At 31.0% G+C, this 57671-nt stretch carries 52 protein-coding genes and 2 riboswitches (2 of these 54 cut by a window edge); of the genes, 46 read left to right on the top strand and 6 right to left on the bottom strand.

Annotation, left to right across the window (positions count from 1 at the left end; genetic code table 11):
- From KPL44_RS09860 to gndA, 22 genes are all read left to right on the top strand, one after another.
- Positions 1-708 carry the 3' portion of a sugar kinase gene (locus tag KPL44_RS09860; RefSeq protein ID WP_216249256.1) on the top strand. It extends 315 nt beyond the left edge of the window, so the window shows 708 of its 1023 coding nt (coding positions 316-1023); its start codon lies off the left edge, out of view; it ends in the stop codon at positions 706-708.
- Between the two features lie 2 nt (positions 709-710).
- The gene (locus tag KPL44_RS09855) at positions 711-1658 is read left to right on the top strand and encodes a sugar kinase (RefSeq protein ID WP_216249252.1); all 948 of its coding nucleotides are present in this window, start codon (positions 711-713) and stop codon (positions 1656-1658) included.
- 12 nt (positions 1659-1670) lie between these two features.
- The gene (locus tag KPL44_RS09850) at positions 1671-3119 is read left to right on the top strand and encodes a tagaturonate reductase (RefSeq protein WP_216249249.1); all 1449 of its coding nucleotides are present in this window, start codon (positions 1671-1673) and stop codon (positions 3117-3119) included.
- A 118-nt stretch (positions 3120-3237) separates the two neighbouring features.
- Positions 3238-4725 carry a UxaA family hydrolase gene (locus KPL44_RS09845; RefSeq protein WP_216249248.1) on the top strand — a complete coding sequence of 496 codons (1488 nt, stop codon included), beginning with the start codon at positions 3238-3240 and terminating at the stop codon, positions 4723-4725.
- A 120-nt stretch (positions 4726-4845) separates the two neighbouring features.
- Positions 4846-5295, top strand: coding sequence for a YhcH/YjgK/YiaL family protein (locus tag KPL44_RS09840; protein ID WP_216249246.1), 450 nt, complete (start codon positions 4846-4848; stop codon positions 5293-5295).
- A gap of 462 nt (positions 5296-5757) precedes the next feature.
- The gene (locus tag KPL44_RS09835) at positions 5758-7098 is read left to right on the top strand and encodes a glycoside-pentoside-hexuronide (GPH):cation symporter (RefSeq protein WP_216171304.1); all 1341 of its coding nucleotides are present in this window, start codon (positions 5758-5760) and stop codon (positions 7096-7098) included.
- 83 nt (positions 7099-7181) lie between these two features.
- Entirely contained in the window at positions 7182-7607 is a 426-nt protein-coding gene (locus KPL44_RS09830) for an HIT family protein (RefSeq protein WP_216249244.1), read from the top strand.
- A gap of 191 nt (positions 7608-7798) precedes the next feature.
- Positions 7799-8785, top strand: a complete 987-nt coding sequence (locus KPL44_RS09825) for a LacI family DNA-binding transcriptional regulator (protein WP_216249242.1) — start codon at positions 7799-7801, stop codon at positions 8783-8785.
- A gap of 66 nt (positions 8786-8851) precedes the next feature.
- Positions 8852-9682 carry a 5-dehydro-4-deoxy-D-glucuronate isomerase gene (gene kduI, locus KPL44_RS09820; RefSeq protein WP_152751299.1) on the top strand — a complete coding sequence of 277 codons (831 nt, stop codon included), beginning with the start codon at positions 8852-8854 and terminating at the stop codon, positions 9680-9682.
- 171 nt (positions 9683-9853) lie between these two features.
- Positions 9854-11365 carry a sensor histidine kinase gene (locus tag KPL44_RS09815; RefSeq protein ID WP_216249241.1) on the top strand — a complete coding sequence of 504 codons (1512 nt, stop codon included), beginning with the start codon at positions 9854-9856 and terminating at the stop codon, positions 11363-11365.
- Positions 11343-12902 (top strand): response regulator, encoded by a 1560-nt coding sequence (locus KPL44_RS09810; RefSeq protein WP_216249239.1) that lies wholly within the window; start codon positions 11343-11345, stop codon positions 12900-12902. Before KPL44_RS09815 ends, KPL44_RS09810 begins: the two co-directional genes overlap by 23 nt.
- A 177-nt stretch (positions 12903-13079) precedes the next feature.
- On the top strand, positions 13080-13403 hold the full coding sequence (locus KPL44_RS09805; protein WP_216107884.1) for a cupin domain-containing protein: 324 nt from the start codon (positions 13080-13082) through the stop codon (positions 13401-13403).
- A 171-nt stretch (positions 13404-13574) separates the two neighbouring features.
- Positions 13575-14606, top strand: a complete 1032-nt coding sequence (locus tag KPL44_RS09800; protein WP_216249238.1) for a TRAP transporter substrate-binding protein — start codon at positions 13575-13577, stop codon at positions 14604-14606.
- A gap of 93 nt (positions 14607-14699) precedes the next feature.
- Entirely contained in the window at positions 14700-15179 is a 480-nt protein-coding gene (locus KPL44_RS09795) for a TRAP transporter small permease (protein ID WP_216249234.1), read from the top strand.
- Positions 15180-15194: 15 nt separating this feature from the next.
- Complete coding sequence (locus tag KPL44_RS09790) at positions 15195-16487, top strand: TRAP transporter large permease (RefSeq protein WP_216249231.1); 1293 nt, start codon at positions 15195-15197, stop codon at positions 16485-16487.
- Positions 16488-16738: 251 nt separating this feature from the next.
- A complete protein-coding gene (locus tag KPL44_RS09785) occupies positions 16739-17731 on the top strand; it encodes an NADH:flavin oxidoreductase (protein ID WP_216249226.1) in 993 nt (330 codons plus the stop codon).
- A gap of 165 nt (positions 17732-17896) precedes the next feature.
- On the top strand, positions 17897-18199 hold the full coding sequence (locus tag KPL44_RS09780; RefSeq protein WP_071612078.1) for a hypothetical protein: 303 nt from the start codon (positions 17897-17899) through the stop codon (positions 18197-18199).
- Positions 18200-18417: 218 nt separating this feature from the next.
- Complete coding sequence (gene clpB, locus KPL44_RS09775) at positions 18418-21030, top strand: ATP-dependent chaperone ClpB (protein WP_216249223.1); 2613 nt, start codon at positions 18418-18420, stop codon at positions 21028-21030.
- A gap of 315 nt (positions 21031-21345) precedes the next feature.
- Entirely contained in the window at positions 21346-22071 is a 726-nt protein-coding gene (gene bioD, locus KPL44_RS09770; protein WP_216249220.1) for a dethiobiotin synthase, read from the top strand.
- A gap of 21 nt (positions 22072-22092) precedes the next feature.
- Positions 22093-23448, top strand: coding sequence for an adenosylmethionine--8-amino-7-oxononanoate transaminase (gene bioA, locus KPL44_RS09765; protein WP_216249217.1), 1356 nt, complete (start codon positions 22093-22095; stop codon positions 23446-23448).
- Positions 23449-23598: 150 nt separating this feature from the next.
- Positions 23599-24426 (top strand): Cof-type HAD-IIB family hydrolase, encoded by an 828-nt coding sequence (locus tag KPL44_RS09760; RefSeq protein ID WP_216249214.1) that lies wholly within the window; start codon positions 23599-23601, stop codon positions 24424-24426.
- Between the two features lie 188 nt (positions 24427-24614).
- Positions 24615-26033: an NADP-dependent phosphogluconate dehydrogenase gene (gene gndA / locus KPL44_RS09755; protein WP_216249212.1), complete on the top strand. Its 1419-nt coding sequence runs from the start codon at positions 24615-24617 to the stop codon at positions 26031-26033.
- 138 nt (positions 26034-26171) lie between these two features.
- On the opposite strand, the gene KPL44_RS09750 is transcribed toward gndA, so the two are convergent.
- Positions 26172-26948, bottom strand: coding sequence for an ABC transporter permease (locus tag KPL44_RS09750; RefSeq protein ID WP_216249211.1), 777 nt, complete (start codon positions 26946-26948; stop codon positions 26172-26174).
- 2 nt (positions 26949-26950) lie between these two features.
- On the bottom strand, positions 26951-27580 hold the full coding sequence (locus tag KPL44_RS09745) for an ABC transporter ATP-binding protein (RefSeq protein ID WP_216249208.1): 630 nt from the start codon (positions 27578-27580) through the stop codon (positions 26951-26953).
- 250 nt (positions 27581-27830) lie between these two features.
- On the opposite strand from KPL44_RS09745, the gene KPL44_RS09740 reads away from it, so the two are divergent.
- The 9 genes from KPL44_RS09740 (at position 27831) to KPL44_RS09700 (ending at position 34951) form a co-directional block, all read left to right on the top strand.
- On the top strand, positions 27831-28937 hold the full coding sequence (locus KPL44_RS09740; RefSeq protein WP_216249206.1) for an alanine racemase: 1107 nt from the start codon (positions 27831-27833) through the stop codon (positions 28935-28937).
- 89 nt (positions 28938-29026) lie between these two features.
- Positions 29027-29119: riboswitch (NiCo riboswitch) on the top strand.
- A gap of 2 nt (positions 29120-29121) precedes the next feature.
- Positions 29122-29310, top strand: coding sequence for a hypothetical protein (locus KPL44_RS09735; protein WP_216249526.1), 189 nt, complete (start codon positions 29122-29124; stop codon positions 29308-29310).
- A 4-nt stretch (positions 29311-29314) separates the two neighbouring features.
- Positions 29315-29683, top strand: a complete 369-nt coding sequence (locus KPL44_RS09730; protein WP_216249204.1) for a zinc ribbon domain-containing protein — start codon at positions 29315-29317, stop codon at positions 29681-29683.
- Between the two features lie 4 nt (positions 29684-29687).
- Positions 29688-30407, top strand: coding sequence for a protein kinase family protein (locus KPL44_RS09725; RefSeq protein ID WP_216249203.1), 720 nt, complete (start codon positions 29688-29690; stop codon positions 30405-30407).
- A gap of 55 nt (positions 30408-30462) precedes the next feature.
- Positions 30463-30873 (top strand): hypothetical protein, encoded by a 411-nt coding sequence (locus KPL44_RS09720; RefSeq protein ID WP_253201706.1) that lies wholly within the window; start codon positions 30463-30465, stop codon positions 30871-30873.
- A 53-nt stretch (positions 30874-30926) separates the two neighbouring features.
- Positions 30927-32093 (top strand): AI-2E family transporter, encoded by a 1167-nt coding sequence (locus tag KPL44_RS09715; protein ID WP_216249201.1) that lies wholly within the window; start codon positions 30927-30929, stop codon positions 32091-32093.
- Between the two features lie 133 nt (positions 32094-32226).
- Complete coding sequence (locus KPL44_RS09710) at positions 32227-32979, top strand: NYN domain-containing protein (protein ID WP_216107903.1); 753 nt, start codon at positions 32227-32229, stop codon at positions 32977-32979.
- Between the two features lie 213 nt (positions 32980-33192).
- Entirely contained in the window at positions 33193-33969 is a 777-nt protein-coding gene (gene ygiD, locus KPL44_RS09705) for a 4,5-DOPA dioxygenase extradiol (protein ID WP_216249200.1), read from the top strand.
- Positions 33970-34057: 88 nt separating this feature from the next.
- A complete protein-coding gene (locus tag KPL44_RS09700) occupies positions 34058-34951 on the top strand; it encodes a cation diffusion facilitator family transporter (protein ID WP_216249198.1) in 894 nt (297 codons plus the stop codon).
- 33 nt (positions 34952-34984) lie between these two features.
- Here the strand turns inward: KPL44_RS09700 and KPL44_RS09695 are convergent, their stop codons facing one another.
- Positions 34985-35629, bottom strand: a complete 645-nt coding sequence (locus KPL44_RS09695) for a helix-turn-helix transcriptional regulator (RefSeq protein WP_216249197.1) — start codon at positions 35627-35629, stop codon at positions 34985-34987.
- Between the two features lie 162 nt (positions 35630-35791).
- Between KPL44_RS09695 and KPL44_RS09690 the strand changes: the two genes are divergently transcribed.
- From KPL44_RS09690 to KPL44_RS09635, 12 genes are all read left to right on the top strand, one after another.
- Positions 35792-36223 carry a flavodoxin gene (locus KPL44_RS09690; protein ID WP_216249195.1) on the top strand — a complete coding sequence of 144 codons (432 nt, stop codon included), beginning with the start codon at positions 35792-35794 and terminating at the stop codon, positions 36221-36223.
- Between the two features lie 33 nt (positions 36224-36256).
- The gene (locus KPL44_RS09685; protein ID WP_216249193.1) at positions 36257-36868 is read left to right on the top strand and encodes a DUF3793 family protein; all 612 of its coding nucleotides are present in this window, start codon (positions 36257-36259) and stop codon (positions 36866-36868) included.
- Between the two features lie 396 nt (positions 36869-37264).
- Entirely contained in the window at positions 37265-38578 is a 1314-nt protein-coding gene (locus tag KPL44_RS09680) for an aspartate kinase (RefSeq protein WP_253201705.1), read from the top strand.
- A gap of 40 nt (positions 38579-38618) precedes the next feature.
- The gene (locus KPL44_RS09675; protein WP_216249191.1) at positions 38619-39908 is read left to right on the top strand and encodes a homoserine dehydrogenase; all 1290 of its coding nucleotides are present in this window, start codon (positions 38619-38621) and stop codon (positions 39906-39908) included.
- Between the two features lie 70 nt (positions 39909-39978).
- Entirely contained in the window at positions 39979-41145 is a 1167-nt protein-coding gene (locus KPL44_RS09670; RefSeq protein ID WP_216249188.1) for a M20 family metallopeptidase, read from the top strand.
- A 180-nt stretch (positions 41146-41325) separates the two neighbouring features.
- On the top strand, positions 41326-44121 hold the full coding sequence (locus KPL44_RS09665; RefSeq protein WP_216249184.1) for a sigma 54-interacting transcriptional regulator: 2796 nt from the start codon (positions 41326-41328) through the stop codon (positions 44119-44121).
- A 245-nt stretch (positions 44122-44366) separates the two neighbouring features.
- Positions 44367-44840 carry a mannose/fructose/sorbose PTS transporter subunit IIB gene (locus tag KPL44_RS09660; protein WP_216249179.1) on the top strand — a complete coding sequence of 158 codons (474 nt, stop codon included), beginning with the start codon at positions 44367-44369 and terminating at the stop codon, positions 44838-44840.
- Between the two features lie 129 nt (positions 44841-44969).
- Complete coding sequence (locus KPL44_RS09655) at positions 44970-45947, top strand: mannose/fructose/sorbose PTS transporter subunit IIA (protein WP_216249175.1); 978 nt, start codon at positions 44970-44972, stop codon at positions 45945-45947.
- 36 nt (positions 45948-45983) lie between these two features.
- Entirely contained in the window at positions 45984-46790 is an 807-nt protein-coding gene (locus tag KPL44_RS09650; protein ID WP_216249172.1) for a PTS mannose/fructose/sorbose transporter subunit IIC, read from the top strand.
- Between the two features lie 20 nt (positions 46791-46810).
- Entirely contained in the window at positions 46811-47722 is a 912-nt protein-coding gene (locus KPL44_RS09645; protein WP_216249168.1) for a PTS system mannose/fructose/sorbose family transporter subunit IID, read from the top strand.
- A 198-nt stretch (positions 47723-47920) separates the two neighbouring features.
- Positions 47921-48295: a DUF956 family protein gene (locus tag KPL44_RS09640; RefSeq protein ID WP_216249505.1), complete on the top strand. Its 375-nt coding sequence runs from the start codon at positions 47921-47923 to the stop codon at positions 48293-48295.
- Positions 48296-48680: 385 nt separating this feature from the next.
- Positions 48681-49166 (top strand): hypothetical protein, encoded by a 486-nt coding sequence (locus tag KPL44_RS09635; protein ID WP_216249165.1) that lies wholly within the window; start codon positions 48681-48683, stop codon positions 49164-49166.
- A gap of 116 nt (positions 49167-49282) precedes the next feature.
- Here KPL44_RS09635 and KPL44_RS09630 read toward each other — a convergent pair whose 3' ends face one another.
- Entirely contained in the window at positions 49283-51664 is a 2382-nt protein-coding gene (locus KPL44_RS09630; RefSeq protein ID WP_216249503.1) for a homocysteine S-methyltransferase family protein, read from the bottom strand.
- A complete protein-coding gene (locus KPL44_RS09625) occupies positions 51645-52307 on the bottom strand; it encodes a vitamin B12 dependent-methionine synthase activation domain-containing protein (RefSeq protein WP_216249150.1) in 663 nt (220 codons plus the stop codon). The genes KPL44_RS09630 and KPL44_RS09625 overlap by 20 nt, the downstream gene beginning before the upstream one ends.
- A gap of 147 nt (positions 52308-52454) precedes the next feature.
- A riboswitch (SAM riboswitch) is annotated at positions 52455-52561 on the top strand.
- Positions 52562-52702: 141 nt separating this feature from the next.
- Between KPL44_RS09625 and KPL44_RS09620 the strand changes: the two genes are divergently transcribed.
- The 3 genes from KPL44_RS09620 (at position 52703) to KPL44_RS09610 (ending at position 56847) form a co-directional block, all read left to right on the top strand.
- The gene (locus KPL44_RS09620; protein ID WP_216249147.1) at positions 52703-53920 is read left to right on the top strand and encodes a cofactor-independent phosphoglycerate mutase; all 1218 of its coding nucleotides are present in this window, start codon (positions 52703-52705) and stop codon (positions 53918-53920) included.
- A 62-nt stretch (positions 53921-53982) separates the two neighbouring features.
- Positions 53983-55473, top strand: coding sequence for a threonine synthase (gene thrC / locus KPL44_RS09615; RefSeq protein WP_216249145.1), 1491 nt, complete (start codon positions 53983-53985; stop codon positions 55471-55473).
- 84 nt (positions 55474-55557) lie between these two features.
- On the top strand, positions 55558-56847 hold the full coding sequence (locus KPL44_RS09610) for a homoserine dehydrogenase (RefSeq protein ID WP_216249141.1): 1290 nt from the start codon (positions 55558-55560) through the stop codon (positions 56845-56847).
- A gap of 72 nt (positions 56848-56919) precedes the next feature.
- Here the strand turns inward: KPL44_RS09610 and KPL44_RS09605 are convergent, their stop codons facing one another.
- Positions 56920-57671, bottom strand: the 3' portion of a protein-coding gene (locus KPL44_RS09605) for a glycosyltransferase family 2 protein (protein WP_216249501.1). It continues 277 nt past the right edge of the window; 752 of the gene's 1029 nt are visible here — the last part of the coding sequence; its start codon lies off the right edge, out of view — the gene reads right to left on this strand; its stop codon occupies positions 56920-56922.

Raw genomic sequence — 57671 nt, 5'->3', positions numbered from 1 at the left:
AGAGCTTATTCAGCTATTGCAGAAGCAAAAAGAGAAGATTTTAATTGGAAAGAAATATTTAATGATGCGCAGTGGTTCCATTTTACAGGAATAACACCTGCTTTATCTGATGAATGTGCAGCTATAACACTAGATGCAGTAAAGGCAGCAAAAGAAGCTGGAGTTATGGTAAGTTGTGATTTGAATTTTAGAAAAAAACTTTGGAGCAGTGAAAAAGCTGGTAAAGTAATGGGAGAAATAGTTAAGTATTGTGATGTAGTTATAGCAAATGAAGAAGATGCAGAAAAAGTCTTTGGAATTAGTGCAGCAGGAACAGACATTACTGGTGGAACAATAAACGGTGAAGGTTATAAAGAAGTTGCAAGAAAACTTACAGATAGATTTAACTTAAAGTATGTTGCAATTACTCTTCGTGAAAGTTTTTCTGCTTCAGATAATGGTTGGTCTGCAATGTTATATAACGGAAAAGATTTTTATAGTTCAAAGAAATATAGAATGCATATAGTGGACAGAGTTGGCGGTGGAGATTCATTTGGTGCTGGTCTTATATATGGTTTAACATCAGGTTTAACAAATCAAGATGCTCTTGAATATGCAGTTGCGGCTTCTTGTCTTAAGCACACTGTAGAAGGAGATTTCAATCTTGTATCAAAAGATGAAGTAGAGACACTTATGAACGGTGATGCTTCTGGAAGGGTGCAAAGATAAATATGGATGTAGTTACTTTTGGAGAGTCTATGGTCTTATTTGGTCCAGATTCTTCGGGGCCATTAAGATATGTTCAGAATTTTAATAAATCTATAGCAGGTGCTGAGTCAAATGTTGCAATAGCACTTGCAAAACTTGGACATCAGGTTGGTTGGTTTTCAAAACTTGGAGACGACGAATTCGGAAGGTACATTCAAACTACAATAAGAGGAGAAGGCGTAGATGTATCCAGAGTAATTTTTGAGCCTGGTAAAAGCACAGGCATATTATTTAAGGAAAGATTTATGCATTCTAATCCTAATGTATATTATTATAGAAAAGGGTCGGCGGCAAGTACATTGAGGCCAGAGGAATTAGATGCAGCATATATTAAAAACACAAAAATACTTCACATTACGGGTATAACACCTGCACTTTCAGAGAGTTGCAAAAAAACTTTATTTAAGGCTATAGAAATTGCAAAAAGTAATAATGTTATGGTGTCTTTTGACCCTAATATTAGACTTAAATTATGGAACCAGGAAGAGGCAGTCCCAGTTTTACTTGAAATTGCAAAACAGTCAGATATAATCTTCCCTGGCATTGATGAAGGGGAAATGCTTCTTGGTCTTACAAAACCTGAAGATATTGCACAAGGTTTTATGAATATGGGATGTAATATTGTAGCTGTAAAACTTGGAAAAGAAGGCTGTTATGTAACCGATTCAGTAAATCAACTATATGTAAATTCATATATATGTGAAAATCCACAGGATACTGTTGGTGCTGGGGATGGGTTTGCAGCAGGTTTTCTTTCAGGGATGTTAAACAAATTAGATTTAAGAGGATGCGCAGAATATGCAAATGGAGTTGGAGCCATGGCGGTCCTCGTAAAGGGAGACATGGAAGGTTATCCAAATAATGAACAACTGATGGCATTTATTGGGAAGACTAAAACAATCGAAAGATAGGGAGGAATAAAAATGAATTTAAATAAAGAGTCATATAAGGAATATAAACAGTATCCTGAAAGAGTGCTTCAATTTGGAGAAGGAAATTTTTTAAGAGCTTTTGTTGATTGGCAAATTGATAAAATGAATAAAGAAGCAGGATTTAATGGTAGTGTAGTAGTAGTTCAACCTATTGAAAATGGTTTAGTAGATAAATTAAACGATCAAGATGGTCTATATACTTTATACTTACAAGGCATGAACGACGGTAAAGCGATTGCAGAGCATTCAGTAATTAATAGCATAAGCCGTGGTGTAAATCCTTATACACAGCATGCAGAATATATGAAGATTGCTGAAAACAAAGATTTAAGATTTGTATTCTCAAATACAACAGAAGCAGGAATTGCATATGATGAAAATGATAAGCTAGAAGACATTCCTCAAAAAAGTTTCCCAGGAAAATTAACAGCACTTTTATATAATAGATTTAAATTTTTTAATGGACAAAAGGATAAGGGATTAATAATGATTCCTTGTGAACTAATTGACAGAAATGGTGATAAACTTAAAGAAATAATTCTTAAGTATGCTAAACTTTGGAATTTAGAAGGAGAGTTTGCTCTTTGGATAAATGAAGCTAACACTTTTTGTTCAACACTTGTTGATAGAATAGTTCCAGGTTACCCAAGAGATACTATAAAAGAGATAACAGAGGAACTTGGATACGTGGATAATTTAGTTGTTGTTGGAGAGCATTTTCACCTTTTCATTATAGAAGGACCAAAATGGATTGAAAATGAATTTCCAGCAAGTAAAGCAGGCCTTAATGTTATGTTCGTTGAAGCAATGGCTCCATATAGAACAAGAAAAGTAAGAATACTCAATGGATCACATACATCACTTGTACCAGTATCATATCTTTACGGTTTAAATACTGTTGCAGAATCTGTTGACCATGAAGTAATTGGTAAATTTATTCGCGATACAATTTATGAAGAAATAATTCCAACATTAGATCTTCCTAAAGAAGAGTTATCATATTATGCAAAGGTTGTTCTTGAAAGATTTATGAACCCTTTTGTTAAACATTATTTAATGAGTATCTCTTTAAATTCAATGTCTAAATATGAAACAAGAGATTTACCTTCATTATTACAATTTGTAAAAGTAAAGAATGAATTACCAAAAAGATTAGTATTTTCTTTAGCTGCACTTATGGAATTTTATAAAGGCAAAAGAGGAGAAGAAATAATCAAATTATCTGATGATGTTGATGTTTTAGAACTTTATAAAACTCAGTGGGATAAATGTGATGGAAGTGAAGTAGCGTTAAGAAAGCTTGTAACTACAATACTTGCATACAAGAAAGTTTGGAAAATGGACTTAAATGAAGTTAAAGGCTTAACAGAAGCAGTAACACATAATTTATTAAACATTGAAAAAATTGGAATTAAAGAAGCTATTAAGGAAGTTCTTTAATAACATTTAGAAAATAAAGTCCCCTACTTTAATTAGTGGGGGATAAATACTATCTCCATCTAAAGTCGTTAATATTACAGCTACGAAGATGATATCTTATGAAAGTGAGGAAATGCTTATGAAAAATGTAATACAGATAAATGAAAATGATAATATAGTAGTTGTGCTAAAAGATTTATCAAAGGGTGAAGTTATATCCATAGGCAATAAAGAAGTAACGTTAAAAGAAGATGTTAAAAGAGGACATAAGATAGCTACCCAGGATATTAGTTTGGGTGGAAATATTATAAAATATGGATTTCCTATAGGGCATTCAATTGTTGATGTGTTTAAGGGAGAATGGGTTCATACTCATAATATAAAAACAAACCTAGATGGAATAAAGGAATATACCTTTAACCAAAAGCTTATAGAAAATAGTTATAAAAATAGAAATTTGACTTTTAATGGTTATAAAAGAGAAAATGGGAATGTAGGCATTAGAAATGAGCTTTGGATAGTTCCGACTGTTGGTTGTGTAAATGGTATAGCTGATAGAATTATCGATAGGTTTAAAGAAATGGTAGGTAATTTATCTATAGATAACGTTTTAGTATTAAAACATAATTATGGTTGCTCACAACTTGGTGAGGATCATATAAGTACAAGGACAATACTTGGTGATGCAGTTAAGCACCCCAATAATGGTGGAGTTTTAGTATTAGGACTTGGATGCGAAAATAATACTATGGTAGATTTTAAAAAATCTTTGGGTAAGTTTAATGAAAAAAGAGTAAAGTTTCTGATTTCTCAAGAAGTTTCTGATGAAATACAAGAAGGAGCTAATCTGCTTGTAGAACTTTATAAAAATATGATGACAGATAAGCGCGAAGTCTGTAGTTTATCTGAACTTAAAATAGGTTTGAAATGTGGAGGTTCTGATGGATTTTCAGGTATAACTGGTAACCCTCTTGTAGGAAGATTTTCGGATTTCCTTGTAGCTCAAGGTGGAACTACAGTTCTTACAGAAGTGCCTGAAATGTTTGGAGCAGAAACCCTTCTAATGGCTAGAGCGAAAAATGAAGAGGTATTTAATAAAACTGTTCATTTAATTAATGATTTTAAAGAATATTTTATGAAGTATGATCAACCGGTATATGAAAATCCTTCACCAGGAAATAAAGCGGGGGGAATAACTACCCTTGAAGATAAGTCTTTAGGTTGTACACAAAAAGCAGGTACTGCTACTGTGGTAGATGTGCTTAAATATGGAGAAACATTAAAAGAAAAAGGACTTAACTTATTAAGTGCTCCTGGTAATGATTTAGTGGCTGCTTCTGCACTAGCATCAGCTGGTTGTCAAATGGTTCTTTTCACAACAGGTAGAGGAACTCCCTTTGGAAGTTTTGTACCTACAATGAAGATTTCAACAAACACTCAAATATTTGAATTAAAACCTCACTGGATTGATTTTAATGCTGGAAGTCTAACTCAAGATAAGACTTTAGATGATTTGAATGAAGAATTTATAGTATATATAATTAAAGTAGCTAGTGGAGAACTTGTAAATAATGAAAAGAATAATTTTAGAGAACTTGCTATTTTTAAGAGTGGAGTTACATTATAAGTCTCCATAATTGCCGTTATTGTCGCCTGATATTATGACGATAATAACGGGATTAGTTTTTTGTTATTAATGTTAATGGATATAAGTAATTTTAAAAAAATAAATTTGGAGGAGTAATAAATGATAATTAATAAATTAAGTAATGCAGAGCAATATTATGGTATATCACAAAGAATTGAAAAGGGATTAAAATATCTTAAAGATACAGATTTAGCAAATCTTGAGATAGGTAAATATGAAATTGATGGAAAAAATATTATTGCAGTAGTTTCTGAATATGAAACAAAAGACATTGAGAAGGGCAAATGGGAAGCACACAAAAAACATATTGACATACAATTTGTAGTTTCAGGAAAAGAAAAAATAGGATATGCTTATATTAATGAAATGGAAGTAAGTAGCGAATATAATGAAGAAAAAGATGTTATTTTCCTTAAAGGTGAAGGAGATATGTTATTGGTGAATGAAGGTACATTTGCTATATTTGCACCAGAAGATGTCCATATGCCAACTATTAATGCTGGAAATAGAAATCATGTTAAAAAGGTAGTTGTAAAGATTTTAGTGTAGATTTTAGTTAAATATTGCAAATATCAATAGGAGGCACTATGATATTTGTAATATTTATTAAATGAAATCTAGAATATTAGGTTTGATTGTTAAAAAAACTACAATTTAAAAATAATTATGTTAACGATAACAATTTTTATTGATTTTTAAAAAAAATAAGGTTATAATTAAAAATAGGTAATTGTTAACGTTAACACAAAGTACATTTAATCTTGGGAATGGAGGTAAAATATAGAACTTATTGTAATTGATTAAGTCTATACATCACTGCTACTAATATTGTAATAAATATAAAAAAATGGTTTATGTATGGACTTATGTAAAAAGATGTTAACGTGTGCAAAAGTAATTTAAGAATAGCATTTATTGTTTTATTTTGTGAATATAAATCATAACTAAAGAAATAATAATTGAAATGAACTTTTCGAAGAATATAATTTTAATTAACAGAAGGAGCATAAAATGAAAAAATTAACTTTAAAAGAAAAAATTTCATATGGATTTGGTGATATGGGAAATGGATTTATGTTTGACATGGGTCAATTGTATCTACTTAAGTTTTTTACAGATATTGCAGGAATTCCAGCAGCTGTTGCAGGAGGCGTCTTTTTATTTACAAAATTATTTGATGCAATAGTTGATCCATTAGCTGGAACTTTTATTGATTCAAGAAAAGGAAAACCTGGTGCAGGAAAGTATAGACAGATCATGCTTTTAGCCAGTATAATCCTTGCAATTATATCCGTATTTGTGTTTTTAGCACCTAATTTTTCACTTGAAGGTAAAATAATATACGCATATGGATCATATATGGCTTGGGGTGTTGCATACTCATTTACAAATATTCCTTATGGAACACTTGCGGCTACTATGACCCAAGATCCTCAAGAAAGAACATCACTTGCATCTTTTAGGCAATTAGGTAGTACTATGGCTTTGTTAATATCAACGGTAGTCGTAGTACCTCTTGTTGCAAAATTTAATAATCCAAACTTAGGATGGCCAGTTGCCATTGGTATTATGGCACTGTTTGGTATAGGTGCATTTTATGTAACATTTAGAAACTGTAGAGAAAATATACCAGTAGCTAAAGTAGAAACTCAAAAAATAGATTTTAAAGATATAGTAAAAACAATATTTACAAACAGACCACTACTTGTACTAATTTTAATGACAATATTCTCAATTTCAGCCTTTAACCTTAGATCAGCAATGTTATTATATTTTTGCCAGTATAATCTTGGTAACAAGGGATTAATGGCTTATGTAGGATTTGTTGCTATAGGTTGTTCATTGCTAGGGGTTGTGGCTATGCCCATATTATCAAAGAGATTTGGCAAGAAAAATACAGTTATAATCGGGTTCGCAATAAGTATTATTGCTGATTTAATAAACTTTATGATTCCACTACATTTAGTTACATTTATAATACTTCAAAGTATTGCATATTTCGGACTAAGTATTCCTAATGGAATGACTTGGGCATTAGTTTCTGATGCTATTGATTATGGTGAATGGAAAACTGGAGAAAAAAGAGGAGCTATAACTTATTCCGTATTTAATTTTTCAAGAAAAATAGCTCAGTCAGTAGCTGGATTTGCCGCTGGAATTGGTTTATCATTAACAGGATATATACCAAAGGTAGCACAAACAGCAGGTGCATTATTTGGTATAAAGGGATTACTTCTATTGTATCCAGCTTTTGCTCTTGGAATTGCAATACTTGTAATCAGTACATTATATAATTTAACAGATAAAAAATATCTTGAAATAGCAAGTGACCTTAGGAAAAGAAACTCATAGAAATAAATGGATGAAAACTATTACAAAGTATGAATTTAATGTTACAATTATATTAAGATGTTAAAAAAAAGGGGAGATTTAATATGAACTTTGATAATGATTGTTTTTATTGTGTTAAGGATGCGAGACTTACAAATTTAATGATTGAGGTATGTAAGCTTGAGGCTTCAACATTATATTTATTTAAAGAACAGACTTATAAGGGGAGATGTGTTGTAGCATATAATGGTCATAAAAGTGAAATCTTCAATCTAACTGACGAGGAACGCTCAAAATTCATGGGTGATGTGTCAAGAGTGGCCGGAGCTTTAAACAAAGCATTTTCACCTGATAAAATTAACTATGGTGCTTATGCTGATACCATGACGCATCTTCATTTCCATATAGTTCCTAAATATAAAGGTGGACCTTCTTTTGGAGGAACATTTGAAATGTCACCGAGTGACAAAGTGCTTCTTAAAGATGAAGAATATAATTTATTAATAAACAAAATCAAAGAAAATTTATAGATTACAGTATATAAATAGAAAACTTTATTTAGAAAGGACAGGCCTATTGGGGTCTGTTTTTTTTGAGCTTAAATGTTGTAATACATATTAACTAATGGTATAGTGTTAATAAGCCGTTAACGTTAACGGTAAATGATAATTTAACGACATTTCAGCGACACAGGAGATGATTTAATGGTTAGGAGGAAAATATGGTAGGCATAAAGGATATAGCAATAGAATGTAATGTTTCTGCAACTACCGTATCCAGGGCATTAAATAATAGCAAAGAGATATCTAAAAAAACAAGGGAGCTTATACTAAAGACTTGTGAAGAAAAGGGATACATACCTAATTCAACGGCTAGAAGTCTTATTCTAAATAAGACTAATATGATTGGACTTTTAATACCAGATATAACTAATCAATATTATGCATATGTGAGTAAAGGGGTTAGTTCATATTTAGAAAAAATAGGTTATGGACTTGTGCTCTGCAATAGTGATAGGAATAAAGACAATGAAAATAGGTATATTGATTTTTTAGCACAGAAAAGAGTTGATGGGATAATACTTATTCCTGTAAAGCCCAAAGCAAGTGATTATAAAAAAATTATAGCAAATGTTCCTTTAGTAATGGCAGATAATTATGTAAGGGATTTAGAAGTAAGTTATGTGGGTAATGATAATTATGTTGGTGCTAGAAAAATAGTTTCTCATATGTTAAGTCAAGGGTATAGAAAGATTGGAGTAATACTTGGTGATGAATCATCTACTGCAAGTAACGAGAGATTAAAAGGCTATAAAGATATATTAACTGAGAATAATATAGAAGTTAATAATGATATTTTATTAAACAGTAGTGCAAATTTTGAAGATGGGTTTAGACTAGCGCAAATCCTTATAAATAAAAAGGTGGATGCTATTTTTACTATAAATGATTCTGTAGCAATGGGAGTTATGAAGTATGCTCACATGAATAATATTCTAATACCAAAAGATATTGGTATCGCAGGGTATGACGATATTGAACAAGCGTCAATGTTAACGGTTCCGCTAACAACAGTTCATCAAAAAAAGTTTGAACTTGGCCAAATCGCAGCAAAAATTTTAATCGAAGAAATTAATAATCATAAGACTCTAAAACAAACAATTATATTACAACCTGAGCTTGTTATAAGAAAATCGTGTAATGAATAAACTAGAAATAATTAAATTGGTAGTCTAAGTAATAAAAATATAAAATTAATATTAGGAGGAATTGTAATGGAAATTAGATATGCAAGTCATGATGAAGATGCAAAAAGTTATGATACTACACAATTAAGGAAACATTTTTTAATCGAGGATTTATTTGTGCCGGGTGAAATAAAGATGGTTTATAGCCATATAGATAGAATAATAGTAGCGGGTATAGTGCCAACAAATAAGGCTCTTGTTTTAGAAGGAAGTAAAGCTTTAGGTTGTGATTATTTTCTTCAAAGACGTGAACTTGGAGTAATTAATATCGGTGGAGCTGGAACAGTTACTTTAGATGGTGAAAAACATGAACTAGGAGCTAGAGACGGACTTTATGTTGGTCTAGGAATTAAAGAAATTAGTTTTACAAGTGTCGACGCTAAAAATCCAGCTAAATTTTATATGAATAGTGCCACAGCACATAAAAACTATCCTACAGTAGAAATTAGTTTAGAAAAGGCTAATAAGGTCCAAGCTGGCAGTGATGAAGAATGTAATAAAAGAGTAATAAATCAATATGTTCATCCAGCAGTTTGCAAAAGCTGTCAATTAGTTATGGGAATGACAATACTTAATCCAGGTAGTGTATGGAATACGATGCCTTGTCATACTCATGATAGACGTATGGAAGTATATTTATATTTCGATATGGATGCAGATAATGTTGTGTTCCATCTCATGGGAACTCCACAAGAGACTAGACATATTGTTATGAAAAATGAACAAGCCGTTATATCTCCAAGCTGGTCTATACACTCAGGTGTTGGAACAAAAAATTATACTTTCATTTGGGGTATGGTTGGAGAAAATCAGGAATTTACAGATATGGATGCAGTTTTAACTAAAGATATAAAATAATTTAACAATAAATATTAAAAGTGATACATTGAATTTAAATTCATATGTATCGCTTTTTTTATTATGAGAATTATTAGACTGTATAAGAATTAGATAGTATAATAAAGCATGATGATGTTACATTTTATACCTTATACATAAAAATTATTAGTTGTTTTAAAGGAGCTTAAAATGAAATTAAATAAGGTAACTAGTGAAAGGTCAATAGGAGGAAAAGTTTTTAATAATTTTATACTTATTATATTACTAATGAGTATTGGTTTTGTTTTTTCTTTGTATGAAAAAAAAATAACTTCTAAGAATTACGATGATTATACAAATATAAATATTAAATTAAGCACACTTTCACTAGAATTTAGTAATAGTTGGGGTTATTTTGATATGTTTATAAAAACAAAGGATGATAGCAATATTCGAAAATATACTGACTCGAATAATAAAATAAAGAATTTATTGATTGAAATTCAACCCTACATTGAAAAAGATGAAAACAGCAGCATTTATTTAAGAAATTTAAATAATATGTATGATATTTATAAGACTGAGTCTTATCATTTAATGAGTAAGGTTATAAATTTAGAAAGGTTGGATCCAAGAAGTTATGATAAATTAACTGAAATAAAGACTTTGTTTACTTATATAACTAAACATTCTGAGTCATTACTAGTGTCATATATGCATTATAGTAATAATGAGTATTCTACTTCCGTGCAAAAGTACAATAATACAGAGAGGGGAATTTATACTGCATTAATATTTATTATATTAGTTAGTTTTGCTTTCACTATGATGGTAAGCCGAGATTTGAACAATACGATAGGTAAACTTAGGTCCTATGCGGAACTTTTAACGGAGGCAAAATGGGGGATACCAGATCTTAAAGATCAAAAATATGAAGAGCTAAATAGTCTCGCTAGGGCTTTTGATAAGATGAAATACAGTATTCGCGAATTTATTAAGGAGTTAAATGAAAAAGCTGAAATTGAAAATAGTTACCATGCGGAGAAACTTAAAAATACGCAGAAGGACAAATTAATTAAAGAAACACAATTGTCAGCATTGCAATCACAGATGGATCCACATTTTTTATTCAACACTTTAAATACTATTGGTAGAGTAGCAATGTTTGAGGATGCAGATCAAACTGTTAAACTAATAGAAGCTACTTCAAAAATATTGAGATACAATTTGGATTGTAAGGATAAGATGGTAGAATTAAAGGAAGAAATTCGTATGGTTAAAGCCTATGTTATTATACAAGAAACTAGGTTTCAAGATCAAATGAGTTTTATATTTAATATCGATGAGACTTTGGATACTGTTAAAGTACCACCGATGCTTATACAACCTATTGTTGAAAATGCAATAATCCATGGATTAAGAGAAAAAGATAAGGGCGGAATAATATATATTACGGTAGTAAAAGATAAAAATAATTTTATTTCTATAAGTATTAAGGATAATGGTGTTGGGATGGATAATGAAAAAATTGATATAATACTAAGTGATATAAAAAATAAATCAACTGGACTCGGAGTTTTTAATGTAAAAAAAAGGTTAGAACTCTATTTTAATAGGAGTGATTTATTTAAGATAGAAAGTGAAAGAGGAGAAGGGACAAGGGTAATGATTTCTATTCCTATTGATGGGGGTGAAGATATTGATAAAACTTTTAATTGCTGAAGATGAGGCTTTAGAAAGAAAGGCTCTTCGATTTCTGCTAAAAAAATATTTTTCACAAAGTATTGAGGTTGTTGGTGAGGCAAATAATGGGAGAGATGCGGTGGATATTGCACTTTTACTAAAACCTCATATTATATTAATGGATATTCATATGCCAATAATGGAGGGGCTCGAAGCCTGTAGCATTATTAAAGAGAATTATTCGCAAACTGAATTTATAATACTTACCGCTTTTAATTATTTTGATTATGCGAAGAAGGCAATACATATTGGAGTAAGCGATTACTTATTAAAGCCTTTTTCTAATGATGAATTTGTAAACTCGCTAAACAAGGTAATTAGTAAAATTAACACTAAAAATTTAATGGAAAATAAAAACAATCAATTAAAGGAAACTTATGAGAAAATTTCTCCTTATGTTGAAAAGCAAATGATTGAAAATATAGCTTATGGGGTGACATTAACTGAGGATCAATTTAATGAATATAGGAATATTTTTGAAATTGATAGTGCAAGGTTTTGTTGTTTAATATTTAATTTAAATGAAAAAAAATTGTTTGATGAGAGTATCATTGTTGTAATAAAAAATAGATTAAACATATTATTTCCAAGTATTGTAGGGGGGTTATGTTTAAATGATATTATATTATTTGTTTTTGATGAATCTGTTGGGAGTAAAGTCCTAAGTAGAGAATTTAAAAATTTGTTAAATGATTTGCGTGTGGAGTTTAAATTAAACTATGATATAACGGTATCTATAGGTACTTCTGCTGTTAATGATGGCCTTAATCAATTATATCTCGCTTATAAAGAAGCTAAGAGATGTTCTGAAAATGTAGGGTTAGATACACGACTTGGTAGTGAATTGCAAACCAATATTAGCACAGTAGGCAATGTAAATGAAGTTAATAATATTCTAAGTGGAAAAGTAATAAAGGAAGATTTAAATGGAGTAATAACTGAATTGGACACCATTTTAAGCGATTTATTGAGCATAGATGGTAGCTCTAATCTTGTGGTTTTAAAAAAAATGCTTTTACATATTATAGATAGTGTTATTGAGGATATAAATAAATTCACGGGAAAAGACTTCAAAGATTTTAGTAAGGATAAAGTCCTTGAAGAACTTATTAACTTGAAAAAAATTTCAGAATTAAAGAATTGTGTAAGTCTAGTACTAAAGGATCTTATAACTTACATATCGAGCTACAAAAGAAGTAAAAATATTGACGTGGTTGAAAAAGTTAAAGAATATATAGAAAACAATTATATGAATGATGTTAGTTTAGATAATTTAGCTCACTATATATCTATGAGTAGCTTTTATTTAAGTAGAATCTTTTCTAAGGTGGAAGGCACAAATATTAAGGAATATATAATTAAAATTAGAATGGAAAAGGCAAAGAGTATGCTAATAGAAGGAAAAAAATCAGTAAAACAAATTTCATTTGAGGTTGGATATTTAGATCAAAATTATTTTAGTAAAGCGTTTAAGAAATATACTAATATATCGCCTAAGGAGTACTGCAATTTATAACATAGAAAATATAAAAGTATACATTTGTAAATTTAAAGTTAAAAATCTCAAATATTAAATTGCATAACTTAAATAAATAAGTTAAGATAATCACAAGTAAGTACAATAATTTAAATAGATAATGGTAACGATTAACAATCGTTATATTCCCAAAATAATAATAAGGAGGAATTGAATATGATAGTAAGAAATGATGATGTTAAACTTGAGGATTTAGGTAAGGGTGTATCTCGCAAGATACTAGCACAAGTAAGCAATATAATGATGGTTGAGGTGAATTTTACAAAAGGTTCAATTGGAGAAATTCATTCACACGTACATGAACAAATTAGTTATATTTTAAAAGGAAGCTTTGAGTTAAACATCGATGGTAAAAAGGAAATAGTAAAAACTGGTGATACTTATTATATTAAGCCAAATGCTTTACATGGTGTTTTAGCATTAGAGGATGCAACTATATTAGATGTTTTTACACCTCGTAGAGAAGATTTTCTAAAATAAGTAGAATATAATATATTCCCTCATCGTCATGTATTTTAACATGATGATGAGGGAATTTTTTTAATATGACAATCGATTACATACAATCGCAAGTTATTCTTCTAGTAAAGGTTTTCATTAAATAGTATTATAGAAATATAAACAAGAAAGATTCTTAGGGGGGCAAAAATAATGAATAAAAAGAAATTTATCGCAATATTTTCATGTCTTGTACTAACTGTAGGTGTACTAGCTGGTTGTGGAACTAAAACACCAACTGCTACAAAGGATGCTGGCAAAACAGCAACTAAATCAGTTACTTTAAGATTATCAGATAATCAACCTGCAGGATATCCAACAATAATAGGAGATCAAGCATTTGCTAAAGAAGTAGAAGCTAAAACAAATGGCAGAATAAAAATAAAAGTATTTTTAGGTTCACAACTTGGAGATGAAAAAAGTACTATAGAACAACTTCAATTCGGTGGTATTGATGCGATACGTATAGGAGCTGCACCACTAGCTGAGTTTAATAAACAAATAGGCGCTTTAATTCTTCCTTATCTTTATAAGGATAAAGATCAAATGTTTAGAGTTTTAGAAGGACCAGTAGGAGAGAAAATGTTTGCTAGTTTATCAGCAGATAGCAAAATTGTAGGACTTAGTTGGGTAGATTCTGGAGCAAGAAATTTTTATAACACAAAGAAAGATATAAAAACTCCAGCTGACTTAAAAGGTTTAAAGATTAGAGTACAAGAAAGTAAACCTATGATGGATATGGTTAAGGCATTAGGCGCATCTTCTACTCCAATGGCTTATGGTGATGTATATAGTGCATTACAAACTGGTGTAGTTGATGGAGCAGAAAACAATTGGCCAAGTTATTTATCATCTAATCATTATCAAGTAGCAAAACATATCACTATTGATGAACATACAAGAGTTCCAGAAATGATAGCATTTAGTAAAATATCATGGGACAAAATATCAGCAGATGATCAAAAAATAGTAAAAGCAGCAGCTATAGTTGGTGCAAATGTAGAACGAGTTGAATGGCTTAAACAGTCTGATGCAGCTCAAGCTACAATAGTTAAAAAGGGTGGAGTTACAATTACTAAACTAACTTCTGATGAACAGGTATTATTCCAAAAAGCAGTTAAACCTATGTATGCTGCACATCCAGAATGGAAAGAAACAATTGATGCAATACTTGCAACAAAATAATTAAGATTTAATAATAGGAATCTGCTTTATGAAATATTTTATATAGATAAAGCAGGTTCCTTCACTTTATAAAAATAAAGGAGTGAAATAGAATTGAGTATATTTAAAAAGATATTAAATAAAATAGACAAGGCTATAGAATATATATGTATGGCAACATTAGTAATTTTAGTTTGTATAGTTTTCTATCAAGTATTTACAAGATATATACTTGGATTTACCCCTCGTTGGTCCGAGGAAACGGCTGTAATATTAATGATATGGTTAGGATTTATTACGACTGCAATTGGAGTGAAGGAAGGCACACATTTGAGCATTAGTGCTTTAGTTAACTTATTTCCTAAAATAGCACAGAAGGTAATATTTTATTTTGATGAATTAGCAGTAATGATTTTTGGAATAATTCTATTTATTTATGGTAAGGACTTAACTATGAGTACGATGGGTTCTACACTTCCAGCAACACAACTTCCTTCAGGTGTTTTATATGCAGTGTTACCTGTTGCAGGAATTATGATAGTTTTTTATACAATAATAAGAATTTTAAATTTAATAACAGATAAACAAAATTAGATTTGGAGGTAGATTATGGATACTAATACAATAGCGATTATTATTTTACTTGGAGTATTCTTTGGATTACTTCTAGTAAAAGTACCAATCACTTTCTCATTAGGATTGTCAGCGGTTACAACGGCTATATTTTTGCAAATTCCATTAATGTCGATTGTGCAGCAAATAGCAAAAGGAATTAGCTCCTTCTCATTAATTACTATTCCTTTCTTTATACTTGCAGGAGAGATTATGGGGCAAGGAGGTATATCGACTCGGCTTGTTAATTTTTCAAGAGTAATAGTCGGAAGAATAAGAGGTGGACTAGCAATGGTAGATGTTCTTGCTTGTTTATTCTTTGGAGGGCTTTCTGGTTCATCAGTAGCAGATACAACATCGATTGGATCTATTATGATTCCTATGATGGAAAAAGAAGGTTATGATAAAGACTTTGCAGTTTGTGTAACAGTAGCATCAGCAACGCAAGGAGTACTTGTGCCTCCTAGTCATAATCTAATTCTTTTTTCACTAGCAGCTGGAGGAGTATCAATAAGCAGTCTATTCTTAGCTGGTATTGTGCCAGGGATTTTCCTTGGATTATCAGTAATGGTATTTAGTTATTTTATGGCTTTGAAAAGAAAATATCCAGTAAGTGAAAAAATACCTTTTAAGCAAAAACTTTATATGTTAAAGGATGGTATTCTTGGACTGTTCACAGCAGTAATTATTATGGGTGGTATTATGACGGGTATTTGTACTGCTACAGAATCAGCAGCTCTTGCAACAGTTTATGCCTTTATTATTACATTCTTTGTATATAAAGATGTCCCATTATCTAGAATGGGATCCATACTTAGAAAATCATTAAAAACTATATCAATGGTTATGGGACTTATAGCAGCATCAGCAGCTTTTGGTTGGATGATTGCAATGGTTCAATTACCAGAACTTGTAACAAATGCATTAATAGCAGTATCAGACAACAGGGTAGTAATATTTTTACTTATAAATCTCATATTACTTGGACTAGGTATGATAATGGATATGGCTCCATTAATTCTTATTGCTACACCAATATTATTACCAGTAGTAGTGAAGTTTGGTATGGATCCTATTCAGTTTGGAATTGTTTTAATGTTAAATCTTGGTATAGGGTTACTTACACCACCAGTTGGTTCAACATTATTCGTAGGTTGTTCTATAGGAAATATATCTATAGAAAAAGTTACAAAAGCATTATTTCCATTCTATGGTGTAATGATTGCTGTACTATTAGTATTAACTTTTGTTCCAGGATTGTCATTAATGCTTCCTCATATGTTTAGTTAAGTTTAATGGCTTTTATCAGAAGGAAAAAATGATAAATAAAATATAAATTAAAACTAAATCCCTATAGTTACTTAAGTTTAAGTAACTATAGGGATTATATGTTTTGGAGTATGACCATAATAATTTATAAATATGTGAATAAATTAGTAACTTTATAAAATCGCATAGAATTTAAGATTGATAAGGATTATAGTAAAATGATATAGATTAATAAAAAATACAAAAATAATAAACTATATGGAGGTTATTAAATGTCATATTTGCTTAAGTCTTTAGAAAATTGTAAGTTAACATTAAACAATAGATTGGTTATGCCACCAATGGCTACGTCGAAATCAGATCAGAATGGAAAGGTAAGTAAAGATATATTAGATTATTATGATGAAAAATCTAGAGGTGGATATATCTCTCTTATTATTATTGAACATAGTTTTATAACACTCGCAGGAAAGGCTAGCGAAAGACAACTTTCTATTGCAGAGGATAGTACAATTGAAAGTCTAAAGGAATTATCTAACATTATTCATAGAAATGGATCTAAAACAGTAATGCAAATTAATCATGCTGGAAGTTCAACAAATAAAGAAATTACAGGGCTTAATCCAGTAGGCCCATCAGCTATTATAAATCCGAATTCAAGTATTGTACCAGATGAGCTTTCAATAAAGGAAATTAAAAATATAATCTTAGAATTTAAAAATGCTGCAAGGCGTGTTAAGGAATCTGGATTTGATGGTGTAGAGATTCATTCTGCACATGGATATCTTCTAAACCAATTTTTCTCTCCTTTAACTAACAAGAGAAATGACGAATATGGTGGAGATTTACTAGGTAGAATTAAAATTCATTTAGATATTATTAAAGCAGTACGTGATGTTGTTGGGGATGATTTCCCAATTCTTCTAAGACTCGGTGCTAGTGATAATATGGAGGGCGGTATTACAATTGAAGATAGCAAAATCGCTGCGGTAGCTTTTGAAAAGGCAGGTGTAGATATTCTTGATATTTCTGGAGGCTTTTGTAGATTTATTATTCCAGGTAATACTAGTCAAGGGTATTTTTCACCGTTATCGCAATCTATAAAGGAAGTTGTAGCTATTCCAGTTCTACTTACTGGTGGAATTACAAAGGTAGAAGCTGCAGAAAGTCTTTTGTCTTCGAGGAAGGCTGATCTTATTGGTGTAGCTAGGGCTATATATAAAGATTCTAAGTGGGCCCAAAAGGCCATAGAAAGCTTTAAATAGAATTTTTAAAACAAACAAATTAGTCTCTCGTATATAAATAACGGTTATTTAAGCTAAATTATGGTATAATATAAGGTGAATAGAAATCGTGCATGTATGGATAAAATAAACGAGAAACTTTTATTTGTATGTTTCCTGGATGCTTAAGAAGGAAGGAAAATAAAGATGATAATGCTTCAGAAAATATATAAACTTTGTGAATGTTTTGAAAAACAAGATAGAAAAACAGGTATTATGAAATTAATAAATAAGGGCTATAGTGAGAGTACCTCAATTAAATATTATAATATATGGAGAAGACATTATATGGATTCGAATAGTAAAGATCTTATGGTTTCAGGTATTTACATAGAAACTCGCAGAGAAAGAAAACTTCTAGAAGAGTGCACATTTTTGGAACGTCAAAGATATCTTGAAGCACTAAGTAAAGAGCAACTTATTAAGATAACACAAGCAGTTCTTAAATAATATAAAAGAATATCTATGAAACATTAAAAATATAACAGATAATTCTTAAAATAGACTAAGATATGGTCACTATAGTAAATTGAAGCATCGACCCAGGAGATGATAACATCGACCAAGGAGATGATTAAGTTACTATGGTGATTAATTTATACCTTAAAATATAACAAAAAAATTCTATAATATGGTAATAGTTTAATGAAAAAGGGAGGATTATATACATGGATGTAGAAAAATTAACGGTAAAGGTTCAACAATCATTAAATGAGGCTCAATCATTGGCTGTAAAAAATAACCACCAACAGGTAGATACGATTCATTTATTTGCAGCACTCATAGCTCAAGAGGATGGACTCATTCCTAATATATTTAGTAAAATGGGAGTGGATATAACTAGTTTAAATAATGAGATTAAAAATGAACTTGGCATAATGCCCAAAGTTACAGGGAGTGGTGCTGATAGTGGCTCTGTGTACGCTACGCGAAGACTTGATGAGGTTTTTGTCCGCGCTGAAGACGAAGCTAAAAAATTTAAAGATTCATTTATAAGTGTTGAGCATGTGATGCTTGGACTTATGGATGTAAAAACTAAAGAGATAGTAGATATATTAAAAAAATTTAATATATCTAAAGATGCTTTTTTAAGTGTGCTCTCTAGCGTTCGTGGAAATCAAAGAGTAGATAATGTTGACCCAGAAGGTACTTATGAGGCATTAGTGAAATATGGATCAAATCTTGTAGAGCAAGCTAAAAAGCATAAATTGGATCCAGTAATCGGACGTGATGAGGAAATTAGGAGGGTTATAAGAATACTTTCTAGAAGAACTAAAAATAATCCAGTGCTTATAGGAGAACCCGGAGTTGGTAAAACTGCTATAGTTGAGGGACTTGCTCAAAGAATTGTAAAGGGAGATGTACCAGAAGGTCTTAAGAATAAGATAATATTTTCTTTAGACATGGGAGCTCTTATTGCTGGTGCTAAATTTAAAGGTGAATTTGAAGAAAGACTCAAAGCAGTTCTTAAAGAAGTAGAAACTAGTGAAGGGAAAATAATTTTATTTATAGATGAAATTCACAACATTGTTGGAGCAGGTAAATCAGAGGGCTCTATGGATGCTGGAAATATGATAAAACCATTACTTGCAAGAGGAAGTCTTCATTGTATTGGAGCTACTACTTTTGATGAATACAGAAAGTATCTAGAAAAAGATAAGGCTCTAGAGAGAAGATTTCAACCAGTAACAATAGAAGAGCCTACGGTTGAAGATTCTGTATCGATACTTAGAGGTCTTAAAGAGAAATTTGAAATATACCATGGCATAAGGATTCATGATTCTGCGATTGTTGCAGCAGCAAAATTATCAGATAGATATATAACAGCAAGATTTCTACCAGATAAGGCAATTGATCTTATAGATGAAGCTTGTGCAATGATAAGAACTGATATTGATAGCATGCCAACTGAAATGGATATGATTAAGCGTAAGGTATTTCAATTAGAAATTGAGAAAAAGGCATTATCTAAAGAAAAGGATGATGCATCAAAGAAAAGACTTATAACACTTGAGAAAGAGTTAAGCAATTTAAAAGATAAAGACAATGAAATGACAGCAAAATATGAAAAAGAAAAATCTAAAATAGTTGAAATTAGAAATTTAAAAGCAGAGTTAGATGTTTCTAGAGGCGATATAGAAAAATCCGAAAGAGAGTATGACCTAAATAAGGTAGCAGAACTTAAATATGGAGTAATTCCAAAGTTAGAAGCCCAGATAAAAGAGAAAGAAGCAGATATTCATCAAAATAATGAAACTGCTATGCTTAAAGAAGAGGTAACAGAAAAGGAAATAGCACAGATAGTATCAAAGTGGACGGGTATACCTGTAACAAATCTCGAGGAAGGGGAAAGAGAAAAACTCCTAAGACTTGAAGATGATTTAACAAAGAGAGTAATTGGTCAAAAGGAAGCTGTAACTGCTGTTTCAAATGCAGTAATAAGGGCAAGAGCTGGCATGAAAGATCCTAAAAGACCTATTGGTTCATTCATATTTCTTGGACCTACTGGTGTCGGAAAAACTCAGCTTGCTAAAACACTAGCCGAAATTCTATTTGAAAGTAGTGAGAATATAATAAGAATAGATATGTCAGAGTATATGGAGAAATATTCTGTGTCAAGACTTATAGGAGCTCCACCAGGTTATGTAGGTTACGAGGAGGGCGGTCAGCTTACTGAGGCTGTTAGGCGTAAACCTTATAGTGTAGTATTATTTGATGAAATAGAAAAAGCTCACGAAGATGTGTTTAATATATTTCTTCAGATATTAGACGATGGAAGATTAACCGATAATCAGGGAAAGATAGTTAATTTTAAAAACTGTATAATTATCATGACTTCAAATATTGGAAGCGACTATCTCTTAGAAAATAAAGAAAGTGGCGGAATTGAGAAAAGCATTCGTGATAGGGTTATGAGTGAGCTCAAGTCTAAATTTAAACCAGAATTTCTAAATAGGTTGGATGATATTATATTATTTAAACCTTTAGAAACAAAGGAAATAGAAGGAATAGTTGATATATTCCTTGCAGATATTCAAAATAGGCTCAAAGATAAAAATATAACTATGAAAGTAACTACGGCTGCTAAAAAGCTAATGGCAGATGAAGGGTATGATCCAGTCTATGGAGCACGACCACTAAAGAGATACATTGAAAATGTCTTGGAAACATCTATTTCCAAAAAGATTATTAAGGGAGACATAAATGATGGTTCTGTCATTGGTGTAGATGCCAAAGATGATCAAATTGTTATAGAAAAAATAAGTAACTCAATAAAATAATATCTTGATAACTATATAATTATAAATCAGATAGAAAGCCTCAATCTTTAGAAAACATTAAAAATGAAGATTGAGGAATTTTTTATACTTAAAACAGCTCTCAATTGTAAACTAAACTAATAAAATTAGTTTACAATTGAGAGCTATTGCTTTATTATATAGTATATACCAATTGTATTGATGAGGAATATATCTATACATTAGTTATAATTTATATCTCGGATAAAATAATTACAAGAGAGGGGTATTGTATGAGAGTATTTATTAAGAGTATGGAGAAAAAGGTAAACGAGTTAAATTTGGAGGTTAGAAAAAATGTCTAAGGGAGTATTTATAGTTGGAACAGATACTGATGTTGGAAAAACTATTGTAACTGCTGGAATTATGCATGTTCTGCGAAGTAATGGATATAATGCTACTTATTTTAAGGCAGCACTTAGTGGGGCTATTGAAGTAGGCAATGAATTTATTCCTGGTGATACTAAGCTTGCTTGTGATGTGAGTAATTTGGAAGAAGTTTATGAAAATATAACGCCTTATGTTTATAAGAATGCAGTATCCCCTCATCTTGCAGCTAAAATCGAGAATAAGCCTATTCAAATAGACTTAATAAGGCAAAAATACAATTATTTAAAGGGTAAATATGATTATGTTATTGCAGAAGGTAGTGGAGGAATAGTATGTCCATTAATAGATGATGAAAGAGGAATATATACTCTTGAAAATCTTATAAAGGATTTAAATATGAGTGTTGTTATTGTGGCAAGAGCTGGTGTGGGAACAATTAACCATACGGTAATTACAGTAGAATATATAAAATCATTAGGGATTAATATCAAAGGGATTATAATAAATAATTATATAGATAATCTTATCTGTAATGACAATATTCAAATGATAGAAAAGCTTACTAAAGTGCCTGTTATAGGCAAGCTTAAACATATTGTAAACCTAAATGAGAACATGATGCGAGCTATAAGAATTAATGCAGAAAAGGCTTTTAGTATTAAGACTTTAGAAGGATGTATGGATCAATTATAAAGTGAAGGGTGAGGTAAATAAATGAATAGTTATGTAGAAAAGGATTTGAAATATATATGGCATCCATGTTCACAAATGAAGGATTATGAGGAACTTAATCCAATAGTTATTGAAAAAGGCGAAGGGGTTTGGCTTTATGATATTGATGGAAAAAGATATTTAGATTGTATATCATCTTGGTGGACAAACACTCTAGGACATAGCAATAAGAGAATTAACGAGGCTATAAAAAAGCAGATAGATAACATTGAACATGTTATATTTGCAAATTTCTCAAACAAGCCGGCTATAGAACTTGCGGAAAAGCTTGTTGATATAACACCAGACAAACTTAAAAAAGTGTTCTTTTCTGATAATGGATCCTCAGCGGTAGAAATAGCTTTGAAGATGAGTTTTCACTATAACATGCAAAAGGGAAATGCTAAAAAGAAAAGGTTCGTAGCACTAAGCGATGCATATCATGGAGAGACATTAGGCGCGTTGTCTGTTTGTGATATTGATGAGTTTAATGAAGTATACAAGCCTCTACTTTTAGATACATTTAGAGTACAAGGACCAGATTGTTATAGGTGTAAATATGGTTTTAATAGGGAGAGTTGTAATGCAGAGTGTTTTGAGGATATGGAAAAGTGCTTAACTCAAAATCATATTGATATAAGTGCAGTAATAGTTGAACCTATGGTTCAAGGTGCTGCGGGTATGAAGATTTATTCACCAATTTATTTAAAGAAGCTCCGATACTTTTGTGATATATATGATATACACATTATTGCAGACGAAATTGCAATGGGCTTTGGTAGAACTGGAAAAATGTTTGCTTGTAACCATGCTGACATAAGTCCAGACTTTATGTGTCTCTCAAAAGGGATTTCGGCTGGATATATGCCTATGTCAGTAGTTATGACTACAGATGATATTTATGATTGTTTTTATGGAGATTATAAAGAGCGAAAAACATTTATACATAGTCATACTTATTCAGGAAATGCCATGGGGTGTGCAATAGCGCTCGAGAACTTAAAGATATTTGAGGAAGACAATATTATAAAAAATAACGTAAAAAAAGGTGAGCTTATAAAAAAACTTACGCTAGAAAAGGCAGAAAGTTTAAAGCATGTAGGTGAGGTAAGAAGTATAGGGATGATAACAGCTATTGAAATAGTAAAAAATAGGGAGACAAAAGAAAGTTATCCATTGGGAATGAGAGTAGGATATGAGATTTACAAGATCGCTCTTAAAAAGGGATTAGTACTAAGACCAATAGGAAATGTACTTTATTTTATTCCACCGTATATTATAAATAAAGAAGAGATAGAATTTATGGTGAACACTTGTTTTGAAAGTATAGCCAAATATTTTGATCTCAATAAAGAATGATAAGGAGGATTAAAATAAACTTAAAGGGTATGGAATTTATGAATATTAAAAAGTTAATGTTGAAATTAAACCTATAAAGGTAGATAATTAGATATAATATGATTTTTTATATCATTTAAATATTAGCAAGTACTAAAGGAGAAAGTATATATGATTAAATACAAATGGTGTGTATGCGATATGGATGGAACATTATTAAATTCAGATAATGTTATTTCAAAGGATAATGAAGTAGCACTAAAAAAACTCCAGAAGATGGGGGTAGAAGTAATTATTGCATCTGGAAGACTGGATCTTATGGTAAAGACTTATATAAAGCAGTTAAATTTAAAAGGACCTGTCATATCTTGTAATGGTGGACTAGTTAGGAATATTGAAACAGGTGAAGTTCTCTATTCCAAGGTAATGGATAAAATTGCTGTAAAAGAGGTTACAACTTACTGTAATAACAGTGAAATAGAGTTTATTATATACACTGCTGATTTGGTGTATTCTACTAAAAACAATCGGGTAGGCAAAAGATATGCGGACCGTAATAAAATTTTATTACAAGATGAACAGATACCTATAAAATATATAGATGATAAAGTGATGGCAAATATTAATGATATAGATGCTTTTAAAGTTTTGTTAGTTTGTGAAAAACATGAGGACATTATATTACTACAAAAGCACTTTTCAAAATATGATAATCTTACAGTAGTAAGTTCTGCAACAGGGCTTTTAGATATTATGGCATCAGATATCTCTAAGGGTAAAGCTTTAGAAATATTGTCGAAAAAATCAAATGTAAGCTTAGATGAAATTATGGTTTTTGGAGATAATTACAATGATATAGAAATGTTTAAATGTGCAGGAATGCCTATAGCTATGGAAAATGCAGTAGAGGATGTAAAACTTGCGGCAAAATACATAACTAAATCTAATAATGAGTCTGGAATAGCTTATGCCATAAACAATTACATATTAAAAGAATAAATTAAGATAATAATAGTAACTAAAATAAACGCATTGTACTTAAAAGGTATGATGTGTTTTTGTTTATAGTTTATTATATAGTATATTATATTATAATAGAAGATGAATGACATATGGCATATGGCATATCATAGTATAATATATACTATGATTCGAACAGAGGAATTTTTAATAAGGAGGAGTTTTAAATGAAAAAACAACAATTTGGAGTTTTAGGTATAGCTGTCATGGGCAAAAACCTGGCATTAAATGTTGAGAGCAGAGGAATATCTGTTTGTGTATATTCAAGGAATAGAAATACCATAGATGAATTTTTAATAGAGGCAAAAGGGAAAAATATAAAGGGTGCATATTCTATTGAGGAATTCGTAAATTCTTTAGAAACTCCAAGAAAAATATTAATTATGATTAAAGCAGGATTACCTGTTGATGAAACTATAGATAAATTAATACCTTATATATCAAAGGGTGATATATTAATTGATGGCGGTAATTCGTATTTTATGGATACAATACGTAGGAGCAAAAAACTTGAAGAGTTAGGGTTTAAATTTATAGGAACCGGAGTTTCAGGTGGAGAGGAAGGAGCTTTAAAAGGACCAGCAATTATGCCTGGGGGAGAAATTGATGCTTATAAAATAGTTGAACCTATCTTAACGGCTATATCTGCAAAGGTAGATGGAGAAGCTTGCTGCACTTATATTGGAGCAAATGGGGCAGGACATTATGTGAAAATGGTCCACAATGGTATAGAGTATGGGGATATGCAACTCATTTGTGAGGCTTATGCACTCCTAAAAGGGGTAGCAGGGCTTACAAACGATGAAATTCATGACGTTTTTGAGCAGTGGAACAAAGGGGAACTTAATAGTTATCTAATAGAAATAACTAGTGAAATATTTGTCCAAAAGGATAATGAGACTGGGGAGTATATGGTTGATATTATTCTTGATAAAGCAGGGCAGAAGGGAACAGGAAAATGGACTAGTCAAAGTGCTTTGGATCTTGCAGTTCCTATACCTTCAATCACAGAGGCAGTTTTTGCACGCTGCATGTCATCATTAAAGGATGAAAGAATTTATGCAAGTAGTCTTTTAAAAGGACCGGATGTTAAATTTAAAGGGGATAAAAAAGATTTTATAGAAGCAGTAAGAAGGGCCCTTTATACAAGCAAAATATGTTCATATGCGCAAGGATTTGCACTTATGAGGGCTGCATCAAAAGAGTATAATTGGAATCTTAAATATGGGAAAATAGCTAAAATATTTAGAGGGGGTTGTATAATACGTGCACAATTCCTTAACAAAATAAATGAAGCATATGAAAATGATGAAAATCTTAACAACTTAATGTTAGATTCATATTTTAAGAATATCATTAATAGTTATCAAAAGGACTTACGATATGTAATATCAACAGCAGTAAATTTGGGAGTACCAGTACCATCATTTTCAAGTGCCTTAACATACTATGACAGTTATAGAAGTGCAAATCTTCCCGCAAATTTGCTTCAGGCGCAGAGAGATTATTTTGGAGCTCATACATTTGAAAGGGTAGATAAGGAAGGAATATTCCATCATGAATGGGTAAGCGAAACAAAGAAATAGTAAAATTCATAATAACAATGTGTTTTATTTATATACTTGTGAGAAGAGCTGTGGTCAAAAAAGCTTAGACTAATAAATTATAAAAGCTGTGAAATTGATTTCGCAGCTTTTGTAATTCAAATAATAGTAAATAGTATATCAAATTTCTAAAAATTGTTTTTTATTATTGTATAAAGATTTATAACCTAAGTTTAATGATAGAAAAACGGTTGTACAAACAGAACAACAAATTGCAATCATAATGGCTATTTGGTACATAATTGCTGTAGTTGGTAATGTACCAGAGAGCATTTGACCTGTCATCATTCCCGGTAAAAAGATTATACCCATTCCAAGCATTGAGTTTATTGTAGGAATTAATGCTGTTTCGAAAGCATTATTAGCAAATGGCTTCAATATATTTTTTGGTTCAACACCTAAATTTAGCAAAGTATTAATTTTATTCTTCTCTTTGCTTATATCATCCATGAAGGTCTTTATTGCAATGTTTACTCCAGTCATAGCGTTACCAATAATCATACCAGCGAGTGGTATAGTGTATTGGGGGTTAAATATAGATTTACCAACAACTACTGTGACAAAGAAGAGTAAAACAAAAAGCCCAGAAAATGTTAAAGAAATCCCAATTGCAATTTTAAAATTATTGTTTAAGTCTTTTCTGCTTGTAATTACTCGATGTATAGAAAATATTATCATAATTATTAAAAAAATAACAGTAAATAAGGGATTTGGATTACTAAAGACATATTGAAGTATGTAACCAACAATTATAAGCTGAATTGTCATTCTTAAACTAGCAACTAAAAGAAGTTTTGTTTGAGTAACTTTTGACTTTTTCATAATTAAAAGTACTATAATTAATAGTAGATAAATAAGTAGAAAGTGGGAAATACTTAGTTTTACAATACCTTCCATAATTACACCTCCTTAATTATTTCAATTTTATTTTCGCAAAATTCTTCAACTATAGTTTTATTGTGGCTTACAATTACAATTTCAATATTTTTAGTCTTGCAGAAATCTATTATATTTTTCATTACCCTATGCCCAGTTATTTCATCTAAAGCTGATGTTGGCTCATCTAGTAATATAACTTTTGGACATAATGATAAAAAAATTGATATATAAACTCGTTGACGTTCTCCACCAGAAAGGGTATATGCAGGTTGGTTAAGAGAAACATTTACGCAACAGAGCTGAGTTATGTAATCTATGTAATCACTGCTTGGCATAGTTTTTTGTCTTAATGAATAAAAAGTTTTGAAATTGTCTATTATGCTCTCGTTAAAAAGAAAAGGTTCTTGAGAAACTAGGCTTACTTCGCGGCGTAAATTAATGGGTTCATATGTGTCAATTGAAAGCCCTTTATATAATAATTCACCAGAATCTCCATTAATAGATTGGTTTAATAACTTTAAAAATGTGCTTTTCCCAGATCCGCTTTCTCCAACAATAAAATTAATTTTGCCTTTTTTTATTTTTATATTATTGTAAGTTAGATTGGTATTGTATATAAGGTTACTTGCCTCAAATAATAGTTCATTCATTATAATTCCTTCTTTATTCGTATTTGTTTTTTTTATTTAAGTCTATTATAACATTTAATGAATAGCTTATAAATTAATACATAATAGTCTCGGGTTTTTTTATATTATAGTAACAATTGATGAAATTAAATATATAGTGATATTAGATTATTAAAATGCAATAAAAGGTTAATTTTATAAGATTATTTAAATAATTTTTATTATAGGTTATACTGTTAAGGAAAGAAAGATCTTTTAAGGGAGAGCAGGTATGAATAAAAAAGCTTATTCAGATATTAAATATCCAATACTTGAAATAAACCTAAAAAAAGTATATGAAAATGTGAAAAGCATGGTAGAGTTATGTAACACCCAAGGTATAAGTATTGCTGGAGTAGTTAAGGGGTTTAATGCAATACCTGAGGTATCTATGCAATTCGTAAATGCAGGATGCACATATATAGCAAGTTCAAGAATGGATCAAATAATTAAACTAAAGGAATATGGGTTAAATAAACCCTTTATGATGCTTAGAATTCCGATGTTTAGTGAAATAAAAAAACTAGTTGAATTTGCACAGGTTAGTTTAAATTCTGAGATGGAAACACTTAATATGATCCAAAAGGAATGTGAATTGCAAGGAAAAAAGCATAAGGTAATTTTAATGCTTGACCTTGGAGATTTAAGAGAAGGTGTATATGACCAAGATGAAATTATTAACTTAGCAACTCACGTAGAAAAACATCTTAAAAATGTTGAATTATATGGGATTGGAACAAATCTAGGTTGTTATGGTTCTATAGTTCCAACAATTGAGAATTTAGGAAGGCTTTGCAGTATTGCTGAAATAATTGAAAGTAAAATAAAAAGAAGACTTGATATAATTTCTGGAGGTGCTACAAGTTCGCTACCGTTAATAATAGATGGTAAAATGCCTAAGAGAATAAATAATTTAAGAGTAGGAGAAGGAATATTATTAGCAGAGGATTTAGAGAAATTTTGGGGATATGATATGAAGCATATGCATAAGGATACCTTTGTATTAAAGGCACAGATTGTTGAAATAAAAAATAAACCAACACATCCTATTGGAGAAGTATTTATTGATGCTTTTGGGACTAAACCAACTTATGAGGATAATGGTATAAGGAAAAGAGCCCTACTTGCAGTGGGAAAACAGGATTTTGGATTACATGATAAGCTAATTCCACAAAAACAAGGTGTTAAAATTATAGGAAGCAGTTCTGATCACTTAATTGTAGACATTGAAGATTGTGATATAGAACCTAAATTAGGAGATATACTTGGCTTTTTAATGTATTACCCACCAATGATGTATTTAACTGAAAATCCTAGCATCCCAAAGGTTTTTATATAAGAATCTTTGGTAAAGCAAATGATATATATTGACACGAAAAAATATATATGGTATTCTTAAAAAAATCTCTTTGCACTGCATACAAATCTACAGTACAAACTGAGCAGGCGATGAACTTTAAAAAAAGTTCGTGGGGCTGGGCCTAAAAGGCAACAGGATGGTTATATACCTGTGGGACAGTTTATTGTTCTACGGTTTTTTTATACCCATTTCTAGAACATATCTGAAGATTGCAATGCAAAAGAGTTACAAGCGATTCAGGGTTTCAAAGGAAGCTGCATATATAATCCTTCTTGATGATAATTTTTCAACTATTGTAGATACAATAAAAGATGGTAGACAAATTTATGATAATATAAGAAAAGGGGTATGAAAATATGAGTTCTTCATCAAGTTCATCTAACGGCAATCGTTATAGAAGAGGAAATAATGGAAGCAATCACTATCAGAAAAAAGGCTTTTTAGGAAACTTATTTAACATGAGTGGTTCGAGAAGTGGATCTAATCGCAACTATAATAATAACAATAATTATGAAAATAACAATTTACCTATTAATAATCAACCTATGGAAAATCAAAATGGTATAGTTTGTAGGAAGTGTAATGCTCAAATACCAACTGGTTCAAAATTTTGTTTAGAATGTGGAGAAAAGGTTAATAATGTATTGTTTTGCAAGGAGTGTGGGGAGAAACTACCTTCAAATGCGAAGTTTTGCCTTAAATGTGGAAAAGGAATAAACGAGTAGAAGTATGTGGTCACTCAGTCGCAAAAAATATTTTGGGAAACAGGTTGGAAAATATATCATTGAGAAACCAATTGGTGAAGGTAAATATGGAGTGTGTTTTCTCGCAAAAACAGATACTTACGATAAGGTCGTTATTAAAAAATTTAAAAAGAGCATTTTTAAAAGAAAGATAGATAGGAATGTGTATGAAGCGGTTATATTATCAAACCTTAGAGATAATGGAATCCCAGAGTTTTTAGGAGTTATAAATCAAAAAGGCTTTTATGCGTTTGTTTTGGAATTTAAAAATGGATTAACTGTAGAGGATCTTCTTTTTAAATATAAGTACAAATTTACTAATAAAGAATTTTTTGATATAGGGTTTAAGCTGATTAAACTTATAAAATATATTCATGAAAATGGTGTAGTTCATAGGGATATAAGGATACCAAATGTTTTGATAGATAATGGAGAACTATATCTTATTGACTTTGGTTTGGCAAGATGGGTAGATAACAATAGATATCCATATGATTTAGACTTTTCTTATTTAGGTGAGTTTTTACTATATTTGCTTTACTCTTCATTTGAAACAAAAGAAAAACATAAAAAGTTACCATGGTATAAGGAATTAAATCTAACAAATAAGCAAAAGTTGTTTTTAAAAAAATTATTAGGACTTGAGAAAGTCTATGAAGATATTGAGGATATTAAAATGGATTTTACAAATGTGTTTGGAGTTTAAACTATTATTAAATAAATGTTAATATTTATGAGATTTACGAGGGGAAAATTATATTATGCAAACAAGAGCTCTATTTGGATTTTTAGGTTGGGTAACAGTTATATGTTTTGGTATAGCAATTTCAAATTATTTCGTGAAATTTATTAATAAAAAATATATTGGTAAACTTGGAAAAGAAAAAAAGCCAATAGTAGATCTATATAGAAAGTTAATGAAAATAATTATTAAATATCATAAGCTAGCAGGTACAATAGCAATATTTACTGTACTTACTCATTTTATCATTGCTTTCTCTGCAGGTCGCATTAGTATAACTGGAATAGTTGCAGCATCATTTATGGTCATCATATTCTTGCTAGGTGTTTATGGTACTTTTATAAATAAAAATCGAAAAGGTATGTGGCTTAAAGTTCACCGCACTATGGCATTTATATTATTATTAGCTATAGTTATTCATATTATATAAATATTACTCAAATAACATAAATTTAAAAAATAATTACTGAGGAGAATATAAATTTGAAAGACAAGTTGGATAAAAAGTATCTTGAATGCGTATTATATGTTGTGCTAGGGGCAACCCTAATATTTATAAGTTATAATATAGTCTTTAATTTCAAAGTATTATTTACAACTACCATTGGTATAATAAATGCTATAGCTTCAATTATATCGCCACTTATTGTTGGTTGTATAATTGCTTATCTATTATATCCGTTATCAAAGATTATAAATACTTTTTTAGTTAAGTCATTAAAACTCAAATATAAGCCACATTTGATAAGTATTCTGCTAACATATTTAGTAGTGATTTTATTAGTTGTTGTACTTATTTATAGTATGTATGCAATGATTGGTGGACAAATTAGTAGCAATCAAACCTTATCTGTTATGTTTGCAACTATAACTGATTATATAAAACGATATAATGAATTTTTTGATTATATTAACAGAAAGATTACGCAGAGTGGTCTTTCACTTGATCTAAAAGGTTATTTATCTAAAGCTATAACGCAAGTATATTCCTATTTATCGGTCTCTATAAATAGCATTATTATGCTATTTACAGGTATAGGCAATATTCTTGTGAATAGTTTTATTGGCTTATTTATTTCTTTTTATTTGTTAAAGGACCATGATTTTTTTAAGAAGCTTTATATAAATTCTGTGGGACTTATAATGAGGGAAAGAAAGTTTAACAGTTTTAATAAAACTATATTTGAAATTAATGATATTATATCTAGCTTTATAAGAGGGCAATTACTGGATGGGTTAATAGTAGGCTTAATTAGCAGTATTGGACTATCAGTTATAGGACTTGATTTTGCTTTTCTTATAGGGTTAACTGCAGGTATTGCTAATATTATACCTTATGTTGGTCCACTAATTGGTTGTATTCCAGCAATTATTATTGGTCTTCTTAGTCCAAATCCAATTATGGCTGTTTGGGCAGTTCTATTACTACTTGCAGTTCAGCAACTTGATAGTGCTGTTATATCACCAAAAGTTGTAGGAGACAGTATGGGACTTCATCCAATATTCGTAATTATGGCAATAACAATAGGGGGTTCAATAGCAGGTATAATGGGAATGCTTTTATCCGTACCTATTGCTGGCATAATAAAGTTATTTATAATGAAGATTATAACAAGGCATTCAGAAGTTGGAAACGTGGAAGGTAAGTAGATACAAGATACATATGTCTATTTTAGAAATAAAGAAGGAATATTTAGAATCTTGTAGAATCTAATATTATAAAGTGTTAATTAACAGAGTTGCACTATAAGAAGTTAAAGAGATTAATGTGAAGGAGAAAAAAATGGAGAAAGATAAGAAAATTGCAGTTTTGATTGATGCTGATAATGTATCTGATAAATATATAAAGTATATCATTGATGAAATTTCGAATCATGGGACACCTACGTATAAAAGGATTTATGGAGATTGGACTAAGCCTCAACTAGCTTCATGGAAAAATGTTTTGCTTAATTATTCTATAAGTCCAATACAACAATATAGCTATACAACAGGGAAAAATTCAACAGATGCAGCACTTATAATAGATGCTATGGATATACTCTATTCAAATAACGTTGATGGATTTTGTATAGTATCTAGTGATAGCGATTTTACTAAACTGGCAGCTAGGCTTCGGGAAGCTGGTATGTATGTTATTGGTATGGGAGAAAAGAAGACTCCTACGCCTTTCATCTCTGCTTGTGAGAAGTTTAAGTATCTTGAAGTATTAGCATCTATGGCACCAAAACATACTGAGGTACCTAGTACTAAGGGAACACAAGCTCAAGAAGATTTAAAGGGTGGTATGATAAGTTCTATTAAATTAGTAGAGGCTATTAAAACCATTATAACTGAGATTTCAGATGAAGATGGTTGGGCATTTTTAGGAGAATTAGGTAGTACTCTTAATAAAAGGTATCCAGACTTTGATACTAGAAATTATGGTTATACAAAACTTACACCGTTTGTTGCATCTCTAAATATTTTTGAGATTAGGTCAACGAAAACTAGTAATCCAAGTATAAGTCTTAAATATATCAGAAACAAAGAGTAATATTGAGTTCCATAAAAAGGGTTTTACTGACAAGCGTAAATATTTTTATATAATTGAATTGTTAAAAGGGAGTAGTTATAACAATAAAGTCAACATACTGGTGTATATAACACCTGGCTTTATGACCTTAAGGGTAACGAGACTTTTAACATAATTCTTTTGAATTATGTTAAGGGTCTCGTTTTTTAGTATACAAATAGGGGGTAATTTATAATGAATAAAAAAATGCCAGTATTATTTATTGGTCACGGTAGTCCTATGAATGCAGTATTAAATAATGAATATACAGAGGCTATACGTCAATCAACTCAAAATATACCAAAGCCAGAAGCTATTTTAGTAATCTCGGCCCATTGGGAGACTGAGGGTACATTTATTACATCATCAGATGAGCCTGAGCAGATTTATGATTTTTATGGTTTTCCAGATGAACTGTATAATCTTAAATATAAGCCTACTGGATCTAAAAAATATGCACAGATTGTAGCTGAGGAACTTAAGGATTCTCATGTAATACTAACAGAAAAATGGGGACTGGACCATGGTGCGTGGGCTGTACTATCGCATTTATATCCTAAGGCTGATATACCAGTATTTCAAATGAGTCTGAATAAATTAGGGGATGAACAGTATCACTATGATCTTGGTAGAAAACTTTCGAAACTTCGTGAAAAAGGAATTTTAATAATAGGAAGTGGAGATATTGTACATAATTTAGGAATAATGGACTATGATATGAATGCAACTCCATTTGAATGGGCGTCTGAATTTGATAATTATATTTGTGATGCTATTGTAAATAGAAAGCATGATAATATTATAAATTATCAAAAAACAGGGAAAAGTGCCAAGTTATCTGTACCTACAAAGGAACACTATTTACCATTACTCTATATAGCTGGAATACAGGATGAAGAAGATGAAGTTAATTTTATATATAAGGGTATACAACATAGTTCTATGTCTATGACAAGCATAAAAATAGGATGAAAACAAGAGTGGAATAAGTGGGAAAATACGTTGAAATAGACAATAATATCATTTTGTAAAATAGTATATAAATCTAGGAGTGGAAAACATGGAAGAAAAATATAATAATTTAAAAATTGCAGAAAGAGGCGCTCGTATAAGCATTCTTGCGTACATAGTACTTTCTGCATTAAAGCTAGGAATTGGATATTTATCTAGTTCAAAGGGTCTAACGGCAGATGGACTAAATAATACAACGGATATAGTTTCTTCACTAGCTGTATTAATTGGATTAAAAATATCGCGAAAGCCTGCTGATGATGATCATCTATATGGTCATTTTAGAGCAGAGACTATGGCATCACTTATTGCCTCCTTAATTATGATAGTGGTAGGTCTGGATGTTTTATATAATGCAGCCAATTCTATTATCTTCTTTAAAGCGCAGGTTCCAGACTTAAGGGCAGCTATAGTTGGTATTGTTTGTGCTGTAGCAATATATTTTGTCTACCGATATAATAAAAAAATTGCTATTCAAATAAATAGTTCAGGGCTTATGGCTGCGGCTAAAGATAATCTTTCAGATGCCTGGGTTGGTATAGGTACAGCTGTAGGTATTATTGCTTCTCAATTTGGATTGCCTTGGGTAGATCCATTAGCTGCAGTTCTAGTTGGCATATTAATTGTAAAGACTGGTTGGGATATCTTAAGGGAGGCAACGCTTAACTTAACAGATGGTTTCGATAAAAAACAATTAGATAATATAATTGAATGCATAAATGAGGTTCCAAGAGTTAAAAAGGTTAAGGATGTCAGGGCTCGCATTAATGGAAACAATGTTTTTCTTGATATAATAGTAGTAGTTAGTGCAGACTTAAGTGTAGTTGAAGGCCACAATATCACGGAAGAAATTGAAGGAAAATTGAGAAGTGAGCTTGACATTACTGAAGCAGTGGTCCATGTAGAACCTGAAATTAAATCAGATCAAAATGGTGTAGAATAAAATCTGCACCATTTTTTTAAATTGAGAGGATAATTAATGTTCCCTTTTTCTAAATCCATTAGGAGAGACACCCAGATATTTTTTGAAAGTGGTGCAAAAATGACTTTGACTATTAAATCCAGATTTAAAAGAAATCATTTCTAATGGATAAGAAGTGTTGTCTAAGAAATCTTTTGCTGCATTAGTTCTACATATATTTATGTACTCGCAAAATTTGAATCCAGTACTCTCTTTAAAAAGATAACACAAATAGTTGCTACTGATATGAACATGGTTTGCAACTTTTTCTAGAGTTATCTTTTTTTCAATATTTGAGTGAATGTAGCTCAAAGCATGTTTTATGATTTTATTCTCAGATATTGGTTTACCCTTATGCAAAATTTCAATATAGCTTTTAATTATTTGTTTTCCTACGGAAATTAAGTCATCTTTCATATGATGAGTATCCATAAGCTTAAGATTTTGATAACATAAATCCTCCAGGTTTATTGAAGGGTTATTGCAAAAATAGGTGTATATAAAGATATTAATTGAATAGAGTAATTTTTTTAATTCATTTGTGTTATTTGATGAAGATAAAAAAACATTTATCTTGTTTGTGTATATGTTAATTGAAGTTTCTAAGTTGTCATTTCCGATGTTTAAAGCAAGGTCTGTGTGATTGAGTAAATTTTTCATAATATCTCCTTAATATTTTAAAAAAACATAGTAATAATGTTAAATAAATATAATATAAAACTATTATAATATAAATAAGAACGATAATCAATATCAATACAAAATAATATAAAATGAATTTTAAAAAATGTACATAAAATTATATATGAGGAGGAAAAGAATATGAAAAATGTAGTAGTTATTTATTGGAGTGGAACAGGGAATACAGAGGTTATGGCTGAGGGGATTGTAGATGGTGCAAAAAAAGTTGAAGATGTTAATGTTAGATTAATTAATGTATTTGATGCAAAAGCGGAGGATGTAATAAATGCAGATGCTGTGGCTTTGGGATGCCCATCTATGGGTTCAGAGCAAATTGAAGAAGGTGAAATGGAACCATTTATTGAATCGATTGCTAGTATTGTAGCAGGTAAAAGTACATTACTATTTGGTTCTTACGGATGGGGTAGTGGAGAATGGATGGATAATTGGCAAGAAAGAATGGAAGGGTATGGTGCAAAGCTTATAGCAGATGGACTTATAATTAATAATGATGCTGATAAAGAAGGCATTGAAAAGTGCATGGAAATCGGTGAACTTTTAGCAAAAGGATAAAAAGATTTAAAATAAAATTAATGGAGGATGTTTATGGGATTAGAAGAGTTAAAAGGATTACTCTCTATTGTAAATGAGTATAATGATTTGGAGTATTTGTTTTCAGTAATAATACGAAATGCGGCACCAACTATAAAAAAACATAAGATATCCTCTTTAATTAATTTTAGTAATAGTAATAGAAACTTAAACAACATATGGGAAAAATATAAAAATGAAGTGAAAGAAAAACTAGATATTGATTACTTTGAATTAAAAAAAGATACAACAAATACATTTGTATTATTTTATAATAAGGAAAAAATGGAGGTAAGTATAAAAGATAATAAAAACATGTTATTTCTAAAAAGGTTTGGATACACTGAAAATATGAATATAAAACAGTGTTTAATATTATTAGGGAAAAGATTCCAGAAAATGTGTCCTCATGAGATTGGAATCTTTTTGGGATATCCGTTAGAGGATGTAGTATCTTTTGTTGACTGTCCAAATGAGAAGTGTAAAATGGTTGGTTATTGGAAGGTATATCATGATATTGAAAAAGCTGAAATTATCTTTAATAAATATAATGAGATAAAAGCTACTATTATAAAATTAATGATAAAAGGTATGAAACCAACTGAGTTACTAAAACAAGCACAATAAATTGGTGAATTTCATATCCAGTAAATATATATAATGTTATAATTAAATAAATGAAAAAGCTGTGAAGTGTTACTTTGCAGCTTTTTTTGTTAAAGTAAAGCGTGATTTCATTTTAAATTATTAACAAATATGAGCTTTTCATATAATTAATTTGAAATTAAAATCAAAAAAACCAATAAAAACAGAATATTTCGCCAAAAGACGTAAAAATTATGTGACATTTTAGAAAAAACGAGTATAATTAATTCAATACTAATTTATGATGTTAATATAGTTATAAAATAAGTTCAAGTATGCTATAAGCTAATGGACTTTTTTATAAAAGGTAATATAGGATTGCCTTCTATAAGTTGTAATTCATAACTTTTTAAATTAAGACAGTAGGGGGTAAAAATTATGCAAGTTAAAGTTTCAAAATTTGGTGGGAGTTCATTATGTGATAGCGGACAATTTAAAAAAGTAAAAAACATTGTTTTATCAGATGATATGAGGTGTTATATTGTACCTTCAGCTCCAGGTAAGAGAAGTAAAAGTGATTATAAAATTACAGATCTTTTGTATTTGTGTCATCAACATGTTGAAAAATCTCTGCCATTCGATGAATTGTTCAAATTAATTGAAGAAAGATATATTAGTTTGTGTAGTGAATTAAATCTTTCCATTAATATGTTAGAATATTTAAGGATCCTTAAGGAAAAAATAATTGATGGTGCTTCAGAAGACTATGTTGCAAGTAGGGGAGAATATTTAAATGCATTAATGCTTGCTGAATATTTGGGGTATGAATTTGTTGATGCTGCTGAGCTTATTGTTTTTACAAAAGATGGACGATTAGATGAAAAAGCAACATACGCGTCTATAGATATTAGATTAGCAAAAGTTAAGAAAGCGGTAATTCCAGGATTTTATGGCGCGTCTAGTGATGGAAAGATAAGAACCTTTTCAAGAGGTGGTTCTGACATTACTGGGGCAATAATTGCTAAGGGGGTAGGGGCAGTAGTTTATGAAAATTGGACTGATGTGTCAGGTTTCTTAATGGCAGATCCAAGCATTGTTAATAATCCTAAACCTATTAAAGAGGTAACATATAAAGAACTTAGGGAATTATCATATATGGGGGCACATGTTTTTCATGAAGAAGCAGTTTTTCCTGTTAAGAATGAGGGAATTCCGATAAATATAAAAAACACTAACAAACCAGAAGAAAAGGGAACCTTTATTTTAAATGATAAAATAGAAGTGAAATCTGGTAATATTACAGGTATAGCAGGAAAAAAAGATTTTACAGTAATTGCTATAGAAAAGACACTTATGGATAAAGATATAGGATATTGTAGAAGGGTTCTTACAGTTCTTGAAAGTAATTGTGTAGCATTTGAGCATATGCCATCAGGGATAGATTCCATTTCACTAGTAATTGATGATTCTGAACTGGAAAATAAAATTGATAAAATATTAGAAGAGATTGAAAAACAGTGTAATCCAGATTCAATAATAGTACATCCTAATATGGCATTGATAGCAGTTGTTGGAGAGGGAATGATAAAGACCAAGGGGATATCTGCTAGAGTATTTAGTTCATTAGAAAAAGATAATATAAATATTAGAATGATAAATCAAGGGTCCAGTGAGATGAGCATAATTGTTGGCGTAGAAAACGAAGATTTCGAAAGGGCAATAAGGGCAGTGTATAAGGCATTCGAAAATTAAATCATTGAATGAGGAAGTTATATTTAAGGAGGAAATTAATATGGAAAAGGTAAAGATAGCAATTTTAGGTTTTGGAAATGTTGGAACAGGCGTATGGAAGATATTACAAGAAAACCGGAAAGAAATAATGAAACGGTCAAATTATGATATAGAGGTAGCTAAAATACTAGTCAGTGACATAAGTAAGAAGAGAGAAATTGAATTGCCTAAGGGTGTATTAACAAATAATATTGATGATATTATTAATGACGATAGTATAAAAATTGTAGTTGAACTTATTGGTGGACGTGGGCAGGCTAAGGAATATATGATAAGAGCTATGAAAGCTAAAAAACATATCGTAACTGCAAATAAATTAGTTGTTGCAAACTGGGGCGAAGAGTTATTTAAAATAGCAGAAGAAGAAAATGTCCTGTTTTATTATGAGGCAAGTGTGGCTGGTGGAATACCAATAATACGAGAAATTAATGAGAGTCTTACAGCTAACAGAATTGAACAGATAATTGGAATTATAAATGGAACAACTAATTATATATTAAGTAAAATGACAAACGACGGAATTAGTTTTGATGAGGCATTAAAAGAGGCTCAAGATAAGGGGTATGCTGAGGCCGATCCAACATCTGATGTTGATGGCTTTGATGCTGTATATAAGCTTGCTATAATGGCTTCGCTAGCATTTGGAACTAAGGTTGATCATGATTGTATTTATAGGGAAGGTATAAGAAATATAAGTGCTGTAGATATAGAATATGCGCAAAAGTTCGGTTATACAATAAAACTTTTAGCAATAGCTAAGGAAGAAAATAATAAGTTAGAGCTTAGAGTACATCCAACGTTAATACCATCAAACCACCCAATGGCAAATGTAAATGATGCGTTTAATGCGATCTTAATAAAAGGAAATGCAGTTGGAGAACTAATGTTATACGGAAAAGGAGCAGGAGATTTGCCAACTGGTAGTGCGGTTGTAGGCGATATAATATCTATACTTCGAAATAATGTAAAGCCTTCTGATTTAAAGGCTATTAGTGGTGAGGAAGATTTTAAAGAAGTGAAAAACTCGGATGAAAACGAATCAGAATTTTATATAAGGCTTAATGTTAAAGATAGGGCCGGAGTTTTAGGCGATACAGCGAAAATATTTGGAAAAAATAATGTTAGCATCACATCTCTTACTCAAGATGTAGTTCATAAAGAGTATGTATTACTAGCATTTATTACACATAAAAGTACAGAAAGAAATATAAGAGAGTCACTTAAGAAAATAAAAGAACTAGAAAATGTTAATGAAATAGAAAGCATAATAAGAATAGAATCATTTAATTAATATTATAAGATGAACAAAACAAAACAACTAACAATTTGTTAGTTGTTTTTGTAAAAAGGAGTACAAATAAATGAAAGACAAAATTATTAAGCAAGTTAATAGTATAAAAGAAAAACTATGTGAAATAAATGATTACATTTATTTTAATCCTGAATTAGGTAATGAAGAATTTAAGTCTGTTTACAAATTAACATCTTTATTATCGGAATATTCGTTTAAAGTTGAAGCTGGAATAGCAAATAGAAAAACTGCATTTAAAGCAGTATATGACAGTAATAAAAAAGGGCCGACTATTGCTTTTTTATGTGAATATGATGCACTGCCAGAAATAGGACACGGGTGTGGTCACGATATGATTGGCACAATTAGTATTGGTGCGGCGATAGGTTTAAGTAAGGTATTAAGGGAAGTAGGTGGGAAAATAGAGGTTTATGGAACTCCTGCTGAGGAAACAAATGGTGCGAAAAGTGACATGGCAAAGCAAGGTGTATTTGACAATGTTGATGTTGCTATGATAATGCATCCGTATGGTAAAACATGTAAAAGTGGGCCGTCACTTGCAATGGAAGCACTACAGTTTGAATTTACTGGGAAGTCTAGTCATGCATCAAGTTCGCCTGAAAAAGGAATTAATGCTTTGGATGCTGTTATATTAATGTTTAATGGTGTAAATGCTATAAGGCAACATGTAACGTCTGATGTAAGGATCCATGGGATTATAAGTGAAGGTGGCATCGCTGCAAACATAGTACCAGGTAGAGCAGTTGCAAAATTTTATGTAAGGGCTCTTAAGAAAAGTTACTTGAAGGAAGTAATTCAAAAGGTGAAAAATATTGCGAGCGGAGCAGCACTTATGACTGGGGCAACTCTTGAAGTTAGTTTATATGAATCGCCATTTGATGATATGAACACAAATGAAAATCTGTCTGAGACATTTAATGATAATTTGAGAAGTCTTGGTATAACAGATATTAACCCACCAGAAAATATTGGATCTTTAGATATGGGAAATGTAAGCTATATTGTGCCGTCAATTCATCCGCTACTTGGAATAGGTAATCCAAACTTAAGTTTACATACAAAGGAAATGGCTAAAGCGACAATAACAAAGCAGGCACATAATGCTTTAATTATAGGGGCTACAGCGCTAGCTCTAACAGGATATGATGTTATTACGAATAGAGATTTGCTTTCAAAGATAAAAGAAGAGTTTATTCAGAGTACAACCAATCTATAAACAAATTCATACTTAATAATTTAAATTGACACTTTTTAGCATTGAAATTAAAAAATTGATGCTAAGAAGCTTTTTTTTTACACTTAAAACTTGAATATTCATTTCAATACAGTTTATAATAAGGGAAGTGTATTAAATGTATTAAGTGTATTAAGTATATTAATCTTTGGGAGTGATAATGTGAAGAGAAGCGAAAAAATCTATGCGTATATTGCTAGAAAAACAGAAAAATTTAATCGTGAAAACTTAGAGGAGAAAATCGGTTTTAGCGCAACTGAAATATCTCAGAGTTTAGATATTTTAAGAAATAACGTAAGTATGGAATTAAATGAATTGCTTAGACAAGATAGAATAATAAAAATAAAATCTAGACCTGTGTTATACGTTGATAATGCTTGTTTAGAAAGAATTTTGAATAAAAAGTTACCAGTTGGGCCATTAGAAGTAAAAAATTTAAATGAATTATTCCTTGAAAAAAATGAAACTAGTAAGGAAGAATGTCCTTTTGATAAACTTATTGGAGCACAAACTAGTCTTAAAAATCAAATTGAACAGGCGAAAGCTGCAATACTTTATCCTCCAAATGGTTTGCACACATTAATTGTTGGTCAAACAGGAGTTGGTAAAACCTTATTTGCAAATATGATGTACAAACAAGCAAAGTATTCGAAAAAATTGGATGAAAAATCACCATTTATAGTATTTAATTGTGCTGATTATTATAACAATCCTCAACTTTTAATCTCACATCTGTTTGGACATATTAAAGGAGCATACACGGGTGCTGATAGCGAAAAGGCTGGAATTGTTGAAAAAGCAGATACAGGTATACTATTTCTAGATGAAATACACAGATTACCACCAGAAGGACAGGAAATGTTGTTTTATTTTATGGATACAGGTATGTTTAATAGATTAGGTGAGACAGAGAGAAACAGAAAATCCTGTGTTTTAATAATTGGGGCCACTACGGAGGATCCCAATTCATCACTACTAAAGACATTTGTAAGAAGAATACCCATAATTATAACTATTCCCAACTTTGATAAAAGGACAGCCAGTGATAAAGTTGATTTTATCAAATTTTTATTAGCCAATGAGGCACATAGAGTAAATAAAGTAATAAAAATTGAGGATGAAGCAGTGAAAGCAATTATTGGAAGCACATCTTATGGAAATATTGGTCAGATGAAATCAAATATCCAACTTATTTGCGCTAAGGGCTTTTTAAATAGTATCAATAATAAGGATTTTATAGAAATAGATTTTAAATCGTTGCCTTCAGATATTAAAAGTGGATTATTTTATTTAAGTGGCAAACGCAAAGAAATGGAAGAAATATCTGGATATTTAGATTCCAAGTTAATAGTTACTCCAGAAGGTCACAGTGTATTAATTGAAAAAGATCCTTATGATCCACCTTTTAATTTATACAAGATAATAGAAGATAAGGCAGCAATACTTAAAAAAGGAGGTGCGGATGAGGAATATATAAACAATTTTATTACAACTGATATTAATGTGCATATTAAATCTTTTTATAACAAGGTTAAAAGTGATGAGGATGGTAGAAGTAAAATATTAAAAATAGTAGATGAAGATATTCTTGAATTCTCAGAAGAAATAATGGACATGATTGAAAAAAAGCTTGATAAAACACTAACTGATAGATTTTTATATGCATTAAGTCTACATTTAAGTTCATTTTTAAACAGATTAAGTAATCATCAAAATCTTAAGTATAAAAATATAGAGGGCATAATAGATGATAAACGTACAGAATTTAATATTGCAGTAGACGTAAAGGGAATGGTTGAAAAAAAATATAATGTGGTTGTTCCAAAGATTGAAGTTATATATCTTACATTGTTAATCAGTTCTATTACGGAGGAACAAACAAATCAGCATGTGGCAATAATTGTAGCAGCACATGGGAGCAGCACAGCAAGTAGTATGGTTAATGTGGCAAGGCAGCTTCTAGGTGAGGGTGTAATCGAAGCAATAGATATGCCACTCGAAGTTAGTCCTACTAAAACGTTGGATGAAGTTATTGAAAAGGTTAGGGAAATAGACATGGGTAAGGGGGTCCTATTACTTGTGGATATGGGTTCACTTGTTAACTTTGAGTCTATAATAATGGAAAAAACAGATATAAAGGTTAAGACACTAGATATGGTTACCACCTCATTAGTATTAGAAGCCATAAGGAAAGCAACTATTTTAGATATGAACTTAGAGGCCTTATATAATTCTCTAAAGCAATTTAGAGGATATTCAAAGATTGAGGAAGAAGAGAAAGGTATTAATGAAGACGATACAAATAAGAAAAAGGCAATAATAACAATATGCGCAACTGGCGAGGGGACTGCAGTTAAACTAAAAGAACTTGTGGAGAACATTGTTAGAAGTACAGATGAAAAAGAAATTGAAATTTTACCAATAGGCATAAAAGACATAAAAAAGGAAATAATAAAAATAAAAAATAACTATACTATTATAGCTTCTGTTGGTATAATAAACCCTAAAATTGAAGCGGCTTTTATCTCCCTTGAAGAGCTAATTAGCGGTAATGGTGAAAATGTTTTAATGAGTATAATACAGAAAAAAAACTTTAAAATTGAAAAAGGCCATGAAAATACAGTAGTTAAGGATCTATGTGAAGACAGTTTAAATCAATTTTTAACTTATTTAAACCCTTCTAAAATAATAGGATTATTGTATCAATTCGTAAATCTTTTAGAAGAAAAAACAAAAATAAGCTTTAACAATTCAACCAAAATAAGAATAATGGTGCATGTAGGTTGTGCCCTAGAGAGAATGATAATAAAGGATGGGTTAAAGTACAAGAGGGAAAAAGCTAACATAGATTCACACTTGGTAGAGATTATTACAGGGGCAAACAAAGTATTTAAAGATGCAATAAACATAAGCTTAAATGAAGATGAAATATTATTTTTAGCAGAAATGATAGAATAGAGGGTAATATGCTGATACACTTCTCTTTTGATACACTTTTTTATAAGCGAAAAATTAAAGTTAGTATTAAAACTATAAAAGAAGTGTATCAATATAAAAAAAATAAAAAGAATTTGAAACGAAAAATGGCTATTTTAGAAGAGTTAACACAAATATAATAAATAATACACTGTTTTGGCGTGATAATTGCTATATGTAATAGTAAGACAACTTAGGTGAAAGTGTGATGAGGAGGATGATTTGCAATGAATATAGTGCTTGCAAGAATTGATGACAGATTAATACATGGTCAAGTAGCAACAATTTGGTCAAAACACACAAAATGCCAAAGAATAATTGTATGTAATGATGATGTAACAAAGGACCCAATTAGAAAGATACTTTTGGAGCAAGTTGCACCTCCGGGAATTAAATCAAGTGTTGTAGGAATTGATGAGGCAATAAGAGCTTATAATATTCCTAAATACAAAGATGATAGAGTGCTATTTCTATTCACTAATCCAACTGATGTTGTAAGAATGGTTGAAAGCGGAGTAGCCATAAAGAGTGTAAATATTGGTGGTATGTCATTTAAACAAGGAAAGAAACAAATAACTAGTGTAGTATCAGTAGATGATACAGATATTAAAGCTTTCAAAACATTAAATAAAAAAGGCATTGAACTAGAAATAAGAAAAATTTATTCAGATTCAAAAGTGGATTTAATGTCAAAACTATAAGATTTAATGGGGTTTGGTTGTAATCGTTACGATTGATTGTGATGAGCTACAATAATTTTGGTTACAGGTTTTTTTTAAAACTTTTATATAAATTTTACTGTAACAAATAAAAAATAGGAGGTATAAAAGATGGTTGGAATAATTCTTGCTAGTCACGGAGAATTTGCTAAAGGCATCTTGCAATCTGGTGCAATGATTTTCGGAGAACAAGAAAACGTAAAAGCGGTTACATTGATGCCTAGTGAAGGCCCTGATGATGTTAAAGCAAAAATGAAAGACGCAATAGCATCCTTTGACAACCAAGATGAAGTTTTATTCTTAGTTGATCTTTGGGGTGGTACACCATTCAATCAAGCGAATAGTCTATTTGAAGAACATAAAGACAAATGGGCAATCGTAGCTGGTATGAATCTACCAATGGTGATTGAGGCTTATGCTTCACGTTCTTCAATGGAATCCGCACAGGAAATTGCGGCTTATATTTTAAAACCAGCTAAAGAAGGAGTTAAAGTTAAGCCAGAGGAATTAGAACCAGTAGATAATGGTAAATCTTCTAAAGCAAACGCAGGGATTTCGAGTGCAGGTGCACCTGGATCATTCGAATATGTTTTAGCTCGTATTGATTCTCGTTTACTTCATGGACAAATAGCAACTGCTTGGTCAAAAGATGTGTTACCTACAAGAATTATTGTAGTATCAGATGCAGTAGCTAAAGATGAACTTCGTAGTAAATTGATCACGCAAGCTGCTCCTCCGGGTGTTAAAGCTCATGTTGTTCCAGTTAGTCAAATGATCAAACTTGCAAAAAATGATAAACAGTTTGGCGGACAACGTGCATTGCTTCTTTTTGAAAATCCACAAGATGTACTTCGCGCAGTAGAAGGTGGAGTACCACTTAAGACAATCAATATTGGTTCAATGGCTCACACTATAGGTAAAGTTCAACCAAACAAAGTACTTGCTTTCAATCAAGATGATATTGATACCTTCAAGAAGCTTAAAGAAGCCGGACTTACTTTTGATGTTCGTAAAGTTCCAAATGATTCAAAAGGAAATATGGAAGAAATACTTAAAAAAGCACAAGCGGAATTAAATAAATTAAAATAATCTAACTATTTAAATGAAAAAGGGGGATTAATAATCATGGATATAAATATAATCCAAATGATATTAGTCGTTATCGTGGCATTTCTAGCTGGTATGGAAGGTATCTTGGATGCATTTGATTTCCATCAACCAGTAATTGCTTGTACGTTAATCGGCTTAGTTACAGGTAACTTATTACCATGCCTAATTTTAGGTGGTACTCTTCAAATGATTGCTTTAGGTTGGGCAAACATAGGTGCTGCCGTAGCACCCGATGCAGCGCTTGCATCTGTTGCATCTGCAATTATTCTAGTTCTTGGTGGCCAAGGCACAGCAGGAGTTGGTTCAGCTATCGCTATTGCTGTTCCACTAGCAGTTTTAGGGCTATTATTAACAATTATTTGTCGTACAATTGCTACAGTGTTTGTACATTTTATGGATGCTGCCGCTGCACAAGGAGATATCAGAAAAGTTGAAATGTGGCATATTATTGCTATTTGCATGCAGGGTGTACGTATTGCAATCCCAGCAGCCTTGATTTTAGCAGTTGGTGCTGGCCCTATTCGTTCAGTACTTGAATCTATGCCTACATGGCTCACAGGTGGACTCGCAATCGGTGGTGGAATGGTCGTAGCTGTTGGTTATGCAATGGTAATCAACATGATGGCTACAAAAGAAGTATGGCCATTCTTTGCAATTGGTTTTGTATTAGCAACTATTTCACAAATTACACTTATCGGACTAGGGGCAATCGGTGTATGTGTGGCTCTTATTTACTTAAAGCTTACTAAACAAAGTGGCTCAGGTAATGGTGGAAGCTCAAATACTGGTGATCCATTAGGCGATATTATTGACACTTACTAAGAAAGGGGGGGAATACTAAAATGGTAAATAAATTAAAATTAACAAAAAAAGATCGTATTTCTGTTTGGTGGCGTTCAACTTTCATTCAAGGTTCTTGGAACTACGAAAGAATGCAAAACGGTGGCTGGGCATATACATTAATACCCGCAATCAAAAAATTATATAAGACTAAAGAAGATCGTGCAGCTGCACTAAAACGTCACTTGGAGTTCTTTAACACTCATCCATATGTGGCTTCACCAATCATTGGTGTAACATTAGCATTAGAGGAAGACCGTGCAAATGGTTTACCAATCGATGATATAACTATTCAAGGTGTTAAAATTGGTATGATGGGACCTTTAGCTGGTATTGGTGATCCAGTGTTCTGGTTTACTGTTAGACCGATTTTAGGGGCACTCGCTGGTTCTCTTGCTATGGCTGGTAACATACTTGGACCAATTATCTTTTTCTTAGCTTGGAATGCTATTCGTATGTCATTTACATGGTATACACAAGAGTTTGGTTACAATGCAGGTTCTAAAATTACTGATGATGTATCAGGTAATTTACTACAAGATGTTACAAAAGGAGCATCCATCCTTGGTATGTTCATTTTGGGATCATTAGTTAACAGATGGGTAACCGTTATATTTACACCTGTAGTATCAACCGTTAAGTTAGCTAAGGGTGCCTTCATTGTTTGGGACAAACTTCCTGCTGGAGCAGAAGGTATTAAACAAGCACTTTTGCAACAAAAAGGCGGTTTGTCATTAACTCCTGATAAGGTTACTACACTACAAAATAACTTGGATTCTTTGATTCCTGGAATTGCAGGGTTAGGATTGACATTACTTTGTATGTGGTTGCTTAAGAAGAAAGTATCTCCAATTGCAATTATTTTTGGGCTGTTCGCAGTGGGTATTGTTTTCCACTTAATCGGCTTAATGTAATATTTTATTCAACCTGGGCTTTTGGCCTGGGTTTTTTTTATTATAAGGGTTGTGCCTTACGGCACTTGATTATTTTATCTTAAGAAGGTATATTATATACTATAGTTAAGAAGTACAATGAGTTATTAATTAATAGTAATAAATAAAGAACGTATAATGGAAATAGATTTGTGTATAAATAGAAAAGAGGTAGATCGTATGGTTCAATCACTCAATACAAAGGTGGATTTAGTAATTGATGCAACATGGCTTACAGGTTCTACAGATTATGGAAAAATTATGATCGGCGACAAAGGTTTTGAGTTTTACTGTTCTCGTAATTCTCGAAAAAATGTTCAAATTCCTTGGGAAGAGGTTGACAAGGTTATTGCGTCTGTAATGCTAAAAGGAAAGTGGATTCCACGATATGCGATTAAAAATAAGAAAAATGTTAACTACATTTTTTCTTCTAAAGATCCCAAAAGAGTGCTTCGTGCTATTCGAAAATATGTTGACCCAAATAATATGGTTAATTCGTTAAGTTTTTTTGATGTTGTAAAGCGAGCGGTCAAATCGAGATTTAAGAAGAGTTGATTAACTAAAGTCTCCTGATTCTACAAGTAACGGGTTCGTTTTGAGGTGATTTTGATAAAATAACATACTAAATAACATGTTAATTAATACTATAATTAGCATGTTATTTTTTATTGGTAATGCTATATTTATCTCCATAAGATTATGGAAGTATATTTATTATGTACTATTTGATATGCTAATAATAGTTCTAATTTTTTATTAATTATTGAATAACTTTTTCTATATAATATTAAAAATATAAACATGAAGTTTAAAAATGAATAATACTGTATTAATACTAATATATACTATGGTAATAAATGGTATTTTAAAAATATAAAAAACATGTTATAATACAAGTGGTATTTTTTGATGAAAAAATTAATTTGGGGGGGCGATATGAATGGATACTATCACAAAAACAATTCCTATTATGAATATTATTGTTTTTTTTATAATGTCTAGAAAATTATATATAGTAAGCCAACATGGAAAACTTATTATAAACACAAGCAAAAATAGACGTTGGGTTACCATTAGTGCTATCTTTTGGACTGTGTTAATTATCTTCTGGTGTATATTAGGGTATCTTTACTATATGGATAACACTTATAATAATATTTTATTGGCTATATTATGGATTGAAATCTCAATTTATAATATAATAAGGGGTTCACATAGTTCAGAAATAAGAGAAAATGGAATATATGGATCAGGGAAATTCTACAAATGGTCTAAAGTTAAAAGTTATAGTTGGATATTACCAACTACTATTCATTTTGAAGTCAGTACATTTTTTAAAGTTGATTACAGTTTTGAATTTATCATAAAAGAAGAATTGATATCAAAAGTAAATGAAACTGTACAAAAATGTGTTCTTCAAAGCTGAATTAAGGGAAGTAGAAAATTTTTTAAAACTGTAATATAGAAATAAGCAGAAGGTAGTGTTAAACCTTCTGCTTATTTCTATTTTACGCCGGAGAGAGAGCATGCAAGGTTGCAGCATCATTCACATTTGAATAATTTCCTTGCAAATTTAACAGTTTGTGTTGCATCTTTTGCATAATAATCTGCGCCTATCATTTTTGCATACTCTTCATTTAGAACTGCACCTCCAACAAGAACAGTACAATCCAAATTATTGTCACGAAGCGCTTTTATTGTTTCACCCATGCTTCTAACAGTGGTGGTCATAAGTGCACTTAAACCAACTAATTTAATATTACCACTACGTACTGCCTCGACGACAATATCTTCGTGTACATCTTTACCAAGGTCTATTACATCAAATCCATAATTTTCGAGTAGAATTTTAACTATATTTTTACCAATATCGTGAATGTCCCCACGGACAGTTGCAAGAACGATTGTACCTTTACTAATCTTTTTCTCTGTACTTGCCATCATTCTTTCTTTAATTATCTGGAAAGATTTTTTTACTGTCTCTGCAGATTGTAATAATTGGGGAAGAAATATTTCTCCACTTTCATATTTTTGACCCACGATATCAAGAGATGGTATTAAATAGTTATTTACAACTTCCATTTCAGTCATAGTTTTTAGGAGTTCCTTTGTTATTTTTGAAGCTTCTTCCTTCATACCATCAATAATAATGCTCTTTAAATCTTTATTTGTAGTGATTTCTTTACTTGTCTGTTTTCCCTCAAAGGTTGAGTAAACATCTATATATTTTTTTGATGCTATATCATTATTCCATAAAACGTTAAAGGCATTAATTGTGGACATCATATCCTCAGATAGAGGATTAAGTATTGGAGCATCAAGTCCAGCAGTTAAGGCAGCAGCAAGGAAGGTTCTATTTAGGATTCCCCTTTGCGGCAAACCAAAGGATACATTACTTACCCCAAGAGTAGTCTTAACCCCTAGTGTGCTTTTAACAAGCTGAACCGCACGGATAGTTTCTTTAACCTCGCTTTGCTGAGCGGAGGCAGTTAAAACAAGACAATCTATTATAATATCTGACCTATCTATTCCGTATTCTGCTGCTCTATTAACAATTTTTTGTGCTACTTTAAGTCTACCTTCAGCTGTTGATGGAATACCATCCTCTTCAATAGTGAGCCCTATTACACAAGCACCATATTTTTTAACTATTGGAAATATTGAGTCCATTATTTCATCTTTACCATTAACAGAATTTATTAGTGGTTTTCCATTATAAATTCTAACTGCTGCTTCAATTACGTCAGGCCGTACACTATCAATTTGAAGTGGAAGATTAACAATGCTTTGTAGTTCTTTAATAGTTTCAACCATAACAGCAAGTTCGTCAATTTCCGGAAGTCCTACATTAACATCTAGTATATCTGCTCCTGCATCTCTTTGATTTATGCCTTCTTTAAGTATATAGTCCAGATTATTATTTTTTAATGCTTCTTTAAGCTTTTTTTTGCCTGTAGGGTTTATTCGCTCACCAATAACTCTTATGTCTTCTCCAAGTACCACTGTTAAGGAAGGTGAACTAACCGCTGTAAATTTTTTAACATCACGTTTTACAGGTTTCAAATTTTTTAATATACCAGATATGTCTTTTATGTGCTGACTTGTAGTGCCGCAGCAACCACCGAATATTGTAACACCCATTTCTGCCATGATTTTTGCGTATTGTGCAAATTCATGTGCATTAACATCATAAAATGCTTCTCCGTCTTTAAGTTTAGGAAGACCTGCATTAGGTTGAACTATAACTGGAACGCTTGAGTACTTGAGTATTTCTGTAATTATTGGAAGCATTTCATTTGGCCCTAGAGAACAATTTACCCCAAGAGCGTCTACTCCAAGGCTTTGAATTACATTAACCATAGTTAGAGGGTCTGTACCAGTTAATGTTCTTCCATTGTCCTGATAAGACATTGTACATATAACTGGCAGGTTACTATTCTCCTTTGCTGCAAGAATAGCCGCTTTAGCCTCATAAATATCTGACATTGTTTCAATAAGTATTAGATCTGCGCCTTCACTTGCACCAATTTTAATTTGCTCTGCAAAAGTGTCATAGGCATCATTAAATGATAATGTTCCAAGTGGCTCCATCAATTGACCTATGGGCCCAATATCAAGTGCAACAAGTTTATCTTTAGCAGCACCTCTTGCTATCCTTACAGCACTTCCAACAATATCTTCAACGCTGTATAATGTGTTTTTAAGTTTATATCTATTTGCACCAAAAGTATTGGTGGTTATGACATCACTACCTACACCTAGGTATTCTAAATGTATTTTTTCTATGATTTCTGGGTGTAAGATGTTATAACTTTCAGGCAATTCACCCCTTTTAATTCCATATTTTTGGAGCATTGTTCCCATAGCACCATCAAATAATAAAAAACCATTAAAATTTATTTTTTTATTCACAACATCCACCATCCTTTCTGAATTCACAACCTACATTTTTACAACTTGCGCATCCAGTACGCTTTTTTAAATTTTTAGCCCCACTAAGACCTATAAGTGCAGTTACAGATTTCCTTGGAAGCATTATGCTATTTTCAGTAATAGATAGTCCTATCTTTTTATATGCATCCAATACATTTAGTATTTCGACTCCATTATCAATAGCGAAGTCTCCATAACCTGGACTATATCTAGTTGTAATATATAGATTATCTTTTAATGCGTTTTTCATGATTTCATCTTGGAGTTCATCACAAACATACTCTATTGCTGTGCTTGCACAGGCATCCATGATTACACCCTTTGTTATATCAAATCTTGAGTAGTAGGCTAGTCTGCTATCCACAGCCATTCCGAGAGTAGCAGCCATAACGACGCACTTCTCGGAGTTTATTAGAAGATCTTTTATATCCTTATCTTTTAAAACTAAAGTGCTACCTAATAGAAAAAGCGAATCATTTTTTTTATCAATATCAAAAATTTCATAGACTGAACTAGCTTTGCTTATATCAATTATTTCTCTTGTGCATTCATCAATTAAATTTGTCATGCTTTTATCTATCTTTTGGTTCTTATAACCTAAATATCTTAAAACTTCGTTTTTATCGATTTCCATAGTAGCCTCCACTTAGTTTTATACTAGGATAAGGTATAAATACAATAATTGCAAATATAATATTTATTAATTACATTAAATAGGCATAGGTTTGCATTGACATTTATATCTGTATGAGTTACAATAAAAAACAATAATTTAATAAATTTCTTATTTAGAGAGGTGGAGGGACTGGCCCTATGAAACCCGACAACCGACATTTTTTTTATGTAACGGTGTCAATTCCTGCAGAACATAGTTCTGAATAATAAGAAATCAGTTTTTTACGTATAGTAATACAGAAAACTGCTTTCTTACTTGAAGGCAGTTTTTTTATAGGATTAAATTAAAAAAAATTATTAGAAAATTTGAATAATTAAAAAGATTTATACAATAACCAATAGAGGAGTGTTAATATGAAGTATATCGTAGTACTCGGTGATGGAATGGCAGATTATCCAGTTAAGGAACTAGATAATAAAACCCCTCTTCAATATGCAAAGACGCCTGCTATGGACTATATGGCAAAGCATGGTTTGCAAGGATTAGTTAAAACTGTCCCAAATGGTATGCCTGCAGGAAGTGATACAGCCAATATGACTGTTTTTGGATATGATACAGCTGTGTATTATAGTGGTCGTTCACCTTTTGAGGCAGCAAGTATGGGAATCCCAATGTTAGATACAGACGTTACATTTAGATGTAATTTGGTAACAGTGTCTGAGGGTGAGCCATATGAGGAAAAGATTATGCTTGATCATAGTTCGGATGAGATTACAACTGAGGAGGCAAGGGTATTAATAAAAGATTTAAGTGAGTATTTAGAGACTGAGTCTATTAAATTTTATCCAGGGATTAGTTATAGGCATTTAATAATATGGGACAAGGGGCCTTACTCATGGACACTTACACCACCCCACGATATACTAGGACAAAAGGTAAAAGACTATATGCCGAAAGGGATAGGTAGCGAGATATTTGATGTTATGACAAAGAAAAGTAATAAATTTTTATCAAATCACGATATAAATAAGAAGAGAGTTGCAAGAGGGCTTAAACCAGCCAACTCAATATGGATTTGGGGAGAAGGAAAAAAACCACTTCTATCTAGTTTTTATAAAAAATATAATTTAAAAGGTTCTGTAATTTCTGCAGTTGATTTAGTAAAAGGAATTGGAATGTGTGCAGGAATGGATATTATTGAGGTAGAAGGTGCCACTGGAAACATTCATACTAACTTTAAAGGTAAAGCAAAAGCAGCTCTTGAAGAATTGAAAAAGGGAAATGATTTTGTTTATGTTCATATTGAGGCTCCTGATGAATGTGGACATAGATGTGAAATAGAAAATAAATATAAAGCTATAGAGTTTATAGATAACCAGATAGTACAGGTTATTAAAGATGAGATGGAGAAATTAGGTGAAGATTATAAAATGATAATACTTCCAGATCATCCAACACCTCTATCTCTTAGGACACATACAAGTGATCCTGTACCATTTTTAATATACCAAAGCAATGATGAAAAAGAAAGTGGAAGTGACACTTATAATGAATTTACGGCGAAAGAGACAGGTTTGTATTTTCCGGAAGGATATAAGTTAATGGATTATTTTATAAAAGGCGGAAAATAAGAGCAACTAATATAAAAATTTTAAATGTAATCTATAAAAGATGAAGTGGGAGGAATAATATTATGAAGCAAATATATTATAAGAGTACTCGTGGAAATGAAAAACTAGTGAAATCAGCAGAAGCTATTGCAAGAGGTCTTAGCGAAGATGGTGGTCTTTTTGTACCAACATCAATACCAAAACTTACTGCAAGCCTTGAAGAATTAAAAGGAATGGATTATAAAAAATTGGCATTTACTATAATGAAGGAATTTTTAACTGATTATGATGAAAAAGATTTATTAGAGTCTATAGACAAGGCATATGATGAAAAATTTGATACACCAGTTATTGCACCACTAGTAAAACATGGAGAAAATTATTTTCTAGAATTATATCATGGACCAACTTTAGCGTTTAAGGATATGGCTTTATCAATATTACCTTATTTATTAAAAAATGCAGTAAAGAAATTAAACATAAATAAAGAAATGGTTATTCTTACTGCAACATCTGGAGATACAGGTAAAGCTGCACTTGAGGGTTTTGCAAATGTAGATGGTACAAAAATAATAGTATTTTTCCCACAAGAGGGTGTAAGCGAAATTCAAAAAAGGCAGATGCTAACGCAATCAGGGGATAATACCTCTGTCATAGGAATTGAGGGAAATTTTGACGACGCTCAAAATGGCGTTAAGCAGATGCTTACAGATGATAGTCTTATTAAGAGATTAGATGATAATAATAAAATGTTTTCATCAGCTAATTCAATAAATATAGGAAGGTTAATACCTCAGGTTGTCTATTATTTTTATGCATATACTCAGCTTTGTAATAAGGGTGAAATAAAAGCAGGCGAAGAGATAAATTTCTGTGTTCCTACTGGAAATTTTGGTAACATATTAGCAGGATATTATGCAAAAAAAATGGGACTTCCAATTAAAAAACTAATATGTGCTTCAAATGAGAATAAAGTTTTATTTGATTTTATAAATACAGGTACATACGATAGGGTACGTGATTTTGTAATTACAATGTCTCCTTCAATGGATATATTAATTTCAAGTAACCTTGAAAGACTTTTATATGCTATTAGTGGGGAAAATACATCAAAGATAAAGGATCTTATGGACAAGCTTAAAAAAGATGGTAAATATGAGATTGATGATAATATGAAAAAAGAGTTAAAGGACTTCTACGGAGGTTATGCAAGCGAAGAAGATACAGCAAAAGCAATAACTGCGGTTTATAAAACTACTAATTACGTAATTGATACTCATACTGCAGTCTCTTATGCGGTTTATAAAAAATATTTAGAAGAAACGAAGGATACTACAAAGACAGTTATCGTGTCTACAGCAAGTCCATATAAATTTACGCCTGATGTTATGAAATCAATAGATGCAAAATACATTGGTTTAAATGATTTTAAATTAATAAAAGAACTTAGTAAATTAACAAAAGGTGATATTCCAGTGGGTATAAAGGATTTAGAAACAAGACCTATACTTCATAAAACTGTTTGCGATAAAAATGAAATGCAAATGCAAATTGAAAAGATTCTTAATATTTAAGGAGAGATTTTCAATATTATAATAAATCAAAAAGTACAGTGGTTAACGGTACTTATATAATGGTTTAGGAAAGGAGAATTCAACATGGAAAAGGTCAAAATAGCAATTTTAGGTTTTGGTAATGTAGGTACGGGTGTTTGGAAGATTTTGTTGGAGAATAAAAAAGAAATAATGAAACGTTCAAATTATGAAATAGAGGTAACCAAAATACTTGTAAAAGATATAAATAAAAAGAGAGATATTGCAGTAGCTCCTGGAATATTAACAAATAATATTGATGATATTATTAACGATGAGAGTATAAAGATAGTTGTTGAACTTATTGGTGGAAGTAGCGAGGCTAAGGACTATATGATACGAGCAATGAAAGCCAAAAAACATATTGTAACTGCTAATAAATTAGTAATTGCAAACTGGAGCAAGGAATTATTTAAAATAGCTGACGCAGAAAATGTATTATTTTATTATGAGGCAAGTGTAGCTGGTGGAATCCCAATAATACGTGAAATTAATGAGAGCCTTACAGCAAATCGGATTGAGCAGATAGTAGGGATTATAAATGGAACAACTAATTATATATTAAGCAAAATGACTCTAGATGGAAGTAGTTTCGATGAAGCATTAAAAGAGGCTCAAGATAAGGGCTATGCGGAAGCTGATCCGACTTCTGATGTTGATGGTTATGATGCCGTATATAAGCTTGCCATAATGTCTTCACTAGCTTTTGGAACAGAAGTGGATCATGATTGTATCTATAGAGAAGGAATAAGAAATATAAGCGCCGTAGATATAGAGTATGCTAAAAAATTTGGCTATACTATAAAACTGTTAGCAATAGCAAAGGAGATAGATAACAAGTTAGAGCTAAGAGTACATCCAACCCTAATTCCGTCAACTCATCCTATGGCAAATGTAAATGATGCTTATAATGCAATTATGATAAAAGGTAATGCAGTTGGAGAGTTAATGCTGTACGGAAAAGGAGCAGGGGATCTGCCAACAGGAAGTGCAGTTGTAGGGGATATAATATCTATATTAAGAAATAATATAAAGCCAGTTGATCTAACAGAGACAGCCTGTGCGGTTGATTTTAAAGAAGTGAAAAAAGCTCGGGAAAATGAATCTGAATTTTATATCAGACTCGATTTTAAGGATAAGGCAGGGGTTTTAGGAGATACAGCAAATATATTTGGAGAAAATAATGTTAGCATTGTATCAATTACTCAAGATGTAGAGCGTGGTGATCATTCCTCACTTGCATTTATAACACATAAAAGTGAAGAAAAGAACATAAGAAATTCACTTAATAAAATAATACAATTAGATAGCGTAAATAATGTGGAAAGTATAATAAGAATAGAATCATTTAATTAGTATTAAATTAAAAAAATCCTCCTGTAAATGATATTTCATTTACAGGAGGATTTTTTGTAATATGAGGTTTATCTAATTACCTATTGCTTCGCCTTTTGAAGTGATTTTTAAATCATATATTTCAGGTGATCTATTTCCTTTAAAAGTTACACTATTTTTAAGTTCATTATAGCTTACAGTATTTGCTACTATATATAGAGGTCTATTTTTACTCTCCTCAGAAATTCTTGCAATATATTGTCCCATAATAGCCATAAAACAAAACATTAGTCCAAACATCATTAAGGAAATTGAAAGAATTAAGCCTAAGTTTAATATAGCACTTTTATCAATAATTGAGGTTACAATAGTACCAATTAATAAAACAATACCTATTAATCCAGTAAATGCTCCAAAGTAGCCAGCAAATATTAATGGTTTATAAGAAAAGGAAGTTATTCCATCAAAAGCTAATGTAAACATTTTTTTTAGGGAATATTTTGTTTCACCAGCAAATCTTTCTTTGCGTACAAATTCTACAAATGTTTGTTTATAACCAATCCAACTAACTAAACCCCTTATATATCTGTTCTTTTCTGGCATTGAGTTTAGAGCATCGCATACTTTTCTGTCTATAAGTCTAAAATCTCCAGTATCAACTGGAATATCTATACTCGTCATACTTTTTAGTAATCTATAGTAGGCAGTAGATGTAAATTTCTTAAAAAAGGTTTCGCCAACTCTTTTAACTCTTTTGCCATATACTACATCGTAACCTTCCTTCCACTTTGATATCATATCGATTATAGCTTCAGGAGGATCTTGAAGATCGGCATCTATTACAA

It is taken from the genome of Clostridium sp. DSM 17811 (assembly GCF_018861905.1).
Lineage (GTDB): Bacteria > Bacillota > Clostridia > Clostridiales > Clostridiaceae > Clostridium_AD > Clostridium_AD frigoriphilum.
Note: the sequence above shows the minus strand (reverse complement) of the source record. Positions and strands in the feature narration are given on the sequence as shown.

Coding starts and splice junctions, on each gene's coding strand:
- KPL44_RS09855 (WP_216249252.1), top strand. CDS start 711: ATGGATGTAGTTACTTTTGGAGAGTCTATGGTCTTATTTGGTCCAGAT.
- KPL44_RS09850 (WP_216249249.1), top strand. CDS start 1,671: ATGAATTTAAATAAAGAGTCATATAAGGAATATAAACAGTATCCTGAA.
- KPL44_RS09845 (WP_216249248.1), top strand. CDS start 3,238: ATGAAAAATGTAATACAGATAAATGAAAATGATAATATAGTAGTTGTG.
- KPL44_RS09840 (WP_216249246.1), top strand. CDS start 4,846: ATGATAATTAATAAATTAAGTAATGCAGAGCAATATTATGGTATATCA.
- KPL44_RS09835 (WP_216171304.1), top strand. CDS start 5,758: ATGAAAAAATTAACTTTAAAAGAAAAAATTTCATATGGATTTGGTGAT.
- KPL44_RS09830 (WP_216249244.1), top strand. CDS start 7,182: ATGAACTTTGATAATGATTGTTTTTATTGTGTTAAGGATGCGAGACTT.
- KPL44_RS09825 (WP_216249242.1), top strand. CDS start 7,799: ATGGTAGGCATAAAGGATATAGCAATAGAATGTAATGTTTCTGCAACT.
- kduI (WP_152751299.1), top strand. CDS start 8,852: ATGGAAATTAGATATGCAAGTCATGATGAAGATGCAAAAAGTTATGAT.
- KPL44_RS09815 (WP_216249241.1), top strand. CDS start 9,854: ATGAAATTAAATAAGGTAACTAGTGAAAGGTCAATAGGAGGAAAAGTT.
- KPL44_RS09805 (WP_216107884.1), top strand. CDS start 13,080: ATGATAGTAAGAAATGATGATGTTAAACTTGAGGATTTAGGTAAGGGT.
- KPL44_RS09800 (WP_216249238.1), top strand. CDS start 13,575: ATGAATAAAAAGAAATTTATCGCAATATTTTCATGTCTTGTACTAACT.
- KPL44_RS09790 (WP_216249231.1), top strand. CDS start 15,195: ATGGATACTAATACAATAGCGATTATTATTTTACTTGGAGTATTCTTT.
- KPL44_RS09785 (WP_216249226.1), top strand. CDS start 16,739: ATGTCATATTTGCTTAAGTCTTTAGAAAATTGTAAGTTAACATTAAAC.
- KPL44_RS09780 (WP_071612078.1), top strand. CDS start 17,897: ATGATAATGCTTCAGAAAATATATAAACTTTGTGAATGTTTTGAAAAA.
- clpB (WP_216249223.1), top strand. CDS start 18,418: ATGGATGTAGAAAAATTAACGGTAAAGGTTCAACAATCATTAAATGAG.
- bioD (WP_216249220.1), top strand. CDS start 21,346: ATGTCTAAGGGAGTATTTATAGTTGGAACAGATACTGATGTTGGAAAA.
- bioA (WP_216249217.1), top strand. CDS start 22,093: ATGAATAGTTATGTAGAAAAGGATTTGAAATATATATGGCATCCATGT.
- KPL44_RS09760 (WP_216249214.1), top strand. CDS start 23,599: ATGATTAAATACAAATGGTGTGTATGCGATATGGATGGAACATTATTA.
- gndA (WP_216249212.1), top strand. CDS start 24,615: ATGAAAAAACAACAATTTGGAGTTTTAGGTATAGCTGTCATGGGCAAA.
- KPL44_RS09750 (WP_216249211.1), bottom strand. CDS start 26,948: ATGGAAGGTATTGTAAAACTAAGTATTTCCCACTTTCTACTTATTTAT.
- KPL44_RS09745 (WP_216249208.1), bottom strand. CDS start 27,580: ATGAATGAACTATTATTTGAGGCAAGTAACCTTATATACAATACCAAT.
- KPL44_RS09740 (WP_216249206.1), top strand. CDS start 27,831: ATGAATAAAAAAGCTTATTCAGATATTAAATATCCAATACTTGAAATA.
- KPL44_RS09730 (WP_216249204.1), top strand. CDS start 29,315: ATGAGTTCTTCATCAAGTTCATCTAACGGCAATCGTTATAGAAGAGGA.
- KPL44_RS09725 (WP_216249203.1), top strand. CDS start 29,688: ATGTGGTCACTCAGTCGCAAAAAATATTTTGGGAAACAGGTTGGAAAA.
- KPL44_RS09720 (WP_253201706.1), top strand. CDS start 30,463: ATGCAAACAAGAGCTCTATTTGGATTTTTAGGTTGGGTAACAGTTATA.
- KPL44_RS09710 (WP_216107903.1), top strand. CDS start 32,227: ATGGAGAAAGATAAGAAAATTGCAGTTTTGATTGATGCTGATAATGTA.
- ygiD (WP_216249200.1), top strand. CDS start 33,193: ATGAATAAAAAAATGCCAGTATTATTTATTGGTCACGGTAGTCCTATG.
- KPL44_RS09700 (WP_216249198.1), top strand. CDS start 34,058: ATGGAAGAAAAATATAATAATTTAAAAATTGCAGAAAGAGGCGCTCGT.
- KPL44_RS09695 (WP_216249197.1), bottom strand. CDS start 35,629: ATGAAAAATTTACTCAATCACACAGACCTTGCTTTAAACATCGGAAAT.
- KPL44_RS09690 (WP_216249195.1), top strand. CDS start 35,792: ATGAAAAATGTAGTAGTTATTTATTGGAGTGGAACAGGGAATACAGAG.
- KPL44_RS09685 (WP_216249193.1), top strand. CDS start 36,257: ATGGGATTAGAAGAGTTAAAAGGATTACTCTCTATTGTAAATGAGTAT.
- KPL44_RS09680 (WP_253201705.1), top strand. CDS start 37,265: ATGCAAGTTAAAGTTTCAAAATTTGGTGGGAGTTCATTATGTGATAGC.
- KPL44_RS09675 (WP_216249191.1), top strand. CDS start 38,619: ATGGAAAAGGTAAAGATAGCAATTTTAGGTTTTGGAAATGTTGGAACA.
- KPL44_RS09670 (WP_216249188.1), top strand. CDS start 39,979: ATGAAAGACAAAATTATTAAGCAAGTTAATAGTATAAAAGAAAAACTA.
- KPL44_RS09660 (WP_216249179.1), top strand. CDS start 44,367: ATGAATATAGTGCTTGCAAGAATTGATGACAGATTAATACATGGTCAA.
- KPL44_RS09655 (WP_216249175.1), top strand. CDS start 44,970: ATGGTTGGAATAATTCTTGCTAGTCACGGAGAATTTGCTAAAGGCATC.
- KPL44_RS09650 (WP_216249172.1), top strand. CDS start 45,984: ATGGATATAAATATAATCCAAATGATATTAGTCGTTATCGTGGCATTT.
- KPL44_RS09645 (WP_216249168.1), top strand. CDS start 46,811: ATGGTAAATAAATTAAAATTAACAAAAAAAGATCGTATTTCTGTTTGG.
- KPL44_RS09640 (WP_216249505.1), top strand. CDS start 47,921: ATGGTTCAATCACTCAATACAAAGGTGGATTTAGTAATTGATGCAACA.
- KPL44_RS09635 (WP_216249165.1), top strand. CDS start 48,681: ATGGATACTATCACAAAAACAATTCCTATTATGAATATTATTGTTTTT.
- KPL44_RS09630 (WP_216249503.1), bottom strand. CDS start 51,664: ATGGTGGATGTTGTGAATAAAAAAATAAATTTTAATGGTTTTTTATTA.
- KPL44_RS09625 (WP_216249150.1), bottom strand. CDS start 52,307: ATGGAAATCGATAAAAACGAAGTTTTAAGATATTTAGGTTATAAGAAC.
- KPL44_RS09620 (WP_216249147.1), top strand. CDS start 52,703: ATGAAGTATATCGTAGTACTCGGTGATGGAATGGCAGATTATCCAGTT.
- thrC (WP_216249145.1), top strand. CDS start 53,983: ATGAAGCAAATATATTATAAGAGTACTCGTGGAAATGAAAAACTAGTG.
- KPL44_RS09610 (WP_216249141.1), top strand. CDS start 55,558: ATGGAAAAGGTCAAAATAGCAATTTTAGGTTTTGGTAATGTAGGTACG.